This window comes from Kaistia nematophila (assembly GCF_026343855.1).
GTDB lineage: Bacteria > Pseudomonadota > Alphaproteobacteria > Rhizobiales > Kaistiaceae > Kaistia > Kaistia nematophila.
Genome location: NZ_JAPKNK010000008.1, coordinates 1 through 57,070, shown reverse-complemented (window position 1 = coordinate 57,070; position 57,070 = coordinate 1). Strand labels below are relative to the sequence as shown.

Annotated in this window: 51 protein-coding genes (1 of these 51 cut by a window edge); 14 read left to right on the top strand and 37 right to left on the bottom strand. The window is 66.6% G+C overall.

Annotated elements, in window-relative coordinates:
• The 5 genes in view from OSH07_RS17690 to phnG are tightly spaced (at most 2 nt apart) and all read right to left on the bottom strand, a layout consistent with a single transcriptional unit that may run on beyond the window.
• Positions 1-119 carry the 5' portion of a GNAT family N-acetyltransferase gene (locus OSH07_RS17690; RefSeq protein WP_266340013.1) on the bottom strand. 379 nt of this gene lie to the left of the window's left edge, so the window shows 119 of its 498 coding nt (coding positions 1-119); its start codon is at positions 117-119; the stop codon falls past the left edge of the window.
• On the bottom strand, positions 119-1,030 hold the full coding sequence (locus OSH07_RS17685; protein WP_266340012.1) for an alpha-D-ribose 1-methylphosphonate 5-phosphate C-P-lyase PhnJ: 912 nt from the start codon (positions 1,028-1,030) through the stop codon (positions 119-121). Before OSH07_RS17685 ends, OSH07_RS17690 begins: the two co-directional genes overlap by 1 nt.
• Positions 1,027-2,121, bottom strand: a complete 1,095-nt coding sequence (locus OSH07_RS17680; protein ID WP_266340011.1) for a carbon-phosphorus lyase complex subunit — start codon at positions 2,119-2,121, stop codon at positions 1,027-1,029. The genes OSH07_RS17685 and OSH07_RS17680 overlap by 4 nt, the downstream gene beginning before the upstream one ends.
• A gap of 2 nt (positions 2,122-2,123) precedes the next feature.
• Positions 2,124-2,723 (bottom strand): phosphonate C-P lyase system protein PhnH, encoded by a 600-nt coding sequence (gene phnH, locus OSH07_RS17675; RefSeq protein ID WP_266340010.1) that lies wholly within the window; start codon positions 2,721-2,723, stop codon positions 2,124-2,126.
• Complete coding sequence (phnG, locus tag OSH07_RS17670) at positions 2,723-3,211, bottom strand: phosphonate C-P lyase system protein PhnG (protein ID WP_266340150.1); 489 nt, start codon at positions 3,209-3,211, stop codon at positions 2,723-2,725. Before phnG ends, phnH begins: the two co-directional genes overlap by 1 nt.
• Before the next feature lie 73 nt (positions 3,212-3,284).
• On the opposite strand from phnG, the gene phnF reads away from it, so the two are divergent.
• The gene (gene phnF, locus OSH07_RS17665) at positions 3,285-4,046 is read left to right on the top strand and encodes a phosphonate metabolism transcriptional regulator PhnF (protein ID WP_266340009.1); all 762 of its coding nucleotides are present in this window, start codon (positions 3,285-3,287) and stop codon (positions 4,044-4,046) included.
• A 189-nt stretch (positions 4,047-4,235) separates the two neighbouring features.
• On the opposite strand, the gene phnE (OSH07_RS17660) is transcribed toward phnF, so the two are convergent.
• The 4 genes from phnE (OSH07_RS17660) to phnC form a co-directional block, all read right to left on the bottom strand.
• Positions 4,236-5,126 carry a phosphonate ABC transporter, permease protein PhnE gene (phnE, locus tag OSH07_RS17660; RefSeq protein WP_266340008.1) on the bottom strand — a complete coding sequence of 297 codons (891 nt, stop codon included), beginning with the start codon at positions 5,124-5,126 and terminating at the stop codon, positions 4,236-4,238.
• Positions 5,123-6,007, bottom strand: coding sequence for a phosphonate ABC transporter, permease protein PhnE (gene phnE, locus OSH07_RS17655; protein WP_266340007.1), 885 nt, complete (start codon positions 6,005-6,007; stop codon positions 5,123-5,125). The genes phnE (OSH07_RS17660) and phnE (OSH07_RS17655) overlap by 4 nt, the downstream gene beginning before the upstream one ends.
• 115 nt (positions 6,008-6,122) lie before the next feature.
• Entirely contained in the window at positions 6,123-7,061 is a 939-nt protein-coding gene (phnD, locus tag OSH07_RS17650) for a phosphonate ABC transporter substrate-binding protein (RefSeq protein WP_266340006.1), read from the bottom strand.
• A 58-nt stretch (positions 7,062-7,119) separates the two neighbouring features.
• On the bottom strand, positions 7,120-7,926 hold the full coding sequence (gene phnC, locus OSH07_RS17645) for a phosphonate ABC transporter ATP-binding protein (protein WP_266340005.1): 807 nt from the start codon (positions 7,924-7,926) through the stop codon (positions 7,120-7,122).
• Between the two features lie 173 nt (positions 7,927-8,099).
• On the opposite strand from phnC, the gene OSH07_RS17640 reads away from it, so the two are divergent.
• A complete protein-coding gene (locus tag OSH07_RS17640; RefSeq protein WP_266340004.1) occupies positions 8,100-8,726 on the top strand; it encodes an LbetaH domain-containing protein in 627 nt (208 codons plus the stop codon).
• A 52-nt stretch (positions 8,727-8,778) separates the two neighbouring features.
• On the opposite strand, the gene OSH07_RS17635 is transcribed toward OSH07_RS17640, so the two are convergent.
• The 3 genes from OSH07_RS17635 to OSH07_RS17625 form a co-directional block, all read right to left on the bottom strand.
• The gene (locus OSH07_RS17635; protein ID WP_266340003.1) at positions 8,779-9,549 is read right to left on the bottom strand and encodes an IclR family transcriptional regulator; all 771 of its coding nucleotides are present in this window, start codon (positions 9,547-9,549) and stop codon (positions 8,779-8,781) included.
• A gap of 56 nt (positions 9,550-9,605) precedes the next feature.
• Entirely contained in the window at positions 9,606-10,802 is a 1,197-nt protein-coding gene (locus tag OSH07_RS17630) for an adenosylhomocysteinase (RefSeq protein ID WP_266340002.1), read from the bottom strand.
• A gap of 124 nt (positions 10,803-10,926) precedes the next feature.
• On the bottom strand, positions 10,927-12,393 hold the full coding sequence (locus OSH07_RS17625) for a glucosamine inositolphosphorylceramide transferase family protein (RefSeq protein ID WP_266340001.1): 1,467 nt from the start codon (positions 12,391-12,393) through the stop codon (positions 10,927-10,929).
• A gap of 83 nt (positions 12,394-12,476) precedes the next feature.
• On the opposite strand from OSH07_RS17625, the gene OSH07_RS17620 reads away from it, so the two are divergent.
• A complete protein-coding gene (locus OSH07_RS17620; RefSeq protein WP_266340000.1) occupies positions 12,477-13,547 on the top strand; it encodes a glycosyltransferase in 1,071 nt (356 codons plus the stop codon).
• A 4-nt stretch (positions 13,548-13,551) separates the two neighbouring features.
• Here the strand turns inward: OSH07_RS17620 and OSH07_RS17615 are convergent, their stop codons facing one another.
• Positions 13,552-14,748 (bottom strand): glycosyltransferase, encoded by a 1,197-nt coding sequence (locus tag OSH07_RS17615; RefSeq protein ID WP_266339999.1) that lies wholly within the window; start codon positions 14,746-14,748, stop codon positions 13,552-13,554.
• A 12-nt stretch (positions 14,749-14,760) separates the two neighbouring features.
• Positions 14,761-15,543 carry a WecB/TagA/CpsF family glycosyltransferase gene (locus OSH07_RS17610; protein ID WP_266339998.1) on the bottom strand — a complete coding sequence of 261 codons (783 nt, stop codon included), beginning with the start codon at positions 15,541-15,543 and terminating at the stop codon, positions 14,761-14,763.
• A 132-nt stretch (positions 15,544-15,675) separates the two neighbouring features.
• On the opposite strand from OSH07_RS17610, the gene OSH07_RS17605 reads away from it, so the two are divergent.
• Positions 15,676-16,782 (top strand): endo-1,4-beta-xylanase, encoded by a 1,107-nt coding sequence (locus OSH07_RS17605; RefSeq protein ID WP_266339997.1) that lies wholly within the window; start codon positions 15,676-15,678, stop codon positions 16,780-16,782.
• Here the strand turns inward: OSH07_RS17605 and OSH07_RS17600 are convergent.
• Together OSH07_RS17600 and OSH07_RS17595 are read right to left on the bottom strand one after the other, a co-directional pair.
• The gene (locus OSH07_RS17600) at positions 16,779-17,840 is read right to left on the bottom strand and encodes a glycosyltransferase (protein ID WP_266339996.1); all 1,062 of its coding nucleotides are present in this window, start codon (positions 17,838-17,840) and stop codon (positions 16,779-16,781) included. The genes OSH07_RS17605 and OSH07_RS17600 overlap by 4 nt on opposite strands.
• Positions 17,841-17,845: 5 nt before the next feature.
• The gene (locus OSH07_RS17595) at positions 17,846-20,014 is read right to left on the bottom strand and encodes a Wzz/FepE/Etk N-terminal domain-containing protein (RefSeq protein WP_266339995.1); all 2,169 of its coding nucleotides are present in this window, start codon (positions 20,012-20,014) and stop codon (positions 17,846-17,848) included.
• Between the two features lie 347 nt (positions 20,015-20,361).
• Between OSH07_RS17595 and OSH07_RS17590 the strand changes: the two genes are divergently transcribed.
• Genes OSH07_RS17590 through OSH07_RS17580 form a run of 3 tightly spaced genes read left to right on the top strand, consistent with a single transcriptional unit; the run spans position 20,362 to position 24,184 of the window.
• On the top strand, positions 20,362-21,444 hold the full coding sequence (locus OSH07_RS17590) for an acyltransferase (RefSeq protein ID WP_266339994.1): 1,083 nt from the start codon (positions 20,362-20,364) through the stop codon (positions 21,442-21,444).
• Positions 21,441-22,742: a VpsF family polysaccharide biosynthesis protein gene (locus OSH07_RS17585; RefSeq protein ID WP_266339993.1), complete on the top strand. Its 1,302-nt coding sequence runs from the start codon at positions 21,441-21,443 to the stop codon at positions 22,740-22,742. The genes OSH07_RS17590 and OSH07_RS17585 overlap by 4 nt, the downstream gene beginning before the upstream one ends.
• Positions 22,736-24,184 carry a lipopolysaccharide biosynthesis protein gene (locus tag OSH07_RS17580; protein ID WP_266339992.1) on the top strand — a complete coding sequence of 483 codons (1,449 nt, stop codon included), beginning with the start codon at positions 22,736-22,738 and terminating at the stop codon, positions 24,182-24,184. Before OSH07_RS17585 ends, OSH07_RS17580 begins: the two co-directional genes overlap by 7 nt.
• Before the next feature lie 6 nt (positions 24,185-24,190).
• Here the strand turns inward: OSH07_RS17580 and OSH07_RS17575 are convergent, their stop codons facing one another.
• The 9 genes from OSH07_RS17575 to OSH07_RS17535 form a co-directional block, all read right to left on the bottom strand.
• Complete coding sequence (locus OSH07_RS17575; protein WP_266339991.1) at positions 24,191-25,318, bottom strand: GNAT family N-acetyltransferase; 1,128 nt, start codon at positions 25,316-25,318, stop codon at positions 24,191-24,193.
• Between the two features lie 40 nt (positions 25,319-25,358).
• On the bottom strand, positions 25,359-26,297 hold the full coding sequence (locus OSH07_RS17570) for a hypothetical protein (RefSeq protein ID WP_266339990.1): 939 nt from the start codon (positions 26,295-26,297) through the stop codon (positions 25,359-25,361).
• A gap of 169 nt (positions 26,298-26,466) precedes the next feature.
• Complete coding sequence (glgX, locus tag OSH07_RS17565; protein ID WP_266339989.1) at positions 26,467-28,533, bottom strand: glycogen debranching protein GlgX; 2,067 nt, start codon at positions 28,531-28,533, stop codon at positions 26,467-26,469.
• Entirely contained in the window at positions 28,533-29,984 is a 1,452-nt protein-coding gene (gene glgA / locus OSH07_RS17560; RefSeq protein ID WP_266339988.1) for a glycogen synthase GlgA, read from the bottom strand. The genes glgX and glgA overlap by 1 nt, the downstream gene beginning before the upstream one ends.
• Before the next feature lie 150 nt (positions 29,985-30,134).
• Positions 30,135-31,400 carry a glucose-1-phosphate adenylyltransferase gene (gene glgC / locus OSH07_RS17555; RefSeq protein ID WP_266339987.1) on the bottom strand — a complete coding sequence of 422 codons (1,266 nt, stop codon included), beginning with the start codon at positions 31,398-31,400 and terminating at the stop codon, positions 30,135-30,137.
• Between the two features lie 71 nt (positions 31,401-31,471).
• Complete coding sequence (glgB, locus tag OSH07_RS17550; RefSeq protein ID WP_266339986.1) at positions 31,472-33,664, bottom strand: 1,4-alpha-glucan branching protein GlgB; 2,193 nt, start codon at positions 33,662-33,664, stop codon at positions 31,472-31,474.
• Positions 33,665-33,680: 16 nt separating this feature from the next.
• Positions 33,681-36,179, bottom strand: a complete 2,499-nt coding sequence (locus OSH07_RS17545; RefSeq protein ID WP_266339985.1) for a glycogen/starch/alpha-glucan phosphorylase — start codon at positions 36,177-36,179, stop codon at positions 33,681-33,683.
• Between the two features lie 251 nt (positions 36,180-36,430).
• Positions 36,431-37,168 (bottom strand): Crp/Fnr family transcriptional regulator, encoded by a 738-nt coding sequence (locus OSH07_RS17540; RefSeq protein ID WP_266339984.1) that lies wholly within the window; start codon positions 37,166-37,168, stop codon positions 36,431-36,433.
• Between the two features lie 6 nt (positions 37,169-37,174).
• Positions 37,175-38,233, bottom strand: a complete 1,059-nt coding sequence (locus tag OSH07_RS17535) for a nucleotidyltransferase family protein (RefSeq protein ID WP_266339983.1) — start codon at positions 38,231-38,233, stop codon at positions 37,175-37,177.
• Positions 38,234-38,615: 382 nt separating this feature from the next.
• On the opposite strand from OSH07_RS17535, the gene OSH07_RS17530 reads away from it, so the two are divergent.
• From OSH07_RS17530 to OSH07_RS17520, 3 genes are read left to right on the top strand one after another with little or no spacing between them, the layout of a single operon-like run.
• On the top strand, positions 38,616-38,909 hold the full coding sequence (locus OSH07_RS17530) for a PqqD family protein (protein ID WP_266339982.1): 294 nt from the start codon (positions 38,616-38,618) through the stop codon (positions 38,907-38,909).
• A 26-nt stretch (positions 38,910-38,935) separates the two neighbouring features.
• Positions 38,936-39,337 (top strand): lasso peptide biosynthesis B2 protein, encoded by a 402-nt coding sequence (locus OSH07_RS17525; protein ID WP_266340149.1) that lies wholly within the window; start codon positions 38,936-38,938, stop codon positions 39,335-39,337.
• Entirely contained in the window at positions 39,337-40,338 is a 1,002-nt protein-coding gene (locus OSH07_RS17520; RefSeq protein ID WP_266339981.1) for a phosphoenolpyruvate carboxykinase (ATP), read from the top strand. Before OSH07_RS17525 ends, OSH07_RS17520 begins: the two co-directional genes overlap by 1 nt.
• A gap of 97 nt (positions 40,339-40,435) precedes the next feature.
• Here OSH07_RS17520 and OSH07_RS17515 read toward each other — a convergent pair whose 3' ends face one another.
• Positions 40,436-41,041, bottom strand: coding sequence for a TetR/AcrR family transcriptional regulator (locus OSH07_RS17515; protein WP_266339980.1), 606 nt, complete (start codon positions 41,039-41,041; stop codon positions 40,436-40,438).
• A 152-nt stretch (positions 41,042-41,193) separates the two neighbouring features.
• Here OSH07_RS17515 and OSH07_RS17510 point away from each other — a divergent pair, with 152 nt between their 5' ends.
• From OSH07_RS17510 to OSH07_RS17500, 3 genes are all read left to right on the top strand, one after another.
• Positions 41,194-44,694 carry an acyl-[ACP]--phospholipid O-acyltransferase gene (locus tag OSH07_RS17510; protein ID WP_266339979.1) on the top strand — a complete coding sequence of 1,167 codons (3,501 nt, stop codon included), beginning with the start codon at positions 41,194-41,196 and terminating at the stop codon, positions 44,692-44,694.
• Positions 44,695-44,981: 287 nt separating this feature from the next.
• Positions 44,982-45,758, top strand: coding sequence for a 2'-5' RNA ligase family protein (locus OSH07_RS17505; protein WP_266339978.1), 777 nt, complete (start codon positions 44,982-44,984; stop codon positions 45,756-45,758).
• A 116-nt stretch (positions 45,759-45,874) separates the two neighbouring features.
• A complete protein-coding gene (locus OSH07_RS17500; protein ID WP_266339977.1) occupies positions 45,875-46,363 on the top strand; it encodes a Crp/Fnr family transcriptional regulator in 489 nt (162 codons plus the stop codon).
• Positions 46,364-46,366: 3 nt separating this feature from the next.
• Here the strand turns inward: OSH07_RS17500 and OSH07_RS17495 are convergent, their stop codons facing one another.
• From OSH07_RS17495 to OSH07_RS17445, 11 genes are all read right to left on the bottom strand, one after another.
• The gene (locus OSH07_RS17495) at positions 46,367-47,137 is read right to left on the bottom strand and encodes a metallophosphoesterase family protein (RefSeq protein WP_266339976.1); all 771 of its coding nucleotides are present in this window, start codon (positions 47,135-47,137) and stop codon (positions 46,367-46,369) included.
• Positions 47,138-47,278: 141 nt separating this feature from the next.
• The gene (locus OSH07_RS17490; RefSeq protein WP_266339975.1) at positions 47,279-47,629 is read right to left on the bottom strand and encodes a TfoX/Sxy family protein; all 351 of its coding nucleotides are present in this window, start codon (positions 47,627-47,629) and stop codon (positions 47,279-47,281) included.
• A gap of 10 nt (positions 47,630-47,639) precedes the next feature.
• A complete protein-coding gene (gene tenA, locus OSH07_RS17485) occupies positions 47,640-48,305 on the bottom strand; it encodes a thiaminase II (RefSeq protein WP_266339974.1) in 666 nt (221 codons plus the stop codon).
• A gap of 220 nt (positions 48,306-48,525) precedes the next feature.
• On the bottom strand, positions 48,526-48,918 hold the full coding sequence (sufA, locus tag OSH07_RS17480) for a Fe-S cluster assembly scaffold SufA (RefSeq protein WP_266339973.1): 393 nt from the start codon (positions 48,916-48,918) through the stop codon (positions 48,526-48,528).
• 54 nt (positions 48,919-48,972) lie between these two features.
• Entirely contained in the window at positions 48,973-49,431 is a 459-nt protein-coding gene (locus tag OSH07_RS17475) for a VOC family protein (RefSeq protein WP_266339972.1), read from the bottom strand.
• Positions 49,432-49,439: 8 nt separating this feature from the next.
• Entirely contained in the window at positions 49,440-49,835 is a 396-nt protein-coding gene (locus OSH07_RS17470; protein WP_266339971.1) for an SUF system Fe-S cluster assembly protein, read from the bottom strand.
• A 9-nt stretch (positions 49,836-49,844) separates the two neighbouring features.
• Positions 49,845-51,074, bottom strand: coding sequence for a cysteine desulfurase (locus OSH07_RS17465; RefSeq protein WP_266339970.1), 1,230 nt, complete (start codon positions 51,072-51,074; stop codon positions 49,845-49,847).
• Positions 51,071-52,384, bottom strand: coding sequence for a Fe-S cluster assembly protein SufD (sufD, locus tag OSH07_RS17460; RefSeq protein WP_266339969.1), 1,314 nt, complete (start codon positions 52,382-52,384; stop codon positions 51,071-51,073). Before sufD ends, OSH07_RS17465 begins: the two co-directional genes overlap by 4 nt.
• Positions 52,385-52,400: 16 nt before the next feature.
• Positions 52,401-53,150, bottom strand: a complete 750-nt coding sequence (sufC, locus tag OSH07_RS17455; RefSeq protein ID WP_266339968.1) for a Fe-S cluster assembly ATPase SufC — start codon at positions 53,148-53,150, stop codon at positions 52,401-52,403.
• A gap of 157 nt (positions 53,151-53,307) precedes the next feature.
• A complete protein-coding gene (gene sufB / locus OSH07_RS17450) occupies positions 53,308-54,786 on the bottom strand; it encodes a Fe-S cluster assembly protein SufB (protein ID WP_266339967.1) in 1,479 nt (492 codons plus the stop codon).
• Between the two features lie 49 nt (positions 54,787-54,835).
• A complete protein-coding gene (locus tag OSH07_RS17445) occupies positions 54,836-55,996 on the bottom strand; it encodes a cysteine desulfurase family protein (protein ID WP_266339966.1) in 1,161 nt (386 codons plus the stop codon).
• 222 nt (positions 55,997-56,218) lie between these two features.
• On the opposite strand from OSH07_RS17445, the gene OSH07_RS17440 reads away from it, so the two are divergent.
• Positions 56,219-56,872 (top strand): alpha/beta hydrolase, encoded by a 654-nt coding sequence (locus OSH07_RS17440; protein WP_266339965.1) that lies wholly within the window; start codon positions 56,219-56,221, stop codon positions 56,870-56,872.
• Positions 56,873-57,070: the final 198 nt, after the last annotated feature.

Genomic DNA, 57,070 nt, shown 5'->3' with positions numbered 1-57,070 from the left:
GTCGCCTGCGCCACCTCGAGCGAGGTGACGCGGCCATTGTTGAAATCCGGCTGGCCATAAAGCGCGAGCAGCGCCGGCAGATCGGCCTCGGTCGCCTTGCGGACGGAGATCTCGGCCATCACGCCGCCCCGCCCACCGCATGCAGAGCCGGCGCCTCGCCGGAAAGCTCGCCGCGATGGCCCTCGGCCCGGCGTTCCTCGCAATAGTCGGAGTCCGAGCAGACGAACATCCGGCCGCCGCGATCGTCGAGCACGACCTCGTCGAGATAGACGTTGGTCGCCGCGCAGAGCGCGCAGGGCCTGTCGAACTTCTGCACCTCGAAGGGATGATCCTCGAAATCGAGGCTGCGCACCTTGGTGAAGGGCGGCACGGCGTAGATGCGCTTCTCGCGACCGGCGCCGAACAATTGCAGCGCCGGCGACATATGCATTTTCGGATTGTCGAACTTCGGCGTCGGCGACGGGTTCATCACATAGCGATCGGCGACCTCGACCGGGTAGTCGTAGGTGGTGGCGATATGGCCGTGCCGGGCGATGTCCTCATAGAGCTTCACATGCATGAGCCCGTAATCGGCGAGCGCATGCAGCTTGCGTGTTTCGGTCTCGCGCGGTTCGAGAAAGCGCAGCGGCTCGGGAATCGGCACCTGGAAGACGATCGTCTGCTTTTCCGTCAGCTCGCGCTCCGGGATGCGGTGGCGCGTCTGGATGATCGTCGCGTCCTTCGTCTCCGTCGTCGTGGCGACACCGGCGGTCTTGGCGAAGAATTTTCTGATCGAGACGGCGTTGGTGGTGTCGTCCGAGCCCTGGTCGATCACCTTCAACACGTCGTCGGGGCCGATGATCGCTGCCGTCACCTGCACGCCGCCAGTGCCCCAGCCATAGGGCATCGGCATTTCGCGACTTGCAAACGGCACCTGATAGCCGGGGATCGCGATCCCCTTCAGGATCGCGCGGCGGATCATGCGCTTGGTCTGTTCGTCGAGATAGGCGAAGTTGTAGCCGCTCGCCTGCGGCGCTGCCACGGCGCTCATTCCGCCGCCTCCTTCAGCTCTTGCTGGCGCGACTGGTATTCGGCGCGCATCTGGCGGACGAGCCCGAGCTCGGCCTGGAAATCGACGTAGTGCGGCAGCTTCAGGTGCTCGACGAAGCCGGTCGCCTGGACGTTGTCGCAATGGGAAAGGACGAATTCCTCGTCCTGCGCCGGGGCGGTGATGTCCTCGCCGAACTCGCGGGTGCGCAGCGCCCGGTCGACCAGCGACATCGACATCGCCTTGCGTTCGCTCTGGCCGAAGACGAGGCCATAGCCGCGGGTGAACTGCGGCGGCAGCTCGGCCGAACCGTGGAACTGGTTGACCATCTGGCATTCGGTCAGGGCGACCGGGCCGAGCGGCACAGCGAAGCCAAGCTCTTCCGGCACGAATTCCGCCATCACCTCGCCGAAACGGATCTCGCCGACGAAGGGATGGGTGCGGCCATAGCCGCGCTGGGTCGAATAGCCGAGCGCCAGCAGGAAGCCCTCGTCGCCACGTGCCAGCGCCTGCAGGCGCAGGTCGCGATCGGCCGGGAAATCGAGCGGCGCGCGGGTCAGGTCTCCGACCTCCGCCGTGTCGTCGGGCAGTTCCTGCTCGATCAGCCCCTGGCCGTCGAGAAGGTCCGTCACGCGCGGCGACGCCTCCGGCTCGGCTTCGACCTCGACGGGCGCCGGCGGCTCGACGCCGGCGGCCAGCATGAAGTCGATCAGGCGATGGGTGTAGTCGAAGGTCGGGCCGAGCACCTGCCCGCCGGGCAGATCCTTGAACGTCGCGGAGATGCGACGCTCGATCGCCATGGCGCCGGTGTCGACCGGCTCGCCATTGCCGAACCGGGGCAAAGTCGTCCGGAAGGCGCGGACGAGGAAGATCGCCTCGATCAGGTCGCCACGCGCCTGCTTGATGGCGAGCGCCGCGAGCGCAGGATCGTAAAGCGACCCCTCGGCCATGACGCGGTCGACCGCGAGCACCAGCTGGCTCTCGATCTGGTCTGGAGAGAGATCGGGGATGGAAGTCGAACCGCGACGCTCATGGGCGAGCAGCCCATGCGCGTTGTCGATCGCCTGCTCGCCACCCTTGACGGCGACATACATGATCAGACCTCCGAAACGAGTGTCGTGCGCGGCAGCGCCGCGACTTCGCGGCCGGCCGCGAAAACCAGATCAACGCCGCGCGGAAACTGCGCGCGGTTGATGGCGAGTTGCGCCGTGAAATCGGCGGGAACCGGGGAAAGACCGATCCGCGCGCTGTCCCGGATGCCGGGGCCGCTCAGTTCAAAGCTGCCCTCGGGCTCGATGGAAGCGGCGGCGAGGATGATCGTCGTCGAGCGGTCCGGGTATTCGTCCGTGCCCTGCGCGAAACTCGCGAGCGACGGCATGGCGGCGACGTCGACCACCAGGGCGAAGGCAGCGTCGGCCGGGTCGGCGACGATGCGCGCGCCGGTGTGGAAACGGATGTAGTCGACGACCGGCTGAGAGGCGGCGAGCGTCGCGTCCAGCCACAGCGTCGCCTCATGATCGACGAGCGTCAGCGCGACGGCGGCGAGTTCCGGCGTCAGCGGCGCCGGGACGTCGAGGGCGGCCGGAAAAGGCTGAATCGTACCGGGCCGGGCGAGCGCGTTCATCAGCGCATGGAAATGCGCCTGCGCTTCAATGACCGGGTCGGTGAAACCGGCCGTGATGGCGAGGGCTGACATCAATCGTCTCCGCGAACCATGGTGAAGAAGTTGACCCGCGTGGCGGCGACCCGGCGCGCCTTGGCGGCGGCCTCGTCGGCGATGCGCAGGCGCGTCGGCGCGAGCGCCGCCTCGACGGCGGTCCGCTCCGAGCCCTGCCAGAGCGCGTCGAGGATGGCGGCGACGCGCGCCTTGGCGGCGTCGCGACCGAGCTGGTAGGCGAAGCCGGTGCGGCCATCGTCAAGGCGGACCGCGGCGCGGGTCACCGTCGCCTCGCCGAGATTGAACGGCCGGCCGTCGCCGCCCATGCGTCCGCGCAGCATGACGAGGCCGTTCTCGGTGCCGCGCAGGTCGGTCGCCTGCGGGATGTCGCCAAGGGCAGCCAGCGCCTGCTCCAGCTCGACGCACGTCGCGCCCGTGCAGGTCGCCATGACCGCCTGACGGGCGGCAATCTCGGGATTTTCCGCCGGCTTCGCGCCGGCCGCCTCATGTCGCATGATTTGATCCATCATCATCGAAGGCTTCTCATTCGAGTTGTCTAATGATATAGACAACCACATGAATAGGTCCAGTGACGATTTGATGACAAACACAGTGCTCCCGGCCGACGACAACGGCGTGACGGAGGTCGCCCGCGGCCGCGGCATCGCCGCCTGGCGGCAGATCGCCGACGAGATCGAGGCGGATATCCGCAGCGAGCGGCTGCGCGCCGGCATGCAGCTTCCGACCGAAAGCCAGTTGGCGACCCGCTTCGCGGTCAACCGCCATACGGTGCGGCGCAGCCTCGCCGAACTGGCGTCGCGCGGGCTGGTGCGGGCGACGCAGGGGCGCGGCACCTTCGTCGAGGACAGGCCGATGCCCTACCCGATCGGCACCCGCACCCGCTTCTCGGAAAACGTCTCCCGCGCCGGCCGCGAAGCCGGCGGCAAAGTGCTGGAAGCTTATGAGACGGTGGCGGATCCGGGCGTCGCCAAGGCGCTGGCGATCGCATTGGGCGCGCCGGTGATGCGCCTTGATACCGTGCGCATGGCCGATGGCAGTCCGATCTCGCTCGGCAATGCCTATTTCCCCATGCCCCGCTTCGCCGGGCTGGTCGCGGCCTATCGCGACACGGGAACGGTGACGCAGGCGCTGGCCGCCTGCGGCGTCAGCGACTACCGCCGCCTGGAGACGCGAATCTCCGCCCGGCTGGCCGGGGCCGAGGAGGCGCAGAAGCTCGACCTCGCGCCGGGCCGGCTGCTGCTGACGGTCGAGAGCATCAATGTCGACACGGACGATGCGCCGATCCAGTTCACCCGCGCCGCCTTCGCCGCCGACCGGACGGAGCTCGTGGTCGAGAGCTGAGTGCTTTCACTGGCTGAGCGCGTGAGTGCGGGCGTCTAGCAGCACGCACGGCTTGAACCCTCCCCTGGAGGGAGGGCAAAACTGGCCGGAGCCAGCTTTGGAGAGGGGTTTCAGACTGAACGGCGCAGCCACCCCCCTCCCGAAAACGCATGCGCGTTTTCGACCTCCCCTCTGAGGGGAGGAGCGGCCTCACACCATCTTCGACTTGCCGATCACCGCCATGCGCAGCTTGGACGAGATGAAATCGATGACCGCGACGGTGACGAGGATCATCAGGATAAGGAAGGCGACCTGCTTCAGTTCCAGCACGCGGATCAGTTCGGTCAGGTAGGCGCCGACGCCGCCGGCGCCGACAATGCCGATGATCGTCGCCGAACGGACGTTGGATTCGAAGAAGTAGAGCACCTGGCTCGCGATCACCGGCAGCACCTGCGGCACGAGGCCGAAGCGGACCTGATGCGCCTTGCTGCCGCCCGACGCCGCGATGCCTTCGGTCGCCTTGCCGTCCGTCGCCTCGATCGCCTCGGAGAATAGCTTGCCAAAGGCGCCGAAATCGGCGCAGGCAATCGCCAGCGCGCCGGCGAACGGGCCGAGGCCGACGACGTTGATCCACATCAGCGCCCAGATCAGCGTATCGACCGAGCGGAAGACGTCGAAGGTCCGGCGGGCGCCGAAATGCACGAAGATATTGGGAATGACGTTCTTGGCGGCGAGGAACGCGACCGGGAAGGCGAGGATTGCCGCCGTCAGCGTGCCGAGAAAGGCGATCGCCAGCGTTTCGCCGAGCGCGATGGAAAAGGCCATGAACCGGCCTTCGGGCGCCGGCGGGATCATCAGGATGGCGAACTGGCCGAGACGATGCAGGCCGTTCCAGATCCTGACCAGCGAGAAATCGAGCCAGACCATGGCGGCAAGCGCCAGAGCCACCATCACCACCGGCAGGCCAATCATGAACAGCCGCCGCAGCGGCGACTTGGCGAAGGCACCAGGGTGGCGTCGTCGCAGGCCGTCGAGATCGGCCAGCGCCGTCTCGCGGATGGCGCGCTTGCCGGTCGAGATCGTGGAGGAAGCCGTGTTCATCGCATGCGCTCCATGCCGATCAGCCGATGACGGACCTGCTCCGTGCCGAGATCGATCAGGATCACGGTGGTGATGATCATCAGGAGGATGGCGCTGACGTCGGTATAATAGAAATTGCGGATGGCAATCAGGAACTCCTGGCCGATGCCGCCGGCGCCGACGAAGCCCATGACGCCCGCGCCGCGCACGTTGATCTCGAAGCGCAGCAGCGCATAGGAGGCGAAGCCGGACGAGACCTGCGGCAGCACGCCGAAGCGCACCGTCTGCAGCCAGGAGGCGCCGGTCGCCTGCAGGCCCTCGACGGGCTTCATGTCGATGTTCTCGACGACCTCGGCAAACAGCTTGCCGAGCGCGCCGACCGTGTGGATCGTCAGCGCCAGGACGCCTGCCATCGGACCGAGGCCGAAGGCGATGACGAAGATCAGCGCGAAGACGATATCGGGAACGGTGCGGCAGAATTCGAGGAAGCGCCGGGCGACGAACCACGTCGCCTTGTTGCGGACGAGATTGGCCGAGGCGAAGAAGCAGAGGCAGAAGGCGAGGATGCCGCCAAGGAACGTGCCGAGATAGGCGATCAGGATCGTTTCGACCAGCAGCCGGAACCAGGCGCCGAAGTTCCAGTACCAGGCGGCGATATCGGAGAAGAGATTGCCCAGCGTCAGCGTCGGCAGCGTGCGGCCGATGAAGGAGCCGAAATTGCCGATATTGGTGATCAGCTTCCAGGGGCGGATATCCGCCATCTGGCCGCTGATGACGATCAGCACCGCCAGCACGGCGAGGACGGCCAGCGTCTTCATCCGCTTGGCTGCGACCGCGCTGGCGTAGCCACGACTGAGCGCGGCGGCCTGCTGGTCCGGAAGCTTTGCAATGGCGGTCGCCAAGGGCCGTCTCCGCTTGTTCTTCATCCGCCGGGCAGGACGGACAACCGCGACATGCGGCCGGTTACGAAAAAGGCGGCCGGATGGACCGGCCGCCTCCCGAAAGGCTTGAAGGGGCTCAGGAGCCCTTCTTGCGCTGCTCGTCGTTGAACTTGACCATGTCGATGATCGGCTGGAGCGTTGCCGGCTCGATCGCGACGAACTCGGTGTCCTTGCCGTCCGAAAGGCCGGCGAACGCCTTGGCGTCGTTCTTCGGCATGTCCAGGAAGGCCTGCTTGATCTGGGCCTTCAGGTCGGCCGGCAGAGCCGACAGGACCGAGAACGGGCCTTCCGGCAGGAAGTCGGTCTTGAAGACGATGCGGAAGTCTTCCTTCGTCATCGGCTTGCCATCGGCATTCTTGAGAACGCCCTTGGAGATCATGCGGGTCAGGTTGGAATCGTCTTCCGAGTTCCAGGAATTGGCAGCGGCGTCGACGGTGCCCTGGGCAAGCGCGAGGACGGCGTTGTCATGGCTGCCGGCGAAGATCGCCTTGCCGAAGAACGTGTCGACGTCCTTGCCATCGCGATGCAGGAAGAAGCGCGGGGCGTTGTTGCCCGAGGTCGAGTTGGAATCGACCAGAGCGAGCGTCTTGCCCTTCAGGTCGTCGATCGACTTGTAGGGGCCGTTCGCGAGCGTATAGATGACCGAATAATAGCCGGTGGCGCCGTTCGAATGGCGCGGAACGACCAGCGGGTCGACTTCAACGCCGGTCAGCACGGCGCGAGCGTAGGAGGCCGGGCCGTACATGGCGATCTGGGCATTGCCGGCGCGCTGCGCCTCGATGACGGCGGCGTAGTCGGTGGCGACGGCCAGCTTGACCGGAACGCCGAGCTGCTTGCCGAGATAGTCGGCCAGCGGCTGGTAGCGGTCGGTGGTGGTCGACGCGTTCTCAGCCGGGATAACGGCGATCGTCAGCTCCGGGAAATCCGCCTTCCAGTCGGCGAAAGCGGGCGAAGCGACACCGGCAAGCGCGAGGCCTGCGAAAGCGGCGCCGAAAAGCGTGCGGCGGTTCAGCATGGGTATTCTCCAGGTGTTGGCAGTGCCGTTCCGGCACCGTTTGAACTCGGTCTTGAGATCAGGCCGCGGCAGGCACGGCGCCGCGGAAACGCTCCGGCGAAATCGCCGGGTCGAAATCGAGAACGTCATCGGCCTCGAGGCCGTAGAGGTCGCGGGCGACGCCCTCGGTCAGTTCTTCGGGAACGCCGTCGAAGACGACACGGCCGGCCGACATGCCGATCAGCCGGTCGCAATAGGTGCGGGCCAGATCGAGCGAGTGCAGGTTGCACATGACGGTGATGCCGTAGTGGCGATTGATGCGCAGCAGCGCATCCATCACCACCTTGGTGTTGCGCGGATCGAGCGAGGCGATCGGCTCGTCGGCGAGAATGATCTCGGGTTCCTGCACCAGCGCGCGGGCAATCGCGACACGCTGCTGCTGGCCACCGGAAAGGCTGTCGGCGCGCTGCGCCGCGAGCTGGGAGATATCGAACTGCTCGAGCGCGGAAAGCGCCACGGCGCGGTCCTCGTCCTTCCAGAGCTGCAGCAACGAACGCGGCGTCGAGACGGTGTTCAGGCGGCCCATCAGGACGTTGGTGAGGACATCGAGGCGGCCGACGAGGTTGAACTGCTGGAAGATCATCGCACAGCGGGCGCGCCAGTCGCGCAGCGCCTGGCCCTTCAGCTTGGTGACATCGACATCACCGAAGCGAATGGAGCCGGCCGTCGGATCGACAAGGCGGTTGACCATGCGCAACAGGGTCGACTTGCCGGCACCGGAACGCCCGATCACGCCGACAAAGCTACCGGAGCCGATCGTCAAGCTGACGTCGCTGACGGCTGCCTTGTTGTTGAAGTGTCGCGCAACGCCGTCCAGAACCAACATGTCATGATCTCCCGAATTGGGCGGATCATGCAATTTCGAAGCAAAGCTTTTGTGACGGTCTTTTCCACTTGGGGCCCGAACAACACTACACGGCAGATCAAGCATAAATCGGCTTCGCCGGCTTAGTCATCGCAGCGTCATGATCTGGATCCACTTATCGCCGGATCCACCACATGGGAGTTCCCGCGATGCCGCTCGGCCTGACGCCGTCCATCCACGCGACCGCCCGCGTCGAGCAATCGACGCTCGGGCGCTACACCGAGGTCGGCGCCGGAACGTCGATGATCGAGACGACGATGGGCGATTATTCCTACGTCTCCGAGCAGGGCGACGTGATCTATTCGACGATCGGCAAGTTCTGCTCGATCGCCGCGGCGGTGCGCATCAACCCGGGCAACCATCCGCAATGGCGGGCCAGCCAGTCCCACTTCACCTATCGCGCCTCGAAGTATTTCGAGGGCGAAGCCGATGAGGCCGCGTTCTTCGACTGGCGCCGCTCGACCCCATGCACGATCGGCCACGACGTCTGGATCGGTCACGGCGTCACGGTGCTCGCCGGCGTCTCGATCGGCACCGGCGCGATCATCGGCTCCGGCGCCGTCGTCACGAAGGATGTCGGCCCATATGAGATCGCCGTCGGCGTCGCCGCCAGAACGATCAAGCGCCGCTTCCCCGCCGAGATCGCCGACCGGCTGATGGCGCTCGCCTGGTGGGATTGGGATCACGAGGCGCTGCGGCTCGCCCTGCCCGACTTCCGTACCCTCGAAATCGAGGCGTTCCTGGAAAAATACGAGCGCTAGTTTGGTCGCGTTTTCTTCACGCGAACCGGTCTCCACTTCGCTCGGAAACGCTCTAGCCGCCCTCGCCCCGGATCGCCGCGTTGATCGCCGCGGCCGCATTCCCGGCCGCTGCACGGACATCGGCGATCGGCCGGCGACTGTAGCTCGTCGTCACATAGGGCACGGTCAGGGCCGCGACGACGCGGCCGTCGCGAGAGAGGATCGGAAAGGCCAGGTCGGTGACGCCAGGTTGCAGGCTGTCCGCCTCCTCCTCGAAACCGCGCTCGCGGATCGTCGCGAGACCAACCCCCAACGTTTCCCAGGCCGACTCGCTGTCGCCCTGCAGCCAGCACCGCACCTTGGTGTCATCCGGCTCAAACGCCATCAGCAGCCGGCCGGTGGCGCTTTCGAACAGCGGAAAGGTCGCGCCGGCGCGGACGCGAAAGCCGAACGGGCTGGGACTGTCGATCTGGGCGATGACGACGACCCGGCCGGCATCGTGGATGCTGAGATTGCAGGACTGGCCGATCGCCTCGCTGAGGGCGCGCATCGCCGGCAGAGCCATATCGATGAGCCCGCGCATCGGCTCCTGCCGGTGCGCGATCTCGAACAGCATCAGCGACAGGAAATAGAGCCCGGACGGACGGGCGCGGAACAGATAGCCCCGCCGCTCCAGCGTCACCAGCGTCCGGTAGATCTGGTTGACCGAGCGATCCACCGCCGCCGCGATCTCGCCCAGCGTCATCCCCTCCTTGCTGCCGGCCAGCAGTTCCAGGATATCCAGCGCCTTGTCGAGGGCGGGTACGCCATAGTTCGGGCTCTCGATCCCGCCTTCGTCCGTCATCCGACCGCCCGCTCCCGAAGCTTCCATCCTGCCGCGCCGATGGCGACAAAGTGGTTCTACAGATGCGCTCCCATCTCGGCCACCATGCGGCGGGCGATCGTTTGGTTGATGTCGTCCGGAACCGGCTGGGCGCCCGGCACCAGTCCCGTACGGCCGGCCCCGGCGACGCGTGCGAGCGACAGCGCCTGCAGCATGAAGCCGATGTCCATGGATTCGATCGAGTTGCCCTTCGGCTCGCGGCCGGCGAGGTTGAACATGCGCCCGTCAGCGACAAGCACGACATGGCGGCCATCCGCGAGTTCGATCCGCTCCAGCGAATCGTCCACCAGTTGCGAGCCGACCGCCTGGGCCCGAAGTGCCGCGACATCGATCTCCCAGGGGAAGTGGCCGGAATTGGCAAGCACCGCGCCGGAGCGCATCCCGGCGATCGCCTTGGCGCCGAGTACGCCGGGGCGCCCCGTCGCCGTGATGAAGACTTCGCCCCAGGCGGCCAGGTCCTCTGCCGTCCCGACGCGATGGCCGTCGAGGGCCGCCTCCAGGGCCTTGATCGCATCGGTCTCGACCACCGCGACGCGACCGCCAAGCGCATCGAGATATTGCGCAATGCCCCGCCCGCACCAGCCATAGCCGACGACGACGAAGCGCCGGCCGGGGATCATCAGGTTGGTGATCCGCATGAAGCTCTCGACGATCGACTGGCCGACGGCATGGCGGTTCTCGGCGATCTGCTTCAGCGGGCTGTCGTTGATGACGATGACCGGAAACGGCACCTTGCCGGCGAGTTCGCCGCGCAGCCGGTCGCCGCCCGATGTCGTCTCCTCCGTGCCGCCCCGGATCGTGGCTTCGGTGCCTGCCTCGATCGCGAGCGCGACGAGATCGGCGCCATTGTCGAGCAGGATGTCCGGCTTCGCCGCGACGACCTTCGCCACGTTCGCCAGATGCTGCTGGAGGTCATCGTCGCGCTTGCCAAACAGGTTCATGCCCTGCGCCCGCAGAACGGCGACGATGTCGTCCTGCGTCGAGCCATGATTGCCGGTGCCAACGATCGCAGCACCGCCTGCCTTCAGAACCTCGAGCAGCACCGCCGTCTTCGGCTCCAGATGCAGCGAGACGCCGATCGAGAGGCCGGCAAAGGGCTTCTCGCGCTCGAACTCGGCCCGGACGCCCGCGAGTAGCCGCATTCGCGAGCGGATCCAGTCGATCCGCTTGCCACCCCGCACGACCAGGTCGCTCTCCACCATCGTGTCCGCCATATCGACCCCTCACTCGAATTTCTTATACAAAAATCTTTTTCATATTTGTCGAGATCGAGTCAATAGAATCCTCACCCCAGCCCGCTGGCGGGAGAAGGTCGGGTGACGGACTTTTGGAGAAGGTTCAGCCGCGCGAGCCGAAGAGGTCGATCACTTCAAGCGTGGCGCTGCGATTGTAGGTATGCAGCCCGCTGTTGTCGCCCCAGGGCAGCGCGGAAGCCGACAGCGTCTGCGCATAGGTCTGCGACGAGAGAGTGCGGATTTCGGCGAAGCCGAGCGCGGCGCCATAGAGCCCGTCGCAATCCTGCACCGGCCGCACGAGCCGGCCGCCGATGTCGAGAATGCGGCCGGCCGGCCGCGCGGCGTGGAGATCGACCAGAACCGGATTGCCGGGATGCGGCTGCCACGGCCCGAAGGGCGACGGCGCACGAAAGAGCGAGAGCGCATCCCAGCTCGACGTCCAACGCTCGCGCGAGCCGGCGAACATCCACCAGATGTCGCCGACCTTCTGCAGCGTCGCGTCGCCGAGATCGACATTGTCGAGCAGCACCGAGTGCAGCGTCCAGCGATCCGGGAACGGATCGGCGCGATAGAGCTCGACGGTCCGCCGCGACGAGGTCTCGGGGATCATCCAGTGGGCCCCATCATGCTCGAACAGATAGGGATAGGAGAGATGGCAATCCGTCTCGAAGATGACGCGCGGCGTCGTGGCCTTGCCGTCGCTGCCGATATTGCTCAGCGAGAGCACACCCTTGCCGGTCGCATAGGGAAACTCCTCGACGAAAAGGTAGCGTTTGCCGCCCTGCTCCCAAAGGAACGGATCGGCGTAGAAGCGCTGGCCGTCATCGGCGAGCCGGCGGAAGCCAGCCGGGCCGATCACCGGCAATTCGTCGCCGCCCACGCGGTCGCGCCAGGCGACGAACCAGTTCGGCGCCCTGCCCAGCTGGCGCTCAATGCGATTGCGCACGCGAGCGGCCAGCGAGGTGGTGAAGAATCTGGCCGCGGAACGGTCCAGCGTCTCAGGAAGAGGCGGAGCGGCCAGGCTGCCTGCCGGGATGCCATCCGCGAGGCGCGCCGCGTCATGCACCAGCATGTGGGCGGCGCGGCCGAGCAGCATGCCGAGCGCTGCCGTCGCGCTGCGCCGGTTTTCGACCGCCGGCCGCCAGACCGAGAGAATGCGCACGGCGCCATCGAGCGCGAGACAGGTGTGCATGGAGGGCGCGCGTTCGTCGAGGACTGCGGCCAGCGCCCCCGCCTCCGGTTCCTCGCCGTCGCAGCGGAGGCTCAGGACACCCATCGCCGTCCCCTCGGAAGTCCCGTCACCGCAAAGATCGATCCTGAGGTCCGGGCTCCAGTCGCCGTCCGCGACCGGCAGGTCGGGCCAGGCCGCCGCCGTCGCGAGGGCGCCGTGCTCGGCGTGGAAGAGCGAGCGTTCGAGCCAGAACAGCGTGTCGGCGGATTTCGGCAGGCCGGCGATCGCCGTGCCCCTGGAAAGGCGGACGTCGCAGCCAGGCCGCGCCCGCAATGCGGTGACGACCTCGCACTGCCAGCCGCGCAACTCGCTCGGGTCGAGCCGGATATCGATCCGCATCGGCATCTCTCTCCTTGGCGCGACGCGCATTCGGCATTACGGCTCGGTGCGGTAGATTCCCGGCACGCGGAACGAGCAGGCTAGTGGCAAAGCGTAAGTATCTCTTTTACACGCGATCGCTCGCCGGCGGCGGCGGGGCCGAACGCGTCTGGGCGCTGCTCGCCTCGCATTTCGCAGCAGAGGGCAATGACGTGGTGCTCGCCGTCGACGGCGTGGGCGACGGGACGACCGGGCTCGATCCGGCCGTGCGGGTCGAGGTGCTGCCCTCCGGAAACCGCGCCGGCGTCGCCGCTCTCGCCCGGCTGCTTCGCGATTTCGCGCCAGATGTCGCGCTCTCTGCCCTTTCCGGCAATGCCACCAAACTGGCGCTCGCCAAGCTCCGGGCCCGCAACCGCGTGCCGCTGGTGATCTCCTTCCATGGTTTCGAGGAGTACAAGACCGGCAGACTCGCCGCCGCCGCCTATTACGGCATGCCGATCCTCACCAAGCTGTGCAGCCGGATCGTCTGCGTCTCCGAGACCCTGAAGACGGTGATGGTCGACCGCTGGGGCGCCGAAGCCGACAAGACGGTGCGGATCTACAATCCGGTACCCCTGCCCGCGACGACAATCGACGCTTCGAGCCTCGCGGCGCGCGCGCCAAACATCGTCGCCGTCGGACGGCTGTCGCGCGAAAAGGGCTTTGACGATCTGGTCGCCGCCTTTGCCCAGGTCTCCGCCTCCGGCGCGACGCTGACGATCGCGGGCGAGGGACCGGAACGACCGGCGCTGGAAGCGCAGATCCAGCAGCTCGATCTCGGCTCGAAGGTGCGGTTGGCGGGATATACCGATCCGACGCCGCTCTATGACGCGGCGCGGCTCTGCGCGATCCCGTCGCGCACAGAGGCGTTCGGCATGGTCGCCGTCGAGGCGCTGGGAGCCGGCCTGCCGGTGGTCGCCACCGCCTGCGCCGGTCCGCGCGAGATCCTCGCAGGCGACCGCTTCGGCAAGATCGTGCCGATCGGTGCCCCGCGGACCATGGCCGAAGCGATCGACGCGACGCTGGCCGATCCCGGCGATCCCGGCCCCCGCATCGCGCGCGCCCGCCAGTTTTCGAGCGAGGCCGGCTTCGCGGCCTGGCAGAAGCTGCTCGACGAGATCGCCCGCGAGGAGTGACCCGCTAGCTCCGAGCGGCCGCCAGTTGCCGATGCCGCTCGAACAGCTTCGGCATCTGCACCTTGGTCGAATAGGGAACCGCCTTGGCGCGGATCGCCTCCGGCGCCAATCGGCCGGTCGCGATCTCGTCCCAAAGCGTCAGGAAGCCCGCCGTCATCTGCTCCGCCGAGGCGAGGGCATCCGCCGGGCGCTCGACCAGGAAGCCGCTCTCGCCCGCGACGAGCAGCGGATCGAACTGCGGCAGACGGATCGCGCCGACGGGACGGCCGGTCGAGAGCAGTTCGAGCAGGTAGCAGGGCATGCCTTCGAAGAAGGAGGTGAGCACGCCGGAATGGCATTGCCGCATGATCGCGGCCACGCCTTCGGAATTCTGGAAGCCATGCCGGATCGTGAACGGCTCGATCGCGGCGAATTCGGCGAAGCGATGAGGATCGCTGGTTCCGATATAGTGGAACTCGAACCGCCCGCCCCGCGCCGCATGCAGGCGGCGCATGGTCTCGAACATCAGGGGCGGGTCCTTGAAGGTGTCGAGGCGGCCGGCGAAGACGATTCGGAACACGTCGCCTTCCGGGAACGGCGCCAGCGCGAAGCGGTCCATGTCGACCGAGACGGTCAGCAGCTCCGACTTCGTCACGAATTGCGGCATCACCTTCTTGAACCGCTCGATGATGTTCTGGTTGACGCAGACGATGCGGCTGGCGAGGCGAAGCGCGATGCGCTCGTTCAGGGCGTTGATGTACCAGAATCGCTTGATGAGCGAATCCATCTGGTCCTTGCGGCTACCCTCGCCATGCACGAGTTGAACCACCGGACGCCCGAGCATCCGGCCGATCGGCGCGAACTCGAAACGCTGCAGCTCCGTCGTCGCGTGAGGCGCGTCGCCGAGCCGGCGGATCGTCGGCAGGTAGCGCAGCGCGCCGAGCGCGAAGCGCAGCGTCACCGATTGCCAGAGCTTCTTGGCGGCGCCATGGATCTCGCGGTCCGGAATGTGCACGACGGGAAGGAAGTCGATCGTGTGGTCGCCGACCGCCAGCTTGACCACCTTGCCGAGCTCGAGATCGCCTCGCTCGTCGACGCCAACCAGCAGGACCGAGAAATCCGGCGGATGGCGCTCGAACATCAGGCGGACATGCGTCTCGATACCGCCGACCTTCGAGCCGCGCGGATCGATCGGATGCAGCATGGTCAGCCGGTGTGTCATTCTCGAATTACCCTAGCCGCGCGCGGAGCCCTTCATCAGGTAACCGATGTAGTAGCCCATCGAGCGGGCGTAGCGCATCCCCAACCGGCGCGGCTCCTGGATGAAGCGCCAGACCCATTCCGTCCCGGTGCGCTGGAACAGAAGCGGCGCGCGCTTGCTGCGGCCCGAAATGAAATCGAGCGCCGCGCCGATGCAGATGTAAATGACCCCGGAGGGCCGCTGCTGCACGGCGGCATGTGCGAAGAGCTCCTGCTTCGGCGCGCCGAGCGCCACGAAGCAGATGCCTGCGCCTGAAGCGGCGATGCGGCCGGCGGCGGCCATCGCGTCGGCCCCGACCGGATCGAAGCCGCGCGGCGGCGATTCCGAACCCGCGATCTCAAGACGGGGAATGGCGGCTCTGAGCCGCGCGGCGGCCTCGTCGCGGATGGCGTCGGATGTGCCGAAGAGATGGATCGAGACGCCGGCGGCGGCGGCGGCCTCGCAGAGCGGCACGACCAGATCGGCGCCGGTCACGCGATCCACCGCAACGCCCTGGCGTCGCGCGATGCTGACGACGGGCGCGCCGTCCGCCGTCACATAGGTCGCGGCGGCGTAGGCCTCGCGAAATCGGGCATCGTCCCTGAGCTTGACCAGATGGTCGAGGTTGAGCGTGAAGACATCACCGCCGATGCCGTTCGCCGCATCCGAGATGACGCGTGCGATCAGTTCGGCCTGCGTCGCGACATTCACCCGCCCAGCATCGATGCGCACGAGATCCGGCGGCGTTGTCGATCGCATGGTGTCTGAACTTGCCATGATCGCCTGCTCGTCTCCCGTTTATCCAATCGGCGGCTTCCGGCCAAGGCGTTGCGCCTCGCCGAGGCTTGCCGGGTACCGATATAGCTGAGAAGGTTAAAAAGACTGGAACCGGACGCGATGGAGACCGCCGTGAAGTTCTCCCGCAGGGATTTCCTTGCCGCTGGCGCCGGATTGTCAGCCGCGCTGCTGCGGCCGCCAGGGATCGCGGCGACACCGAAGAGCGAAACTCTGGGCGCGATCGCCGGGCAAGCCCGCGTCGTCTTCGGCACGTCGATCGCCGCCGATACGCTGGAGAACCAAGCCCAGGCTTCGCTCTATGTCGAACAGGCGCGGATCTTCACGGTCGACTGGGCGCTGATCTTCGGCCATCTGCGGCCCGAAGCCAATCTCTTCCTGCCGGGAGACGCGGAAGCGATCCTCGCCTTCGCCGAACCGGCGGGCATTCCCGTTCACGGCCACGCCCTCGCCTGGAATGAGAGCCGGCCGGAATGGCTGATGGCGCTGTCGCGGGCCGAAAAGCAGAAGGCGCTCGACCGCCATATCGACGAGACCGTCGGCTATTTCGCGGGCCGTCTGCCGTCCTGGAATGTGGTCAACGAACCATTCTGGCCGGGCCACGGCCTGGCCGGCGACTTTCGCGGCGGTCCCTGGCTGGACGCGTTCGGTCCGGACTATGTGAGCCGCGCCTTCAAGCGCGCTCAAGCCGCTGACCCGAAGGCTCGGCTGGTCCTGAACGAGGCGATGACGGAGGTCTGGAACGAGGACGGCGCAAAAATCCGCGCCGGTCTCCTGAAGCTTGTCGACAGGCTGCAGCACGACGGCGTGCGGCTCGACGCGGTGGGGCTGCAGGGGCATCTGGACCCAGGACGCCCGTTCGACGATTCCGGCTTCGCAGACTTCCTGCACCAGCTGGCCGAACGCAAGATCGACATCCTGATCACCGAGCTGGACGTCGACGACAGCAGCTTTCCGGACGACATCCCGGCGCGCGACGCCGCCGTCGCCGCCCGCTACCGCGACTTCCTGAATGCCGTGCTGAGTGTGCCGGCGGTCAAGACGGTGATCACCTGGCAGCTCGCCGATTCCGCCAGCTGGTATGAGCACGCCGCGCGCGAGGCCGACCCCGACGCGAAGCGCCTGCCCCGGCCCCTGCCCTATGATTCGGATTTCCGGCCAAAGCCTGCCGTCGACGCGATCGTGGCGGCGCTCACGGGCCGGCCGAAGCGAACGCCCTAGCCACGCGCGGCGAGCTTGGCGGCGAGACGTTCGATCAGCTGTTCCTGATCGCGGTCGGCGGCGCTGTTCCAACGATCGAGATTGGCCTTCGCGAGCTGCGCCGCCGCCGCCAGCCCGTCCGGCGCATCAATGAGCCGGGCCCGGATGCGCAAGGCCGCCTCACCCGGCCTGGCGGGATCGACCAGCAGCCCGGAAGGGCCGAGCGCCTCGCGAAATACCTTGATATCGGCCGCGATGGTGGCGAGCCCGCCCTGTTGCGCCTCCAGCGGCGCCAGGCCGAGACCTTCGTCATGCGAGGTGGTGATCAGCGCGTGCGCGGCGGCGATCAGTTCGCGGACGCGGTCGGCCGGCTGATAACCGTGCAGCGTCACATGCGGCATGGCCTTCAGCGCGTCGACCTCGTTGCCCCAGCCGAGGCGGCCGACGATATCGAGCCTCGCATCGACGCCGGTCGCCTGCAGCGCGGCGACGACGGCGGCGGCGGCGCGGAGGTTCTTGCGTGGTTCGACCGTGCCGATCGCGATCAGCCGAAGCGCCTGCCCCTTCGACCAGATACGGGCCCGGCCAGCCTGATGGGCGATGCCGAAGACATCGCGGACGCATGGCCGATAGAGCGAAATCTCCGCATCCGGCCGGGCGAAGCGGGAGACCTCGTCGCGGGTGGTTTCGGAATTGACGAGCAGCCACGGCAGACGGCGCAAGGCGAAACGAAATGCTGGCGCCATATAGGTTTGGGCGCGCCAGTTCAGATCCTGCTTCCGTGTCAGCAGGAAGGTGTCATGAATGTAGGGAATGACGCGATCACCGAACAGCGACACAGGGATCGACGGCGGAAAGCCCGGACAGAGCGCCAGCGAGCGCCGATTGGCCGCGAGCCGCGCGGGGAGCCGGACCGTCTGGGCCACAATCATGCCGCGCGTGCCGGAGGCGCGCAGAGGCTCCACCGGAAGCGGCGCAAGCGCTTCGGCAGAAAAGAGTTCGAGCGTAATCCGTTCCAGCCCCGTCACGTAGCGGCCGAGATGGCTCTCGTCGACATGGATGACGGGGGACTGCGCCATGGCGATCAAGCCGTCGCGGTCGCGGGGGGCGCATCGTCGACGACGACCGACGTCGCCCGGGCCGCCACCATGCCTCGCAGGTCCGGCACGAGGCGGCGAAGATCGGCGAACATGGAGCGGATCTCCGGAGAATCCGCCTCCTCGGCATCGACGACCATGACGACGTCGTCGGCGATATCGACCAGGGAACTGAACAGGGCCGGCGGACAGGAGGGGCCGAGATCGACCACGACGCGCTGGAACCCATCCGCCACGTCGCGGATCGTCTCGACCAGGCGTTCGCCATGAAAGCCGATCTGGTGGCGCAGGCGCGCGCTCGCGGCGGGCAGAAGCACGATGGAGGCGCCCTCGAGCCGACTGCCGATGGCGTCAGCCTCGGCGTGACGGAGATCGAGATCGAGAATGCCGGAGACGTCGCGGCCGAGAAGCGAGGAACCCGTCGTCACCGCGCCGCTATTGGCATCGATCAGCAGCGTCTCGGCCGACTGCTCCGCCATGACGCGGGCCAGGCCATAGGCCACGGCGGCGATCGCGCCGCTGGCGGCGGTTCCGAACAGGACATGCACCGCCGGCCCCTCCGTATCGGCCGGCTTCATCAGCTGGTCGGCGAGCGACTGGAAGGCAGGGCGGGAGTCGACGGCAACGCCGCCCATCAGTTCTCCGGCCGCCTCCTCGGTCACCACGTCGCCGCTCGCCAGCGACCCGGGAACGCCGATTTCGGCAAGCACATTGCCGGGCTCGGGCGGGGCGGGACGGGCCTCCGGCAGTTCAGCTTTTGGCCCGGCCGCGTCATCGACGAGATGAAGCGCGGGCGTCCCCTGGGGACGGTCCAGGCGCGAACGACCACGATAGAGCGCGAGGGCGAAGCCGACGCCGAGACCGCCGATGCCGGCCAGCCCCAGGATGATCTTCTTGCGCGGCCAGGAGGGATAGAGCGGCACCTGCGCCGGGCTGATGATGCGCGCGTCGGAAACCTGGAGATTCTCCTGCAGCCCGGTCTCCTGCGCGCGGGCGACGAAGGCGCGGTAAACGTCACGACGGATCGTCGCCTCGCCTTCGAGATCGCGAAGCGCGATGCTGGCGTCGCTCGTCTGGCTCACTTTGTTCGTCGCGGCGGCCAGCGCCGCGGCGGAACTCGCGACCTGCGACTTGGCGAGGTCCGCGTCGACGCGGGCGCGCGCCACCATCGTGTCGAGCTCCTGCTTGATCAGGCCGCGGCTGCGGGCGATGTCGGCATCGATCGCCTGCATGCGCGGATGGCGATCGCCGAGCGTCTGCTGCAATTCGGCCTGCTGCCGCAGCGCCAGCGCATACTCGACCTTCAGGCGGCCGAGCACGGGGGAATCCACGGACGAAAGCGCCGAGGCGAGATCGCCGCCGCCCGAACGTGCGATGGCGTCGAGCTTGGCCAGGCGGCTGGAAGCCTCGTCGGCCTTGAGCCGCGCCGTAACGTTCGCCTCATTCAACTGCTTCAGCGTCTGCTCGTCGACCGGTCGCCCGTCGACCTGGACGACGTTGTTCTCGCGGCGATAGGCCTCGACGCGGTCCTCGGCCTCGCGCGCCTTGGCCTTCAGGTCGTCGATCTGCCGGGCAATCAGGATATTGGCCTGGCGCGCGGCGTTCTGCTTGGCCTCGGTGAGACTGGCGATGAAGGCGTCGGCGACCGCGTTCGAAAGCCGGGCCGACTTCTCCGCCGAAGTCGAGGAGACGATGACGTCGATGACATAGGTCTGGGCGCCGCGCTCGGCGCGGACATGGCGCGCGAAGGAATTCATCACGGCGTCCAGATCGGCCGGATTGCCGGTGCCGCCGAATTCGGGATCATCGATGAGATGCTCCCGTTCGACCACCTTGCGCAGCGTGCCGGTGGCGGTGACGAGATCGACCTGCGTCTCGATCCAGCTCAGATCGACGCCCTGGGTCGGGCGCACCACTTCCTCGCCGACGAGCTGCTTGTCGCGCGGATCGAGCAGCACGCGGGCCGTCGCCTGATAGACCTTGTCGGCCAGATAGGAATAGGCGAACCCGGCGCCGACGAAGAGCGCGGCGACCAGCAGGATCAGCAGGACCTGGCGGCGCAGCATCGCCAGCAGCATGGAGAGGTCAATGGAATCCGAGGCGGCGGAATCGAACGCTCCGCCGGCTTCGCCCGCCGGATCGGAGGGGCGACTCATCGAGAAATTTGCCTTGGCCGCCATTGTCTTCCATGGACGAGGATGGAATCCGCACGCCTTACGGATCGCCGGCCCGCAGGTCCGACCCAATGACTATGGAGACGCGCGATTAAGGATACCTAAACGTTGATTTGAGGCCGCGTCACGGCGATTTGTTCATGAATCGCGCAGCCGCCTGTCTTCCCCGCGCGACGAAAGATCCGTCCTCGCGTTCACGGACTCGTCGCTTGCTTTTTGCACGCGGGATGAAACGGTTAACGCTATCGCCAGAAACAGGGACGCGTCGGGCGGGAATGGGCTTATAGCTCGTGCGCGCGCAACCCTGCGCAACGGACAAGTTCTAAGGCATGGTGACGACCTCCCCTCGGAGAGACAGGCATATCGAGGCACTACGCGGTTTGGCCTGCGTGCTGCTCGTCGCCTACCACGTCATCGGCAATGACCCGCAGCACGGGATGCACATCGCCGGACACAATGGCTGGCGGCTCTTCACCGAGCTATTCATCCACATCCGCATGCCGCTGTTCTCGTTCCTGTCCGGATACGTGTTCCAGGCTTATGTCGCCGACCGCGCGGCGCTGTCCGTCGCCTTCGGCAAGAAGCTGCGCCGGATCGGCATCCCCTTCGTGGTCGTCTCCACCCTGTTCTATTTCTGCTTTGGCCTGATCAACCACGATTTCTCGCAACCGATCTGGCAGATCTACCTTCTGCCCTACGAGCACTACTGGTATCTGCAGGCAACCATGCTGATGATGGCAGCACTGCTTACCGGAAACTATATCGCCGGGAGGCATTCCCGCGCCTTCATGACGGCGCTGTTTCCAGTCGCCTGCGCCATCTTCGTCGCCGCGCCGACCTTCAATCCCGACCTGTTCGCCATCGGCTCGGCGTTCTATCTCCTGCCCTATTTCCTGCTCGGCCAATTGCTGCGGGTCTGGTCGCTCAACGCGCGGATCGGCGACGTGCCGGCGCGACGGCGCCTCGTGACAGCCCTTTTGGGGCTGGCCGTGGCCGTGCTGTTCCTGCTCAATCTCGGGCAGTATGAAGGCTGGAACGGGCTGAACTTCGCCCGCCAGTCCACCTTCGGGCTCCTGTTCGGGCTGGCCGCCTGCCTGTTTCTCTTCTTCAGTCGCCTGACCTGGCAGCCGCTCGAATTCGTCGGCGGCTATTCCTATACGATCTATCTCTTCCACGTCTTCTTCACCGCCGCGCTTCGCAAGGCGCTGGGGACGCTGCTGCCCGGCCTGCCAAACGGGGTGTATTTCGCCGCGGCCCTCGTCGTCGGTCTCGGCATGCCGATCCTGCTCCATCGGCTGCTCGTCCGCACGCGCTGGACGGCGCTCCTGTTCCTCGGCATCACGCTGCGCCCGGTGAGCGGCGCGCGCGCCGATGGCGCGGATGCGAAAGCGGAGAAGGCGGCGACGACATGAGCGCTTCCCGGACCGCGCCGAGCTTCCATCGACCGATCCGGATTGCGCGCCCCTACGGGCTCGCCACAGGCCTGACGGCGCTCACCGTCGCCGTGCTGTTCCTGGTCTCGTCCAAGGTGCTGCAAGCGGCCGGCCTGCCCTATGCGTCTGCGGGCGGATCGCCGCTCGCAAAATTTCATCCGGCGACGTTCCTGTCGCTGGCCTCGCTCGCCGTATGGGCGGTCGCGATCGGTCCGGGGTCTATGCTGGCGACGCTGGCGGTGCGCCGGCCGGGCCTGCTCGTCTTCGCGATGGCGATCGCGCTGCTGACATTCCAGACCGCCATCGTCCAGAAGCTGCCGATCTCGGCGATCGCCGACACCTTCGTCCTGCCGCTGGCGCTGTTCGTCTCGCTCTCGGCGCTGCGCGCGCCGATGATGGAGCGACTGGTCATCGCGCTGCACCTGTTCTTTCTGGTCAACTCGACGCTCGGCTTCGCGGAGTATTTCACCGGCTGGCGGCTGACGCCCTATTATTCAGGCGGCGAGGTCATCACCTATGACTGGCGATCGACGGCGCTGCTCGGACATCCGCTGATCAACACGCTCGCCACCGGGCTCTATCTGCTGATTCTGACCGGCCCCGGCGGCCGCCGCTTCGACCTGCCGCTTCGCACCTTCCTGCTGATCTACAACCTCAGCGCCATGGTCACCTTCGGCGGCCGCGCCGCAACCGTCGTGGTGCTGCTCCTGCTCGCCGCCCGCAGCGCCTGGAGCATCGCCGCCGTCCTCGCCGGCAGGCGGTTCCGCCTGCGCGACGCCTTCGCCGTCATCGTCGTGCTCACCCTGATCGCCACCGTCGGGTCGCTGCTGGTCCAGGGGGGTATTCTCGATACCTTCCTGAGCCGCTTCGAGGATGATTCCGGCAGCGCCGCCACCCGCATCGCCATGTTCCACATCTTCGACGGCATGGCACTGCGGGATCTGGTCTTCGCCCCCGACCTCGCCCATGTCGCTTCCAACCAGCGCCGGCTCGACCTCGCGATCGGAATCGAGAGCTTCGTGGTTGCCTTCTTCGCCTACTACGGCATCATCACCACGCTGCTGTTCTTTGTCGGGCTCCTCTTCTTCTGCTCCGAGATTCTCCGCAGCGTCGGGTGGGCGGGCCTGCTGCCGCTGGCCTATTTCTTCCTCGTGACGTCGACCTCGACCGGCATCGCCAACAAGACGACGGACATGGCGCTCATGATGACGATGATCCTGATCCTGCTCGATCGTCGCTTCATTCCGCCTTCCACCAACGAACCGCGCGCATGCTGATCCGCCAGACGATCCGCTACCTTCCGGCACAATTGCTGTCGCCCGCCTTCCAGCTGCTGTCGATGGTGGTGTGGACCTATTTCCTGCCGCCGGCCGAGATGGGCTCCTACGTGCTCATCACGGCGACGCAGGAGTTCGCCTATCTGATCGCGTTGTCCTGGTTCTCGGTCTACGCGCTGCGCTTCATGCCGTTCGAGCGCGGTCGGGCCGAGCGCAGCGCCTTCCTGCACACCGAAGCGGCGGTCATCTTCCTCTCGGTCGCAATCAGCCTCGTCGCCGCGGTGATCACGGTCGCGATCATCGACGTCACCCATCTCACCTGGCAAACCGTGCTGGTCGTCGCCTTCTTCTTCGCGACGCGCGGCATCAATACCCACTATTCCGAGCGGGCGCGGGCGCAGTCAAACATCCTGGCCTACACGCTGCTGCAGATCCTTGGGCCGATCCTCGGCTTCGGCATCGGCCTGGCGCTGCTGACATGGTGGCAGCCGACCAGCGAGGCTCTGATCCTCGCCTATGGCGCGGCGCAGTTCATCGCCAATCTCGTCGCCGCGCCGATGATCGGCATCGCCATCCTGCCGCGCCGGATCGAGGCCGCGATCCTGCGCGCCGCCTTCGCCTATGGCGGCCCGATCCTGATCCTCTATGGCCTCGGCTGGATCGCCGAGAACAATTTCCGCTACGTCGTCGGGCACATCTCGGGCGCCGCCGCCTTCGGCCTGATGGCCGTCGGCTGGGGACTCGGCCGGCGCTGCGCATCCTTCGGCGCCATGCTGGTCGCGGCGGCCGCCTTCCCGATCGCAGCCCGCCTCCTGAACGAGGGCAGGCGCGCCGAAGCGCTGCAGCAACTCGCCACCAACGCCGCCCTTCTGATCGGCGTCATGGCGCCGACCGTCGTCGGCATCGCCATGATCAGCACGCCTGCCACCGACCTGCTGATCGCCGAGCCCTACCGCGAGATGACCAAAACGATCCTCGGCCTGTCGGCACTCGCCGCCGCCATCCGCTTCCTGCATGTGCATGTCAGCGACCAGATCTTCATCCTGGAGAAGCGGCTCTCTTATGCCGGCATCGTCGACATCGTCGAGATCGTCGCCGCCGTCGTCCTGACCACCGCGGGACTGCTGCTCTTCGGTCCGATCGGCGCCGTAGTCGGCACGGCCCTCGGCTCGACCGCGGCAGCGGCCGTCAGCATGTATCTCGCCATGCGGAGGCTCGACTTCGTCCCGCCCGTGCTCGACATCGTCAAGGTCATGGCCGCAACCAGCGTCATGGCGCTCGGCCTCGCCCTCGTCCCGACCGCACGGAGCGTCACCGGGCTGGTACTGACGATTCTTCTCGGCATGGGGCTCTATGCGATCGCCATCCTGGTCGCCTATGGCGGCGAGGCGCGGACCATCCTACGACGCCGGCTGGACCGTCGCGCCCAAGCCGCCGCGTGAGCGGGCTCAGGCGGCCCGTCGCAATACCTTGCGGGCCAGCTTTTCAATCGCGGGATGGCGCTTGACGAACGCCTTGGCGCCTTCGTAGCCGACCGTCGACCAGCCGCGCCACGAGAGGCTCTCGTGAATGCTGACGAGCGGCACGCGTTCGACTTCGAAGGCGCGCTTGTGGCCGTAATCCCCGATCGTGAAATCGAAGACGCGATAGCCCTGCCGGTGCAGCGCCTCCATGGTCCGCTCGATCACCAGCCGGCCCGGCGAGCAATTGGCCCATTCACCACCTGCCGTGCTGATCCGCACCATAGAATAGTGATCGCCATGCGCGATGCCGAACAGGCCCGCGACCAACTCGTCGCCGGCGACCAGCGCCGACAGTTTCGCCGACCCGTCCTTGAGGCCATCGAGCAGCAGATCACGGTAGAAGGCGTCATAGTCCGGCTCGTCGAGCAGATAGGGCAGCCCGAGCGAGCGGATGCGCGCGCTCTGCTGCGCCGTCAGGTAGCCGTAGATCTTCCGGACCGTTTCCGCATCCTCGACGAAGATGAAGCGCGCGCGCTCGTCCCGCGTGAAGACACGCCAGAATCGCCCGAGTTCCTTTCGGTTCTCCTTGGCGAGGCTGCGCAGCCAGGTCTCGTAGTCGGTATCGATGCGGACATAATTGCCGAAGAGATGCGAGGCCTCGCCGCCGAGCGCCTGGACCAGCGGATTGGGCCGCCCGCCGATCTCCGTCACCACCTTGGTGAACTCGATCAGGTCGGCCGGCGGCAAGGCTGCGCGAACGGCGCGCCACAGCGACTGCGCCTCCGCGACATCGACCGGCGCGGCGGGTCCGAGCAGCGGCGCGTTGTAGTCGGTGATGCCGAGATCGGCGAATTCGATGGTTCTCAGACGATCGCGGCGCAGGATCAGCGGCAGCGCGACAGCAGCAGCTCCACCGGCGTCGGCGACATGAACGAGCAAGGGCTGGACATCGGGCCGGCCCGAGAAGGCGGCATACCAATGCGCCAGCCACGGCTCGGCCTGGAAGGGCGTCGGCGACGGCCCCTCGGCGAAGAAGGGCCGCCAGTCGCCGGCCGCCTCCTGCCAGGATCCATGCACGGTGACCGTCCAGCGATCACGCGCCCCGCTGCTCATCGCGCTCATCCTCCGCTCATGGCGGTTGTGCCAAAGAGCCTCAGACGACGTAAGCGGGGATGTCGACGATCGTCGTGGTTGTCCCCGGCGCAAGCCGGAAATCCACCGGCATCATCTTGCGCTGCTCACGCTTGTACCAGGGACTGCGGCGCCATCCCGCCTGCAGGGCGGCCTTGGCCCAGAAGGCCGGACCATCGGCGCTCCCGCGCTTCGGCTTGACGCCGAAATGCTTGCGGAGGATGCCGTTCGCCACGGTCATCATCTGTTCGCGACGGATTTCCTCCGTCCAGTGCTCGGTCGTCATCGAGACGCTGAGCTCGTCATGGTTCTCGACGCGGTGCGGGGCGTTCAGCTCCCAGGTCAGCATCTGGCCAGGCTCGAGATCGAGCACCAGCGCGTCGCGATCGAACTCGGGATCGTAGCGGAGCGCGGATTCCAGCCCGGTCAGCGCGATCTTCTCCAGTTCGACCTGCGGCAGGTAGGGCTCGGCGGCCGGATAGATATAGACGCGCTTGCGGCCGAGGATCTGCCAGAGCGCCTGCCCCGGAAGATCCGCGTGATAGTGCGCCTTGGCGTTGGGCGACGAGATCAGGATGCCCATTTCGTGGCCGAAGGAATGGAAGCCGGGCACGCGCTCACGGGCCTCGGCATAGATCGACTGCAACAGGTCGTTGTAGCGCTTGTCGACGAGCTTCAACTCGCGCAGCTGCAGCCACAGACCACCCGAGGCGATCTGCGCCATGACCTCATGGCCGCTGAGGCCGCCGACTTCGCCGCGACGCCAGATCTTCTTCTCCTCGCCGCGCGAACTGGTCCGCATCAGCGAGTAGTGCTCGATCGGGTAGCGCTCGATCAGTTCGGCCAGGGCTTCCTTGGAAAAGAGATCATTCTGGCTGAGCGTGTGATCGATCCGGATCGGCTTCCTGCCCCAGTCCCTGCTGAAGTCGCTGGACCAATTCCTGAAAATGGTATCGGGCACGACAGCCTCCGTCAGCAGATCCCGGTTCTTGCCTACAAGTTTAACGAAAAGCGCCCGCAGCGGCCATTGAATTTGGCCAACACAGTAAATGCTGGGCAAGCTTTATCTCGCGCGCTTTTCGTAAAATTCTCTTGATCGCGCAAAATACCAAGACCGGCGTAAGCATTCCCTAGCCGAGCAGGAGCAATGCCGACCTTGGCTCCAGGCGCAGGGACTGCGCGGACACGGACAAGGCCGCCCGGATGCCATCCGGATCGAAAGACGCCGCGCCGAGCCGCCAGCGACCGCCGCCGGCATGAGGCGGCAGACGCAGATCGATCGGCGCCGGACCGGCGTGCAGCACGAGGCAGACGCGATCGACCGTCCCGTCCCCGGCCCCTACCGCCAGCACGGCGACCAGCGTCCGGTTCCCCGGCGCGTGCCAGCCGGCCTCGTCCAGCAAGTCGCCGTCCGCGTCGAACCAGCCTACATCCGGCTCGTCGCTGCCCGGCACGGCCTTGCCGGTGAGCGGCCGGGGGTCGCGCAGCGCTGGATGATCCGCACGCAAGGCTATGATCTCGCTCGTGAAATCAATCAGTTCCTCGTCTGCCGAGAGCCAGTCGAGCCAGGCGAGCGGCGTGTCCTGCGCATAGGCGTTATTATTGCCCTTCTGGCTGCGGCCGAGTTCGTCGCCCATGGTCAGCATCGGCGTGCCGCGCGAGAACACCAGCGTCATCAGCAGCGCGCGGACATCGGCGCGGCGGCGGGCGAGGATCGCTGCGTCGGCCGTCTCCCCCTCCGCGCCGTTGTTCCAGGACTTGTTGTCGTCGGTGCCGTCGCGGTTGCGCTCGCCATTGGCGTCGTTGTGCTTGCGGACGTGGGCGACAAGATCGGCGAGCGTGAAGCCGTCATGCGCGGTAACGAAATTGACGCTTCTGGTAACGCCCCGGTAACGGGGCGCGAAGATGTCGGCCGAGCCGGCGAGGCGCGTGGCGATATCGCCGACCATGCCGGCATCGCCACGAAAGAAGCGTCGCACCGTGTCGCGATAGCGGTCGTTCCACTCGCCCCAGGCGGCCGGAAAATTGCCGAGCTGATAACCGCCCGGGCCGATGTCCCACGGCTCGGCGATCAAGACGAGATCGCGCAGCAGCGGGTCCTGCTCGATCGCGGCGAGCAGCGGCGCGGCAGGATCGAAACCATCCTCGCGCCGGCCGAGCGTGGTGGCGAGGTCGAAGCGGAAGCCGTCGACGCCGGCGCGCTCGACCCAGGTCCGGAGCGCATCCATGACGAGGCGCACGACCGGCGGGCGATCGCAGGCGAGGGTGTTGCCGGTGCCGGCGTCGTTGACATAGCCGGAGGGGTCGCCGTGCTCGAGCCTGTAGTAGGTGGAGTTGTCGAGGCCGCGCAACGACACGGTCGGGCCGAGATGGTCGCTCTCGCCCGAATGGTTGAAGACGACATCGAGGATGACGGCGATGCCGGCCGAATGAAGCGCCGCGACGGCGTCGGCCACTTCGGCGAAACCGCCCGGCGCCAGGCGCGGATCCGGCGCCATCCAGGCGATCGGGTTATAGCCCCAGTAATTGACGAGGCCGAGCGGCGGCAGGTGGCGTTCGTCGAGCCAGGCCGCGACCGGCAGCAGTTCGACCGTGGTGACGCCGAGCCGCTTCAGATGCGCGATCGAGGCGGGATGACCGAGGCCGGCGAAGGTGCCGCGAATGGCCTCCGGCACGGCCGGATTGCACTTGGAAAAGCCGCGCACATGCAGTTCGTAGATCACCTGCCGGTCCCAGGCGATCGGCGGCGTCAGGCGCGGCCTTGCCTTCGCGGCGGCGGTGACGATCGCCTTCGGCACGATGGCGGCGCTGTCGCGCCCGTCGCTCGCCGCACCCAGGCGGCGCGCATCGAACAGGACGTCGTCGAGCCGGAACGGCCGGTCGAGCGCCAGGGAATAGGGATCGACCAGGAGTTTCGCGCCATTGAAGCGCAGGCCCGCCTCCGGACGCCATGCCCCCTCGGCGCGCAGGCCATAGCGCGCGCCCGGCCGGACGCCCTCGACATGGCCGTGATGGACGTCGCCCGTGCGGCCCGGCAGGCGGATGCGGCGAAGCTCGACCTCGCCTTCCGCGTCGAAGAGGCAGAAGAAGATCGCCTCGGCATGGGCGGAAACGACCGCGACATTGACGCCGGTCGTGGTCGGCGTGACGCCGAGCGGTTCGGCCGATCCCTCGCCGACGGGCATGCCGGCCACCATCAGCTTGCCGCCGCCAGATCCCGATAGAGCCTCGCATAGGCGGCTGCCGGCCGGGTCCAGGAAACATCGGTCTTCATGGCGTTCTTCTGCAGCTTCTTCCAGCTCGGACGGTCGCGCCAGAGCGCGGCGGTGCGCAGGATCGCGCCTTCCAGCGCGTCGCCGGAGACGGGGTTGAACTGGATGCCGGTGCCGACGCCGGCGGCGAGCGCTACCTCGTTGGCGTCGATCACAGTATCCGCCAGACCGCCGACGCGAGACACCAGAGGCAGCGCGCCATAGCGCAGCGCACAGAGCTGCGTCAGCCCACAGGGTTCGAAGCGAGACGGCACCAGGATCACGTCCGAGCCAGCCTGGATCAGATGCGCCAGCTCCTCGTCATAGCCGTTCAGCATGCCGACGCGGCCGCGATGCAGCGTGGTGGCGGCGGCAAAGCCGTTCGCGAGCCCCGGTTCGCCCGAGCCGAGCAGCGCCAGCTGCCCGCCGGCGCCGAGCAGCGCCGGCAGCCGTTCCAGCAGGAGGTCTAGCCCCTTCTGCCAGCTCAACCGGCTGACGACGCCGAAGATCAGCGCATTCGGATCGACGTCGAGCCCGAGCTTCTGCTGCAGAGCCTTCTTGTTGGCGGCGCGGCCGGCAAGGCGCGCCAGATCGAAGGGGGCGGCGATCCTCGGATCGTCGGCCGGGTTCCAGACCCCGGTGTCGATGCCGTTCAGGATGCCGGAAACCGCGTTGCCGCGGCTGCGCAGCAGGCCGTCGAGCCCCATGCCGCCCTCCGGAGTGCGGATCTCGGACGCATAGGTCGGCGACACGGTGGTGATGCGGTCGGAAAGCTGCAGGCCTGCCTTCAGGAATCCGATGGTGCCGTAATATTCGACGCCGTCGATGGCATAGGCGTGGGCCGGCAAACCGAGGGCCGGCAGCAGGTCCCGGCCATACTGGCCCTGGAAGGCGAGGTTGTGGACGGTCATCACCGTCGGCACGGCCGGACGGTCGGAATAGCGCAGATAGGCGGCGGTCAGGCCCGTCTGCCAGTCATGCGCGTGGATGACGTCCGGCTTCAGCTTCGGCACCAGCCCCTGCCCGATCTCGGCCGCCGCGCGCGAAAGCGCGGCGAAGCGAAGCGGATTGTCGAGCCAGTCCTTGCCACCGGCATCGACATAGGGATTGCCCGGCCGGTCGAAGAGATGCGGCGCGTCGAGCACCAGAAGGTCGAGCCCCGCCGCATGCGCCTTCAGAAGCCGGGCGTCGCGGCCGAACAGGCCGGCGAAGGTGTGCACGACCTCCGGCTTCTTCAGAGCCGCCAGCACGGCCGGGTAGCCCGGAACCAGCGTCGTCACCGCCACATCCTCCGGCGCCAGCGCGCCCGGCAGCGCGCCGGCAACGTCGGCCAGGCCGCCGGTCTTCACCAGCGGGTAGATCTCGGAGACGACGGCGAGGATCTTCAGGGTCATCAACTACAGGCCTTTTGACAAGGAAGCCCCTCACCCCGCCCTCTCCCGCAGGCGGGAGAGGGAGTCCCTCCGCCTGCGCGCGATCGTGGGCAAGGAAGCCGGCAGAAAGCCCTCGCCCGCTTGCGGGAGAGGGTTGGGTGAGGGTCTTGCGGACTATTCCTCCAGCGCGTCGATCATCGGCTGGGTGATCAGGCAGATGCCGTTCGCGGTTCGCATGAAGCGCTTGGCGTCGAGCTCGGGATCCTCGCCCACCACCAGCCCTTCCGGGATTTGCACACGCGCATCCACCACCACGTTGGAGAGGCGCGCCGAGCGGCCGACGTCGACATAGGGGAGGATCACGCCGTTCTCGATATGCGAATAGGAATTGCAGCGCACGCCGGTGAAGAGCAGCGCACGCTCCAGCGAAGCGCCGGAAACGATGCAGCCGCCGGATACCAGCGAGGACAGCGCATAGCCGCGCCGGTGATCCTCGTTGTGGACGAACTTCGCCGGCGGCGTGACCTCGCTATAGGTCCAGATCGGCCAGTTGCGATCGAACAGGTCGAGATCCGGCACGATGCTGGTCAGGTCGATATTCGCTTCCCAGTAGGCGTCCACCGTCCCGACATCGCGCCAGTAGCTGACCGATTCCTGGGTCGAGCGCACGCAGGAATTCTCGAAGTGATGCGCGACCGCCTTGCCGTTCTTGACGATGTTCGGAATGATGTCCTTGCCAAAGTCGCGGCTGGAATTCGGATCGTTGGCGTCGCGCTCCAGTTCCTCGATCAGGAACTTGGTGTCGAAAACATAGATGCCCATCGAGGCCAGCGCCTTGTCCGGCTTGCCGGGCATGGCGGGCGGATCCTTCGGCTTCTCGACGAACTGCAGGATGCGGTCCGTCTCGTCGACATGCATGACGCCGAAGCCGGTCGCCTCCATGCGCGGCACTTCGAGGCAGCCGATCGTCACATCGGCGCCGGAGTCGACGTGCTGCTGCAGCATCAACTCATAGTCCATCTTGTAAATATGGTCGCCGGCGAGGATGACGAAATACTTGGCGTCATAGTCCTTCAGGATGTCGAGGTTCTGGTAGACGGCGTCGGCCGTGCCGCGATACCAGGCGTCCTCGGAAACGCGCTGGCTGGCCGGGAAGACGTCGAAGATCTCGTTGCGCTCCGGGCGGAAGAAGTTCCAGCCACGGTTCAGGTGGCGGATCAGGCTGTGCGCCTTGTATTGCGTGGCGACGCCGATCTTGCGGATGCCGGAATTCACGGCATTGGAAAGCGCGAAATCGATGATGCGCGACTTGCCGCCGAAATAGACAGCCGGCTTGGCGCGCCGATCCGTCAATTCCATCAGGCGGCTGCCGCGTCCACCCGCCAGCACGAAGGCCATGGCATTACGCGCAAGAGGCGCGTTGGTCTGCGGCCGTTCCATCCTTTGTCCCTCCAAAACGCTCGTTGCCCTGCAGTGTTTTTGTCAAACCAAGCCCCCGCGCCGCAGCCGGCCTATGGATCGAACTCGAAGAAGACGGTCGAGAGCGGGGGAAGGACCATTGTGGCCGAAGCCGGAAAACCATGCGCCGGCACCGGGACGGCCTCGACGGCGCCCAGATTGCCCTTGCCGGAGCCGCCATAGATCTCGGCGTCCGAATTCAGGATCTCGCGCCAGCGCCCGGCTTCGGGCACGCCGACGCGGTAGAAATCGCGCACGACCGGCGTGAAGTTGGAGACGACGAGAACCGGCCTGTCGCCCGGCGCGCCGAAGCGCAGGAAGGCGAAGACCGACTGTTCCTTGTCGTCGGCGACCACCCAGCGGAATCCCTCGCCCTCGCAATCGCGCGCATGGAGGGCCGGATGCTGGCGGTAGGCATGGTTCAGGTCGCGCACGAAGTCGCGCAGGCCGGCATGGGCCGGCTCTGCCAGCAGATGCCAGTCGAGGCTCTGGTTGAAGTTCCATTCGTTCTGCTGGCCGAACTCCTGGCCCATGAACAGCAGCTTCTTGCCGGGGTGCCCCCACATGAAGCCGTAATAGGCGCGCAGATTGGCGAATTGCTGCCAGCGATCGCCCGGCATGCGACCGAGGATCGAGCGCTTGCCATGCACGACCTCGTCATGGCTGAGCGGCAGGACGAAATTCTCCGAGAAGGCATAGAGCAGGCCGAAGGTCAGCTTGTCGTGGTGGTAGCGGCGATGGATCGGCTCGAGCGACATGTAGTCGAGCGTGTCGTGCATCCAGCCCATGTTCCACTTGAAGCCGAAGCCGAGGCCGTTTTCATGCGCCGGACGCGACACGCCGGGCCAGGCGGTCGATTCCTCCGCGATCGTCACCGTGCCGGGATGCTCGCCATAGCAGAGCTGGTTGACGCGGCGCAGGAAGGCGACGGCATCCTTGTTGTCGTTGGTGCCATCCGGGTTGGGCAGCCACTCGCCCGCCTTACGCGAATAATCGAGATAGAGCATCGACGCCACGGCATCGACGCGCAGGCCGTCGACATGGAAGCGATCAAGCCAGTAGAGCGCGCTGGCGGCGAGGAAGTTGGCGACCTCGGCGCGGCCGAAATCATAGATCGCCGTGTTCCAGTCAGGATGGAAGCCGCGGCGCGGATCGGCATGCTCGTAGAGCGGCTTGCCGTCGAAATGGGCGAGGCCGTGCCGGTCGGTCGGGAAATGCGCCGGCACCCAGTCGAGGATGATGGCGAGGCCCGCCTGATGGGCGCGATCGACGAAGCGGGCGAAGCCGGCGGGATCGCCATGGCGGCGTGTCGGCGCGAACAGTCCGATCGGCTGATAGCCCCAGCTGTCGTCGAGCGGATGCTCGCTGACCGGCAGCAGTTCGAGATGGGTGAAGCCCATCTCGACCGCATAGGGGATCAGCCGGTCGGCAAGTTCGTCATAGGTGAGGAAGGCATTGCCGTCGCCGCGCTGCCAGGAGCCGAGATGGACCTCGTAGATGGCCATCGGCTTCCGGCGCGCCTGCCCCTCTTCGCGCTGGCGCAGATAATCATCGTCGCGCCAGCTGAAATTGTCGGTCCGCGCCACGATCGAGGCGGTCGAGGGCCGCAATTCGCCGGCGAAGCCGACCGGATCGGCCTTGAGCGGCTGCACGATGCCGTCGGCGCCGACGATCTCGTATTTGTAGATCTCGCCCTCGCCGAAGCCGGGCGCGAACAGCTCCCACAGCCCGCTGTCGACGCGCTTGCGCATCTGGTGGCGGCGGCCGTCCCAGCCATTGAAGTTACCGACGACGGAAACGCGCTGCGCGTCGGGCGCCCAGACGGCGAAATGCACGCCGTCAACGCCCTGATGATGCAGCAGATGGGCGCCGAGCTTGGCGTAGAGCTGTCGGTGGGTGCCCTCGACGAGCAGATAGTCGTCGGTGGCGCCGAGCACGCCGGCGAAACTGTAGGGATCGTAGAAGGTCCAGCCGCCGCCGGCATTCTCGGCGCGGAGGCGATAGCCGAAGCGTTCGGACCGGCCGGGAATCAGTCCCTCGAAGAAGTCCGTCCCGGGCCGCCGCTCCAGCGGCGCGACCCGCCTGCCGTCGAGATCCTCGACGGCAAGCGTCTCGGCATGGGGCACGAAGGCGCGGATGACGAGGCCGTCATCCGTCTCGTGCGGCCCGAGAAGGGCAAAGGGATCACCATGGCGCGCGGCAATCAGGGCTTCGACATCTGCACCACTCGCACGCCAAACCGACATCGCGTCTCCGTATGCCCTAGCCTGCCGGCCGGACGGGTACGTTCCAGATCTCCTTGGCGTATTCCGCGATGGTGCGGTCCGAGGAGAACCAGCCGACCCGAGCCGTATTCAGCAGGCTCGCCTTCCACCATGCTGCTCTGTCGAGCCACAGCGCGTCAACGTCTCGTTGCGCGGCATAGTAGGAATCGAAGTCGGCGGTCACCAGGAAGTAGTCGTGATGGCGCAATGCCGTTGTCAGCGCGGCGAAGCGGCCGGGCTCGCCGGGCGAGAAGATGCCGCTCTCGATCGCCTCCAGCACGTCCGCCAGCATGCGGGACTTCGCGATCGTGTCGCCGGCGTCGATGCCGGCGGCGCGGCGGGCCGCGACCTCCTCGGTGGTCAGGCCGAAGATGAAGATGTTGTCGTCGCCGACGCGCTCGTGGATCTCGACATTGGCGCCGTCGAGGGTGCCGATGGTGAGCGCGCCATTCAGCGCCAGCTTCATGTTGCCGGTGCCGGACGCCTCCATGCCCGCCGTCGAGATCTGCTCGGACAGGTCGGCGGCCGGGATGATCATCTCGGCGAGGCTGACATTGTAGTTCGGCAGGAACACGACCTTGAGCAGGTCGCGCACGGTCGGGTCGCTGTTCACCACCTGCGCCACGTCATTGGCGAGCTTGATGATCAGCTTGGCCTGGTGGTAGCTCGCCGCCGCCTTGCCCGCGAAGATCTTTACCCGCGGCACCCATTCCTTGTGAGGCTGGGCGCGCATAGCCTGGTAGAGCGCGATCGTCTCCAGGATGTTGAGCAGCTGGCGCTTGTATTCGTGGATGCGCTTGATCTGCACGTCGAACAGCGCGTTCGGATTGACGCGGATGTCGAGCCGGTCGCGGATCAGCTTGGCGAGCGCCACCTTGTTGTTGCGGCGGACGGCGCCGAAAGCGTCGTGCAGCGCCGTGTCGCCGACACGCGGCTCGAGCCGGTCCAGCACAGTGGCATCGTCGAGGATCTCCGGGCCGCAGGTGTCGACGAGGATGCGCGTCAGGCCCGGGTTGGCCTCGTGCAGCCAGCGCCGGAAGGTAATGCCGTTGGTCTTGTTGTTGACGCGTCCCGGGTAGACGAGGTCGAGGTCGTGGAAGATCGTCTTCTTGACCAGGTCGGAATGCAGCGCCGAAACGCCGTTGATCGAATGCGAGCCGATGAAGGCGAGATGGCCCATGCGCACGCGCCGGCCATTGTTCTCGTCGATCAGCGAGACGGAGGAGAGGAAGCGGTCGTTCGATTCGGGGAGCTTCTTCGCCTTCTCGAGATGGATCGCGTTGACGAGGTAGATGATCTGCATCTGGCGCGGCAGCAGCCGCTCCAGGAGCGGCACCGGCCAGGTTTCCAGCGCCTCGGGCAGCAGCGTGTGGTTGGTGTAGCCGAGCGTGCGGACGGTGATGTCCCAGGCCTCGTCCCACGGAATCTCGCGCAGGTCGACGAGGATGCGCATCAACTCGGCGACGGAGATCGCCGGGTGGGTATCGTTCAGCTGGATCGCCACCTTGTCCGGCAGCGAGCGGATGTCGCCATAGGTGCGGGTATGGCGATGGATCAGGTCCTGCAGCGAGGCGGAGACGAAGAAATATTCCTGCCGGAGGCGCAGCTCCTGCCCGGCCGCGCTCTCGTCGCTCGGATAGAGAATCTTGGAGATCGTCTCGGCCCGCACCTGCTCGACCAGCGCGCCGATGTGATCGCCGGAGTTGAAGGCGTCGAGGCGGAGCGGGTCGACGGCGCGCGCCGACCAGAGGCGCAGCGTGTTGACGTGGCGGCCGCGCCAGCCGGGGATCGGCGTGTCATAGGGCACCGCCTCGATCGTCTCGGCCGCGTGCCAGACATAGCGCGCGACGCCGGAGGGCGTCATGATCGCCTCGACCGAGCCGCCGAACTGGATGTCGTAGACGACCTCGGGACGCTCGAACTGCCAGGGATTGCCGAAGGAGAGCCAGGTCTCGGGATATTCCTGCTGCCAGCCGCCCTTCACCACCTGGCGGAACAGGCCGTGGTCATAACGGATGCCATAGCCATAGGCCGGGATCGACAGCGAGGCCATCGAATCCATGAAGCAGGCGGCGAGACGGCCGAGGCCGCCATTGCCAAGCGCCGCGTCCGGCTCGACGGTGCGCAGCCGCTCCATGTCGACGCCGAGATCGCCGAGCGCGGCGCGGAACGCCTCGGTCAGGCCGAGATTGTTCATCGCGTCGAACAGCAGCCGGCCGATCAGGAATTCGAGCGACAGGTAGTAGACCCGCTTGCGGCCCTCGGCATAGGTCGCCTTGGAGGAGGCGATCCAGGGATCGACCATGCGGTCGCGCACGGCGAGCGCCGTCGCGACGAACCAGTCGCGGTCGCTGGCGGTGACGGCGTTCTTGCCGACGGCATAGGTGAGCTTGGCGTTGATGGCGTCGCGCGCGGCGGCGATCTGGGCCTCCGTCGGCGTGGCGGCGGGACTCCGCGCCGGCTCCACCGCCTCGGCATCCTCGGTCGATATCGACATGGTAGCGTCTTGCATCGATAGGCCTCGTCGTGGCTCGCCGCGTCCTGCCTTGCACCCGGCCCCCGGCGAACGCTCGGGCCAGGCAGAATTCCATGCAACAACAATGCCGGATCGAATTGCCCCGCCGGATTCAACCATAAGGGCGCAAAACGGAACCGCATTGCTGCGGCACCTTATGCCATAGTCCGTTTCGGCAAGACGACAGCCTATTTTTCAGTCATTCGGCCGGGAGCCCTTGGCGCGGGCGCCGCTCAGGCATCGCGCATCGAGCGATGCACGATGATGCGATGGCCGTCGACCGAGAGGCGGCCTTCCTTGATCAGGGCGCGAATCTGCTTGTTCACGGCCTCGCGGCTCGCGCCCAGCATCTGCGCCAGCGTGCCCTGGGTCAGGTCCAGCTCGACCACGGCGACATCGCGCTCGATGCGGCCATGGATGAGAGCGAGCTGGCGCAGGAGCACCAGCAGGCGGTGGCGCAGGTCGGTGAACACGGCGCGGTTCACCTGCTCGTTGGTCTGGCGGAGCCGCTCGCAGAGGCTCAGGATGATCTGGCGCTGCAGCTGGCTGGAAGTGTCGAGCAGGTTCAGGAAGGGCTGGCGCGGCACGAAGATCAGCTTCGTCTCCGTCAGCGTGGCCGCGCCGGCGCTGCGCGGCAGGCCGTCGATCAGCGCGATCTCGCCGATCACCTCGCCTTCCTCGAACAGCTGGATCGTCAGTTCGCGGCTGTCGTCCGCCGTCAGAAAGATGCGCACGATGCCGTCGACGACAGAATAGAGCCCGTCCGATTCGTCGCCCTGGGAAAACAGCACCGTATCGGCGGGATAGGTCGTGACGCGGGCGATCTGCGCCAGACGCGTCAGATCTTCCTTTTCGAGGCCGTTGAAGAAGCTCGTCCGACCGAGCCAGGAAACAATCTCGCCGACCTGCACCCTGCCCTCCGTCGTGATCTGCGTACTACCCTGATGCGTTGTGTAACGGATAGCATTCAATTCGCCTCATGACGAGGGAAGTGAAGCCCGCCCCTCACCGCGCTTCAGCAATTCGCGGAACAGCGACCGCCGCCACGATTGCAGCGCCCGCTCGCCGGTCTCCATCGCCATCACCATGTCGCCGCTGATCAGCAGCCTGGACATCGAGCGGAAGCGCACCGGAGCCAGTCCGCCCGCGAGCTCCCGGCAGCGCCGGTCGTCATAGAGCCCGGCCGCGAGGTCGAGCGCGGCGACCAGCGCCAGGCGCGTGCCGGAACGGCGGACGAGATCTTCGAGCGCCTGTTCCTCCGCCGCGCCCTCCAGCCGGCGCGCCGCCTGCAGCACGTCGATGACCAGCCGCAGCAACTCGAAATGATGCGAGCTCGCAGCGTGGACGCCGGCGATCGCGAGCCGCGTCGAGGAACGCGCGGCCTCGGCCGGATCGCCATGCGGGCAGAGCTCGGCAAAGCCGAGCGAAAGCTTCGAGCGAAGGCCGGGCGCGTGGACCAGGTTGCCCTGGATCTCCAGCATCAGCCGCTTGTGGACCGCATGGAACCACTTGCGCTCCATCTGCTCGTCGTCGCGCTGGTCCGGCCACAGTTCAAACCCGGAGGCCGCCACCACGGCCTCGACCGCATCGAGGCTCTCGACCGGGATGATCAGGTCGATGTCGCTGGTCGGCCGCAGCACCGGGTCCGGATAGATGTTGTCGGCGAAATCATGCCCCTTGATCAGCAGCGCCGGCTGGCCTGCCGCGCGGAGCGCCGTCGACAGCCGCTTCGCCTCGGCGCGCAACTGCATGTTGAACGCGACGCCGCTGGCGAAGCGGCCGGCGAAATCGTCGCGCACGGGGCGAAGCTCGGTGCTGGAAAGCATCGGCCGAAGCTTGCGCAAAACCGCGGGAAGCACACCATGCCGCTCGGCCTGCGACAGTAGCAGGCCGGCCCGTTCGCGGGTGAGCGTCATCGGGGCGAGGGTCGATTCCGGGTCCGCGAGTTCGATCAGCAGGCGGCCATCGGCGCGCGACAGACGACGCGGCGTCCCGCCCGACGGCGGCGCGGTCTCAGCGGAATCGACAGCGGACATACAATCCTCATTGCATCGGCAGACAAGACGGACGGACACCGCCGCCCGGATGAACAAAGGGCGATGCCTCCGCACCGCCCATCATCCCCTGCATATTCAGGACGGCCAACCAGCGTCGAGCGACGCACGGCTCAGCCGAAACGGGATCCGCCTACGGAGGCGGCGCATTGCCGGACGTGGCTGCGACGATCATCGCCACGCGTTCGCGCTTCAGCAATTCGGGCTTCTCATACGTCTTCTTCATTCCATATTCCCTGCTGACTATCTTTGAATCGATCGGACGAAGCCGCCGTTCGGTTAGCCAACCGCAAGCCGCACCTCTGGTCAAGCACACCTGGTTCGGCTATCCCACGTTTCGCACCAGCCAAGAGAGAGACTTCCCGTGTCCAGAATTGAGCCGAGCGCCGTTTGGGCGCTTCATGAAAACACGAGCTTTCAGCCGCTCGGCGACGGCGAAGGCGGCGTTCTGCTCGACACCGTGTCGGGCCAGCTCTTCACCTGCAACGACACCACGGCCGCTTTCCTGTCGACCGTCGACGGAACCCGCAATTTCGCCGGCATCCTGACGGAGCTGGAAACCGTGTTCGACGTCGACGCCGACATGCTGCGCGACGACATGTCGGATCTCGCCAACCATCTGGCCTCCGAAGGCCTGATCGTTCGCGTTGACAAGTGACATCCGGCAGCGTCCTTCGCCGGGCGATGTTCCGGGCCGAGATGTGGTTGTGGGCCCGCACCCTGCCGCTCCGCTGCCGAAAGTCCCGTGATTTCGCCGACATCATGAAGATCGCCGATGCCGGCGCCGATCGACGCTACCGCGGCCTCGCACCCGCCTATATAGCCCACCGCGCCAAGCGCGCGGCACGGCGCCCCTGGGTGATGCGCGACCGCCGGTGCCTGCGCGAGGGCATTCTCGCCTATCGCTTCCTGACGCTCGCGGGGATCCCGGCCGCCATGCATTTCGGCGTCGACCGCAAGAGCATCGGCAGCGCCAGGCTCGCCGCCCATTGCTGGGTCGTCGTCGACGACAAGCCCCTTCTCAATCCGCCGGAACCATCCATGGTGACGGTTTTCATCGAAAAGAACCGCGCCGGATCCGCCTGATGCACAAGACCCGTTTCGTCATCCCCGGCCTCGCCTTCAACGTGATCGCCGAGCGCGAGGGACTGGGCGCGCCGATCTTCCCGCAGCTTGCCGGCTTCGAGCAGGCGGAAGGCCCGGTCGCGCACGAAATCCTGGTCCGCGAAGCCGCCGGCGACGACATCGCCACCGAGGGCGAGCTGATCTGGTCCGGCACGCTGATCGACGGCCTCTATGCCGAGATCAGCGCCAATGGCGACCGCCAGCAGTTCCGCGTTCCCGGCAAGCTCTCGATCACAGAGGAAATCGGCCGCGCACAGACCGAGGTTCAGGTCACGGCTTCGGCCGAGCAGCCGTTCCGCTCGATGGCGGGCGCGGTGCTTCTCGACATGGCGCTGCGCGGGCACGGCCTGATGACGATCCATTCCGCGTCGCTGATGCTTCCCGGGCGCGACGAACTCATGCTGCTGTTCGCCCCGAGCGGCTTCGGCAAGACCACGACCTCACTCGCGCTGGCGCTCGGCGGCTACGGCCATATGGGCGATGACGTTGTCATCCTGCGCCAGGAAGGCGCGGAACTGTTCGGCTGGGGCATGCCGCGCACGCTGAAGGTGCAGCGGCGGACGGCGGCGATGTTCCCCGAAATCGCGCCGCATCTCGGCGCCTTCGGCGGCGAGGAGGACGAGGCGCCGCTGACGCGCGCGGCGCTCGCCGAATTGCTGCCGCTGCCGGATGCCTCGAAGGGATACCGGATCGGCGCAGTCGTGGTCGTGGGTCCGCGCTCGGAAGGCGAAGCGAGCCTGAAGCGCCTCTCCAAGGCCGACGCGCTCACCGTGATCCTCAGTGACAATATCGGCCTGCTCGGCGGCGGCGTGCCACGCGCGCAGCAGGAGTTGTTCCGGATGCTGTCGAAGCTCGTCGGCTCGACGCCGACCTTCCGCCTCGATGCCGGCACCGAGCCGCGCCGCATCGCGCCGGCCTTCGACAAGGCGCTGGGCATCATCCACGAGGCGATGGCGGGCTGAGGTTTGGAGGCTCGGAGAGCGGGCTGGACCCTCCTTCGGGGCCCGGCGCAGCGAAGCCTCGAAGGAGGGTCCAGAAGTCTCTCCTGTCGACCTCCGCCTAGCCGGTCGCATCAGCCGCCGGGCCGCCCAGCATCCGCCGCACCAGCAGGTGGCCGAGCGCGCGCGGCTCGGTCTCGGCGACCAGCGCCAGCTTGCTGGAGACGGCGAGCGTCGAGATACCGTGCAGGCCGGCCCACATGGTGACAGTCGCCGCCTGCCGCGCCGCGGCGGAGGTGTCCGGCATCAACGGACCGAGCGCCTCGGCGACGAGCGAGATCAGGGCCGCGAGCTTCGGCCGATACCAGTCCGGCAGGTCCTCGCCCTCCGGCAGGCGATGCTCGAACAGCAGGCTCCAAAGGCGCGGTCGGCTCTCGACGAAATCGAAATAGGCGTCCACCAGCCGTTCGGGTCGCAGCGCCGGTTCCGCCCTTGCCGCCTCGACCAAAACCAGCGCGAGAGCGTCGAGCGTCGCCGCGTTGACCTGGACGATGAGGTCGTCGAGATTGGCGAACAGATTGTAGATCGTGCCCGGCGCATAGCCGATCCGCTCGGCAACCCGGCGCACCGTCAGGCCGCGCAGGCCCTCCTCCACCACGATCGCGCGCGCCGCCTCCAGCGCCAGATGCTTCAGCTCTTCGGGGGCATGGTCGCTGCGACGTGCCATCTCGCCTCCTGACAGGCTCTTACCCGGCGCATGCTCTCGCCGGCCCGTTCCGTAGCACATATTGAACATCGTTCAAAACGCTGTTATGAAATTGAACGTCGTTCAATTCATGCGACTTGCGAGTCGCCGCGAACAGGCCGAGGTTTGACGCCATGGACGCTTCCGCAAAGACATCCTCGCCCGAGGCATCGTCGCCCGCCCACTCCCGGGCCGGCTCGCCGCCGCTCCTGAAAACACCGGGCTTCCTGCCCCTCTTCATCGTGCAATGGTTCGGCGCCTTCGCCGACAACGCCCTGAAGAGCGCCTTCGGCTTCATGGTCGCCTATGGCGGCGCGGAGCTGTTCGGCCTGTCGCCGCAGGTGGCGGTAACGCTGGGCGGGGCGGTGTTCATGTTGCCCTTCTTCCTGTTCTCGGGCGTGTCGGGCCGGCTTTCCGATACCGTCGACAAGATGCTCGTCGTGCGCTGGACGCGGGTGGCCGAGGTCGGCCTCGCGATCCTCTCCTCGATCGCCATCATGATCCACTCCGCCCCGCTCGCCCTGCTCGGCATGTTCCTCTACGCCGTGCAGTCGACCATCTTCGGGCCGGCCAAATACTCGATCCTGCCGCAATTCGTCGGCCGCGACCGTCTGGTCGCCGCCAACGCGCTGTTCGAGGGCTCGACCTTCGTCGCCATCCTGCTCGGCACCCTTTTCGGCGGCCTCAGCGTCGGCCTCGGCGGCAAATGGGTGGCGATCGTCGGCCTCGTCTCCGTCGCGCTGGTCGGCGCGGTCGCCGCCTTCTTCGTGCCCTCCGCGCCGCCGGCGCCGAATGCCGGCACGTTCCGCTTCTCGCTCGTCGGCTCCAGCCGCGACGCCTTCGCCGCCATCCGCCGCAAGCGCTCGCTGTTCCTCGCCGTCTCCGGCATCTCCTGGTTCTGGATGATCGGTCTGATCGTGATGTCGGTTTTCCCCGACTTCGCGAAATCGACGCTGAAGGTCGACGAGATCGTCGCCAACCTGCTCGTCGCCGCCTTCGTCGTCGGCATCGGCCTCGGCTCGGCCGCGACGGCCAAGCTGCTCGCCGGCCGGATTTCGGCCCGTCACACGCCGATCGGCGCGCTGGTGATGGCCGGCTTCATGGTCGACCTGTCGCATTCGGCCAGCGCGCTCGGCATGGTCGGCGCCGGCGGCGCGCTCGATTTCGGCGCTTTCATCACCTCGGCCGCCGGCATCCGCGTGCTGGTCGACCTCGTCGGTGTCGCCTTTGGCGGCGGGCTCTTCACCGTGCCGCTCTATGCGCTGCTGCAATCGCGCGCCGAGGAGCACGAGCGCTCCGCCGCCATCGCCGGCAACAACATCATGAACGCGGCCATCATGGTGCTCGGCACGGTGGTCGCCGCCGCCCTTCTCGCCGCCGGCGTCACGACGCTGCAGCTCCTGTTCTGGCTCGGCCTCGCCAACATCATCGCCGCCATCGTCTGCCTGAAATTCGTCCCCGACGAACTGGTCAAGGCGATCGGCCACCGCATCTTGCAGATCCTGTTCCGAGCCCGCGTGAAGGGTCTGGAGAACTATGGCGACGGCGAGGATGCGGCCGTCGTCGTGGTCAACCACACCTCCTTCATCGACGCCGTGCTGATCGGCTGCCTGCTGCCGGGCAAGCCCGTCTTCGCCATCAACAAGTACATCGCCGAACGCTGGTGGGTGCAGCCCGCCTTCCTGTTCTTCGACCTCGTCCCCGTCGACCCGACCAGCCCGTTCACCGTCCGAAGGATGGTCAAGCTGGTGAAGGAAGGCCGCCGGCTGGTGATCTTCCCGGAGGGACGCATCACCGTCACCGGCGCGCTGATGAAGGTCTATGACGGCCCGGCGATGATCGCCGCGCTCGCCGACGTGCCGATCATCCCCGTCCGCATCGACGGCGCGCAATACACGATCTTCTCCCGCCTCAAGGGCAAGGTGCGGCGTCGCCTGTTCCCGGACATCCAGATGACGGTTCTGCCGTCGCGGCGGATCGAGCTGACGCCGGGCCTGGTCGGCCGCAAGCGGCGGCACGAGGCCGGCCATCACCTGCAGGCGATCATGACCGAGATGGTCTATGCGACCAGCCCGGCCGCCGAGACGCTGTTCGCCACGCTGCTGCGCGCCCGCCACATCAACGGCAAGCGGCCGATCCTGGAGGACGTCACCCGCGCGCCGATCGGCTACACGCAGATCCTCCGCGGCGCCTTCGCGCTCGGCAAGTCGTTCGCCAGGCTTTCGGCGCCGGGCGAGCGGGTCGGCGTGCTGCTGCCCAACACGCTCGCCGCCGTCGTCACCTTCTTCGCTCTGCAGGTGACCGGCCGCATCCCGGCCATGCTCAACTTCTCGGCCGGCCCGGCCGCCGTCGACGCGGCCCGCAAGGCGGCCGAGGTCAAGCTGGTGCTGACCTCGCGGCAGTTCATCGAGAAGGGACGCCTGCAGCCGCTCGCCGACGTGCTCGGCCAGAATGCCCGCCTGGTCTATCTCGAGGACCTGCGCGGCGAGATCGGCCTCGCCCGCAAGCTGTTCGCGTTTGCCGGGGGCATCGCGCCGCGCTTCGTCTCCCGCACCGCCTTCCAGCGCCCGACCGACCCAGAAGCCGAAGCCGTGGTGCTGTTCACCTCCGGCTCCGAGGGCACGCCGAAGGGCGTCTCGCTCAGCCACCACGCCATCCAGGCGAACCGGCAGCAGATCGCCAGCGTCATCGACTTCTCCGGCGAGGACATCGTCCTGAACGCGCTGCCGCTGTTCCACGCCTTCGGGCTGACGGCGGGCTGCCTGCTGCCGCTCTTCTCCGGCGTCCGGCAGATGCTCTACCCCTCGCCGCTGCACTACCGGATCGTGCCGGAGATGGCCTATGACGTGAACGCCACCATCATGTTCGGCACCGACACCTTCCTCGCCGGCTATGCCCGGATGGCGCACCCCTACGACTTCTATTCGATCCGCTACGTGTTTGCCGGGGCCGAGCGGGTGAAGCCGGAGACGCGCCGCGTCTGGTCGGAGAAGTTCGGCATCCGGCTGCTCGAAGGCTATGGCACGACCGAGACAGCGCCGGTGATCTCGATCAACACGCCGATGGCCAACCGCCCGGGCTCGGTCGGCCGGGCGCTGCCGGGCATAGAGACCCGGCTGGAGAAGGTCGCCGGCATCGAGGAAGGCGGCAAGCTGCTGGTGCGCGGCGCCAATGTCATGCGCGGCTACTACCGCGCCGAGGCGCCCGGCGTGCTGGAGCCGCCGGTCGACGGCTGGTACGACACCGGCGACATCGTCACGCTCGACGACGGCTTCATCACCATCTCCGGCCGGGCCAAGCGTTTTGCAAAAGTCGGCGGCGAGATGGTGTCGCTGGCGGCGATCGAGACGCTCGCCGGCGAGTTCTGGCCGCACCACGCCACGGCGGCCGCCGCCATGCCGCATGAGCGCAAGGGCGAGGAGATCGTGCTGGTGACGGAACGGCCGGACGCCGATCTCGCCGAGTTCCAGCGCTTCGTCCGTGGCCGCGGCCTGTCGGAGATCATGCTGCCCCGCACGCTGCTGTTCGTGGAAAAGCTGCCGCTGCTCGGCTCCGGCAAGGTCGACAACGCCGCCGTGACGGACATCGCGGTCAAGGCGAAGGCGCCGCAGCCGGAAGTGGTGGCGGTGGAGTAGCCAGCAAGCCCCTCACCCCAGCCCTCTCCCGCAAGCGGGAGAGGCGTCCGGACGGAGGTGGCGGAGATGCGCGGCGCCGATGAAGCCCGCAGGCGGAAAAGCCCTCGCCCGCTTGCGGGAGAGGGTTGGGTGAGGGGTTTGCCTCTCTCGTACCGGACCGGTTGCGCGATCCTTCGCCTTCCACGTTTGCGTGAGGGGCCTTGAAGGCGGCGGGCGGCGCACCTCTTTCTGCACACGCGATGACCAACCTCCCCGGCGAACCGGCGGGGATTCAGGGGAGAAAAGCGATGGAGCAGGCTGTCCCGGAGGTCCTTCCCCCACCCCAGCGCCGGCACCGGCGCATGGCGGTCGTGCTGGCGACCGGCATGGCGCTCTGTCTTGGGCTGGCCCTTGCTGTAGGTTCGCCGCCCGCAGCGCTGGCGAAATCCGGCTCCGTGACGGCGATCGACATCGCGCTCGAACCCGACGCCACCATGATCCAGCACGCCAGGGACGCCAATGCGCGGTTGCTCAAATCCTTCCCGAAGGGGTTCGCGCTCGACGCGACACACCACCCGCATGTGACGCTGCTGCAGCAGTTCGTCCGCACCGACGACCTCGACAAGGTCTATGCGGCGGCGGGGACGGTCCTCGCCAAGGAAAAGCCGACGGCGTGGACGCTGAAGGCGTTCAAATACTACTACATCCCCTCGCCGCCCATGGGCCTCGCGGGGATTGTCGTCGAGCCCACCGACGACCTGCGCCGCCTGCAGGATGAACTGATCGCCGCCATCCAGCCCTACACGGTGAAGACGGGAACCCCGGCGGCGTTCTTCAGCCGGAGGGGAGGACGCGACATCCAGGAATCGCTGATCCGCTATGTCGACGACTTCGTCACCGACGCGGCGGGCGAGCATTTCAACCCGCATGTGACGATCGGCGTGGCTAAGGAAAGCTATTTGAAGAAGATGCTGGCCGAGCCGTTCGAGGCCTTCACGTTCCAGCCGACCGGCGCGTCGGTCTACCAACTCGGCACGTTCGGCACGGCGCGCAAGGAGCTGAAGGCGATCGAGCTGACGCCCTGAGGGCCTCGCGCTGTCGCGGCCGCCGCTCGGACACGGAGGCCGCGCCGCGTTGGCCAAGCCGCGAAACTCTGCTTAGGATATCGCCTGCTCTTTTCAGGACAGATCGGGAGCCGGCCTTGAAATCGATCCTGCAGACCTGCGCGGATATTGGCGCCACGGAACGGCAGTTTGCGGCGGGCTCGGTGCTGTTGGAAGAAGGAGCGATGTCGGGGCTCCTCTACGTGCTGATCGAAGGCGTGATCGAGGTGGCGCGGGGCGAAACCACGATCGTCGTATCCAGCGAACCGGGCTCGGTATTCGGGGAGATGTCGGCCCTCCTCGACGCGCCGCACTCCGCCACCGCGCGAACCCTGACGCCGACGCGGGCCTATGTGTTCGAGGGATCCCGCGACATCATCCAATCGCATCCCGAGATCGCCTTCGGCGTCGCCAGGATCCTGGCGCAGCGCCTCCAGGCGGCGACCACCTATCTGGTCGACATCAAGCGGCAATATCAGGATCACGAGAACCATTTCGCCATGGTCGACGAAGTCCTGGAGAGCCTGGTCCACCAGCAGGGCCTGTTCTCGCCCGGCTCCGACCGTCAGCGCAGCACGACGGAATAGCGGCTACAGCCAGTCCGGCAGCCCGGTCAGTTTCGGGACCGGGCGGATCAGGGGCTGGTCGAGCGCCACCGTCTCGTTGCCGGCGGCCGAGAGCCAGAAAGCCTGCCGGCTCTCCGTGTCGACGACGACGCAGCTTGGCGGCGCGCCGAACTGCCGTCCGGCGTTGAACACCCAGGTCGAGCCGATCCGGTCGACCCAGGAGCCGCCGGCGGCGAACGGCGCCTGATGGACGTGGCCCGAAAAGACGAAGTCGGGGCTGTAGTCGCCGATCCACTGCTCCAGCTCGGTGTCGCCATGAAAGCGCTTGCCGTCCCAGCTGATGGGCGTCGTCCGCGGCGGCGCATGATGGACCCAGATCCAGCGCGAAAGGCGTCTGGCCGAGGCCTCGGCGAGCTGGCGGGCGATGGCATCGCGCACGATCGGGCCATCCCACCACGGGCAGATGGTGAAGAGCATGTCGTCCCGGACGAAAGAATCGCCGTCCGACAGGACGCCCTTCGCCTGGGGCTGGAGGATCCAGCGGGTGATCTTTTCGCCGGATTCATTGCGTGAATCGAGATCGTGATTGCCGGAGCAGACGAGGACGATGGCCTTCTGCCGAAGGCGGTCGATGTATTTCTGGATGACGATGCTCTGCGCGCGCAGATCGACCAGCGAGCTCGTGTCGAGATGGTCGCCGGCGACGATGACCATGTCGAAGCGGCCGGCGACATCTACCAGCCAGTCATATTGCGGCAGGGCATAGTGAAGGTCGGCGACGACGAGCAACCGCATCGGCGATGCAATCCCGAAACGAGAACCGCTGGCATGACGGGAGACTTCCCTTAGGGAACCAAGCCTAGCTGTCCGCCCCGAACCTGTCATCCGGCAATCGTGGCCGCCCCTCGCCCCTTGGGACGAGTCGGGCCGAAAGCCCTAGCGCTTCTTTCCTGACGGCTTCCTGGCGTTGGCCCGGATGGCGACGTCGATCGCCTTCAGCGCCCAGTCCCGCAATTCGTCGGTATCGTCGAGCAGCCGCTCCGGCATGCGGAAATAGCTGAGCGACGTTTCGCGGCCGTTCTTCGAGCCGTAGACGAACGGGCCGCAGCCCTCGGCCTCGAAGGCCGGGCGGGTGGCGTCGTCCGCCTTCAGGTAGATCGTGTCGTCCTGCCAGATGCCGAACATCAGCCCGTCGCGGAAGAAGCCGAGCCCGCCGAACATCCGGCGGATGCGGACGCCGCCGACCGGCTCGAACAGTTCCGCGAGATAGTCGAGATCGGCCGTCATGCTGCGATCCTCAGTCCGCGAGATCGAGGCCCATCTGCCAGAAATCGGCCTCGAGGCGCACGGCCTGGCGGAAGATTTCGAGCAGGCGCGGATAGCGCGCCTGGGTCAGATAGAGTGCCGCAAGCCGGTCGATCTGGGCAAGGCTGGCTTCAGCCACGCCCTGATAGCCCTCGCCGGCATATTCGCGGATCCAGGCCGCATAGGGATTGGCGCCATCGAGGCCGGTGCCTGCAGCGGCGAGATCGGTGCCGATCTCGGCATAGCCGACGACGCAGGGCGACAGCGCCACCACGAGATCGAGCATGTCGCCGCGCAGGCCGGCTTCCTGGACAAAGCGAGTGTAGGCGATCGTCGCGCGGGCTTCGGCCGTGCTCTCGACCGCTTCCTGCGACAGGCCCCACTCGGCGCAGAGCTTCAGGTGCAGGCTGGTCTCGTCGAGGATGGCGTGCATGCCGGCCGAGGCCTTGCGCATCTCCAGCGCGTTCGGCGCCTTGTAGACGCCGATGGCGTAGGCGCGGGCGAACTCGATCAGGAACAGATAGTCCTGCACGAGATAGTGCTGGAAGGACGGCCTGGACAGCGTGCCGTCGCCGAGGCCGAGCACGAAGGGGTGGCGGACATAGGCGTCCCAATCGGCGGCGGCATCGGACTTCAGGCGCTCGAACAGGCTGGTCAAGCCACTCTCCATGGATGGAACGGGATGGATCTGAAATACGGAACACCGTCTTCAACATCCTGAGGAGGCTTTCGAGGAAAGCCGTCGCGGAGGACGCGCAGCCGGCATGTCGCCGGGATTGCGCACCCGCTCTACGTGCCTCGAGACGGCCCTTCGGGCCTCCCCGGCATGTCGAGGACGGGTAGCTGAAGTCTGGGAGGGAGCCCCTTTGCCGAAGAAACTACCGGTCGGCCGTCGCCGCGGCGGGTTCGGACAGGTCGGCCGGCTTCAGCATGACGGATTCGCCGCAGCCGCAGGCCGAAACCTCGTTCGGGTTCTTGAAGACGAAGCCGGAGCGCAGCTTGGTCGTCTCGAAATCCATGACGGTGCCGAGCAGGTAGAGCACGGCGGCCGGATCGACGAAAACCGTCGCGCCATGGCCCTCGATGCGCTCGTCCTTCGGATCGGCCTCGCCGACCGCCTTCATGGTGTATTCCATGCCGGCGCAGCCGCCCTTCTTGACGCCGATGCGCAGGCCGAGCACGGGCTCGTCGGAATCCTCGACGATCTCGCGGATCCGCTCGGCGGCGGCTTCGGTCAGGGACATCACGGCGAAGCGTGAACGGACGCCCATGGCAATTCTCCAGTTCGCGGCGCACAGCGCCCTTGTCGATCCAAAGATCGGCGATCAGATCCCGTTCTGCAAGGCAGCGACGGGCAGATCGGAATCATTCGACCATATGCCCGGCGTCGCCAGCTCGACGACATGGCCGTCCGGGTCATTGAAATAGAGGCTCTCGCCTCCCTGTGGCCAAGCCATCTCGGCCGTGATCCGCACACCGCGGGCGACGAGATGATCCCGCCACGCCGAAATCGCCTCCGCCGGGATGCGGAGCGCGAAATGATACGGGCCGCTGCCGTCATGCGCGGGAATGGTGCCGCCCGGCAGGACGACGTCCTTCAGGGTCGCGCCGCGCAGGAAGATCAGCAGCACGCTGGACGGACCGGCATCGAACGCCACCAGCCGCGCATCCTCCAGCAAGGGACGAAGGCCGAGAATGTCGCGATAGAATCCCGCCGCCCGGCCGATGTCGTCGACGTAGATCGCCGTCTCCAGAACACCGGTGATCGGCGGCGCCGTGCCCACGGACGGCCTCAGTACCAGTCGAGCGCGACGCGGGCCTCGTCCGACATCCGGTCCTGCGACCAGGGCGGATCGAAGGTCATCGTCACGTCGACGCGGCCGACGCCGGCAACGGCGCCGACGGCGTTCTCGACCCAGCCGGGCATCTCGCCCGCCACCGGGCAACCGGGCGCCGTCAGCGTCATCTCGATCGCGACATTGCGGTCGTCGTCGATGTCGATCTTGTAGATCAGGCCGAGCTCGTAGATGTCGGCCGGGATCTCGGGGTCATAGACCGTCTTCAGCGCGGCGACGATGTCGCCCGACAGACGTTCCAGTTCCTCGGCCGGAATGGCGGAGCCGGGCGCTTCGACCGCCGTCGCCGCCGTATCGTCCTTCGCTTCGCCGATCACCGCGATATCGTCCATTTCAGATCCTCATGCGAAGAAAGCATGCGCCTTGACCAGCGCATCGGCAAGGCGGTCGACCTCTTCGAAAGTATTGTAGAGACCGAACGACGCCCGACATGTGGAGGTAACGCCGAACCGGTGCAAGAGCGGCTGGGCGCAATGGGTGCCGGCGCGGACGGCGACGCCCTCGCGATCGATGATCGTCGAGACGTCATGCGCGTGCGCGCCCGCCATCTCGAACGAAACGATCGCGCCCTTGTCGCGCGTGGTGCCGAAGATCCTCAGGCTGTTGATGGCGGAGAGCCGCTCGGTCGCGTAATCGCGCAGCGCCATCTCATGCGCCAGGATCCGGTCGCGGCCGATCTTCTCCATGTATTCCAGCGACGCACCAAGGCCGATCGCCTGCACGATCGGCGGCGTGCCCGCCTCGAAGCGATGCGGCGGCTCGCCATAGGTGACGTTGTCTTCGGTCACGTCGCGGATCATCTCGCCGCCGCCGAGGAAGGGCGGCATCACCTCGAGCAGGGCCTTCTTGCCATAGAGCACGCCGATGCCGGTCGGGCCGTAGAGCTTGTGGCCGGTGACGCAATAGAAGTCGGCGTCGAGATCCTGCACGTCGACCGGCAGATGCACGGCGCCCTGGCTGCCATCCACCAGCACCTTGATGCCGTGGGCATGGGCGATGCGGATGACGTCCTTGATCGGGACGATCGTGCCGGTGACGTTCGACATGTGCGTCATCGCCACGATCTTGGTGCGCGGCGTGATCAGCTTCTCGAATTCGTCGAGCAGGAAGGTGCCGTCATCGGCGATCGGCGCCCACTTGATCACCGCGCCCTTGCGCTCGCGCAGGAAGTGCCAGGGCACGATGTTGGAGTGATGCTCGAGGATCGAGACGATGATCTCGTCGCCCTCGCCGATATCGGCGCCCAGCGACGCGGCGACCAGGTTGATCGCCTCCGTCGAGGAACGGGTGAAGATGATCTCGTCGACCGAGCGCGCGTTCAGGAAGCGCCGCACCGTTTCGCGCGACCGCTCATAGGCGTCGGTCGCGACATTGGAGAGGTAGTGCAGGCCGCGATGGACGTTGGCGTATTCTTCCGTATACGCCTTCGTCACCGCGTCCAGCATCGCCTGCGGCTTCTGCGCGGAGGCGCCATTGTCGAGATAGACGAGCGGCTTGCCGTAAACCGTCCTCGACAGGATCGGAAAATCCCGCCTTATCGCCTGAACGTCGTAGCCGCCCTGCCCGCTCATGCTGCCTCTTCACCGCGTGCTGCCAGCCAGTTGCGCGAGATTTCCTCGAACGCGTCGCCGATCGCCTCGTCGCCGAGGCCTTCGATCGCTTCGGCGAGGAACGCCGTCACCAGCAGGGTCTCCGCCTCGGCGCGGGGAATGCCGCGCGACAGCAGGTAGAACAGGATGTCCTCGTCGATCTCGCCGCTGGTCGCGCCATGCGCGCACTGGACGTCGTCGGCGAAGATCTCCAGCTCCGGCTTGACGAAGAAGGACGCGTCCTCGGAGAGGAGCAGGCCCTGCGTCATCATCCGGCCATCGGTCTTCTGGGCGTCGGGACGCACGATGATGCGGCCCTGGAACACGCCCTCGGAACGTCCGTCCATCACCGCCTTGAACAGTTCGCGGCTGGCGCCGTTCGGCACCGCGTGGTCGACGCTGAGCGCGATGTCGGCGTGCTGCTTGCCGCGCACCATCGTCGCGCCGAAAAGGCCGGCGCGGGCGTTCTCGCCCGAATAGGTAACGAAGGTCTGCGATCGAGAGATGGAGGCGCCGATCATCAGGGTCAGGTGATCGAACTCCGTCTCCGTGCCGATGGTGACGGCGAGCGTGCCGAGATGGACGCTGGCGTCGCCTTCCGACTGCAGCTTGGCCCAGACGACCTTGGCGCGGTCGCCGGCAGTCGCCTCGGTGACGATGTTGGCCTGGTAGGCGCTGCCGGCCGGGCCGAGATGCGTCTCCAGCAGGCGAACGGAAGCATCCGCGCCGACCGTGACGAGGTTGCGCACATGCGAGGCGACGGCGGAGGTCGTCACATGGGCGATCTCGATGGCGCGCTCGATGCGCGCGCCGGCCGGAACCTCAATGGCGACGCCGCCGACCATCAGGGCCGAATTCAGCGAGACGACCGCGTCGTTGATGGAGGCGATCTGCTGGCCGACGCGGTTGTCGCCATCGCGCAGGAGGTCGACCAGCGGACGCACGGAGACCCCGTCGAGGCCGGAAAGGTCCGACAGCTCCGGACGGAAGATGCCATCGACCACGACGAGACGGGCACGGTCGAGACCGGGCAACAGGTCGGCGACGACGACATCCTCGCCGCTCGCGCCGATCGCCAGCGGCGGCACCGTGCGCAGCAGCGCGCGCAGATCGGTATAGCGCCAGGGCTCGGTCCGGCGATGCGGCAGACCCAGCTTCTGGAAAGCGGCGAAGGCGGCCTCGCGCGCCGCGGCGATCGCGGGCGAACCCGGCAATTGCGTGCGGGCGGCGGCGAATTCCAGCGCCAGCGTCTCTTCGGCCTGTGTGCGCAGGATGCGCGGCTCGGCGTTCATCGATGCCACTCCCCGCTCAGGCCGGCTCGCCGGCGTAGTCGGCATAGCCCTTGGCTTCGAGCTCAAGCGCCAGTTCCGGACCGCCGGTGCGAACGATGCGGCCGGCCGACATCACATGCACCTTGTCGGGCACGATGTGGTCGAGCAGACGCTGATAATGGGTGATGACGAGCATCGAGCGATCCGGCGAACGGAGCGCGTTGACGCCCTCCGAGACGATGCGCAGCGCGTCGATGTCGAGGCCGGAATCGGTCTCGTCGAGGATCGCCAGCTTCGGCTCCAGAAGCGCCATCTGCAGGATCTCGTTCCGCTTCTTCTCGCCGCCGGAGAAACCGACATTGAGCGGACGGCGGAGCATTTCCTGAGTCACGTTCAGCTTTTCCGCTGCGGTCTTCACGCGGCGCATGAAGTCCGGCGTGGAGAGCTCGTCCTCGCCGCGCGCCTTGCGCTGGGCGTTCAGCGCCGCCTTCAGGAAGGTCATGGTGGCGACGCCGGGGATCTCCAGCGGATACTGGAACGCAAGGAAGACGCCGGCGGCGGCGCGCTCTTCCGGCGCGTTCTCGACGATGTTCTCGCCGTCGAAGATGATCTCGCCCTCGGTGACCTCATAGTCCTCGCGGCCGGAGAGCACGTAGGACAGCGTCGACTTGCCGGAGCCGTTCGGCCCCATGATCGCGTGGACTTCGCCGGTCGGCACGACCAGGTCGACGCCGCGCAGGATCTCCTTGCCATCGATGGAGGCGTGGAGGTTCTTGATCTCGAGCATTTCGTTGTTCCGTTCAAAGCTTGTGGCTGAACCTCCGGGGGGAGGCCGAAACGCCGTGGCGGCCGGGGTCAGGGTTCAAGCGGAAAACCGCGCCCCTTCCCGACGCCTCAGGCAGTCCGGCCCTTCCCGCCTTGGGGAAGGGCTCAACGCGTGGGGACTAGCCGACCGACCCTTCGAGGCTGATCGAGATCAGCTTCTGGGCCTCGACCGCGAATTCCATCGGCAGCTGCTGGATGACATCCTTGACGAAGCCGTTGACGATCAGCGCCACGGCCTCCTCGGACGAAAGCCCGCGCTGGAGGCAATAGAACAACTGGTCGTCGGCGATCTTCGACGTCGTCGCCTCATGCTCGAAGACGGCGCTCGAATTCTTCGATTCGATGTAGGGCACCGTGTGCGCGCCGCACTTGTCGCCGATCAGGAGGCTGTCGCAATTGGTGAAATTGCGCGCGCCCGTCGCCTTGCGATGCGCCGAGACGAGACCGCGATAGGTGTTGTCCGAGCGGCCGGCGGCGATGCCCTTCGAGATGATCCGGCTCTTCGTGTTCTTGCCGAGATGGAGCATCTTGGTGCCGCTGTCGACCTGCTGGTAGCCGTTCGACACCGCGATCGAATAGAACTCGCCCTGGCTGTCGTCGCCGCGCAGGATGCAGGACGGGTACTTCCAGGTGATGGCCGAACCGGTCTCGACCTGCGTCCACGAGATCTTCGAGCGGTCGCCACGGCAGTCGCCGCGCTTGGTCACGAAGTTGTAGATGCCGCCCTTGCCGTCCTTGTCGCCCGGATACCAGTTCTGGACCGTCGAGTACTTGATCTCGGCATCATCCAGCGCCACCAGCTCGACGACCGCCGCATGCAGCTGGTTCTCGTCGCGCATCGGCGCCGTGCAGCCCTCGAGATAGGAGACGTAGGCACCCTTCTCGGCGATGATCAGCGTGCGCTCGAACTGGCCCGTATTGCGCTCGTTGATGCGGAAATAGGTCGACAGCTCCATCGGGCAGCGGACGCCCTCGGGGATGTAGACGAAGGAACCATCCGAAAAGACAGCCGAATTCAGCGTCGCGTAGAAGTTGTCGGTAACCGGAACGACCGAGCCGAGATACTTCTTAACGATGTCAGGGTATTCGCGGATCGCCTCGGAGATCGAACAGAAGATGACGCCGGCTTTCTTCAGCTCGTCCTTGAAGGTGGTGACGACCGAGACGGAATCGAACACGGCATCGACCGCGACCTTGCGATCGGACGCGCCCTCGACGCCGGCCAGTATCTCGCGCTCGCGCAGCGGGATGCCCAGCTTCTCGTACATGGCGAGCAGTTCGGGGTCGACCTCGTCGAGCGACTTCGGACCCGAGGTGCTCTTCGGCGCCGAATAATAATAGAGATCCTCGAAATCGATCTTCGGATACTGGACGCGCGACCAGGTGGGCTCGGTCATGGTCAGCCAGCGCCGATAGGCGTCGAGGCGCCACTCGAGCATCCACTCGGGCTCGTTCTTCTTGGCCGAAATGAAGCGGACGATATCCTCCGAGAGGCCCTTGGGGGCGCGCTCGGATTCGATATCGGTCACGAAACCATATTTGTACTGATCGACGTCGATCTGGCGAACCTGATCGACCGTCTCCTGAATTGCAGGCATTGCCTACTCCATCCACAGCGGTTTCAAGGACCGCGGGTTGAGTGCGTTGTCATGCGGCGCGTGTCACGCCCGGCGCGAGCCGTCTCATGACACGTCCCCAGACCTCCGTAAATCTACGTATGTCGGATTCGGTGGTTTCCCATCCGAAACTGACGCGGATCGCGGATTTCGCATGCGCATCGGGCACGTTCATGGCCTTCATCACATGCGAAACACCGACTTTCCCCGAAGAACACGCCGATCCGGCCGAAACCGCGATCCCTTCGAGATCGAGCGCGATCACCAGCGTTTCCGCCGAGAGACCATCGACGCCGAGAGACAGCGTCTGCGGGAGCCGCTCGGCGCCCCCGCTCAAGAGAATGGCCGGCAGGGCCGCCGTCGCGAGCTGATCGCGCCAGAGGCTCCATTCGGCAAGGCGTTCCAGATCGGCGCGGGCGGATTCCGCCGCAACGCCGAAGCCGACGATACCAGCCACGTTCTGCGTGCCGGCGCGGCTGTATTTCTCCTGGCCGCCGCCGACGAGCAGCGGCGCCGGCGAGACGAGGTCGCCGCCCAGAACGATCGCGCCGGCGCCCTGCGGACCGCCGAGCTTGTGCGCCGACAGCGTCAGGAAATCGACGCCGAGCGCCGCGATGTCGATCGCGACCCGGCCGGCGGCCTGGATCGCGTCCGTGTGCACCAGCGCGCCGAATTCGCGAGCGATCGCGGCGATCTCGGCAACCGGCTGGATCGTGCCGGTCTCGTTGTTCGCCAGCATCACCGAAACCAGCGCGCGCTTGCCCTCTGCCTTCACGGCGACGAGCGCCGCGCGCAGGGCATCGAGATCGAGCCTGCCCTCGCCGTCGACGGCGATCGGCTGCGTGTTCCCGGCGCCGAAGCGCCCGCCGGCCAGCACCGACGGATGTTCCGTCGCTCCGACCAGCAGCCGGTCGACCACGACCTCGGCGGCGCCAACCCGCATGCGCGGGCTCAGCACGGTGACGTTCGCCTCGGTGCCGCCCGAGGTAAAAATGACCCGGGCCGGATCGGCGCCGACAAGCGCGGCGACGCGGCGGCGCGCCGTCTCGACCCTGGCGCGGGCGGCACGGCCCTCGCCATGCACGGAGGACGCATTGCCGGTCGCATCCAGCGCCTCGATCATCGCCGCGCGCACTTCTGGTCGAAGCGGCGCGCCGGCGTTGTAATCGAGATAAATACGCGGCGCGGCCACGGCTTGCAGTCTCCAGTCGCGGGGCGGATGTCGCATTATGCTTGAAATCCGGACCCCGCCTCATGCTACAAGGCCCGCTACAAGGCAGGATCGACATCCAAAGCCGATTTCGAATAATTCTAAAGTGTTCTAGAAACCCTGACGCTCAGAGTCAAGTTAGGATTTGACGCTGATATAGGTCGCTCGGGGCGTTCTGAACAGATCGAAAGGTCCGAGGCTAAAATGCCCGAGGTTATTTTCACCGGCCCCGCCGGCCGCATCGAGGGACGATTCCAGCCGTCCAAGGAAAAGAACGGCCCGATCGCCATCATCCTTCATCCGCATCCGCAGTTTGGCGGCACGATGAACAACGCGATCACCTACCAGCTGTTCTACATGTTCGCGAAGCGCGGTTTCGCCGTGCTGCGCTTCAATTTCCGTGGCGTTGGCCGCAGCCAGGGCGAGTTCGACCATGGCGAGGGCGAGCTTTCCGACGCCGCCTCGGCGCTCGACTGGGCGCAGACCATCCATCCCGACGCGCGCGCCTGCTGGGTCGCCGGCTTCTCGTTCGGCTCGTGGATCGGCATGCAGCTTCTGATGCGCCGGCCGGAGATCGAGGGCTTCATCTCGATCGCGCCGCAGGCGAACCTCTACGACTTCTCGTTCCTGGCGCCCTGCCCCTCCTCCGGCCTGATCGTCCATGGCGACCAGGACAAGGTCGCGCCGCCGAAGGACGTACAGACGCTGGTCGACAAGCTGAAGACCCAGAAGGGCATCGTCGTCGAACAGCAGATCATGCCGGGCGCCAACCACTTCTTCGAGGGCCAGGTCGAGCCGCTGATCGATATCTGCGGCAACTATGTCGACAAGCGCCTCGCCATGCTGAGCGCCGCCTGAGGCTGCTTTTCCTCAGGAAGCCTCGTGGCTCCCGACATCTTCGACGGCCCGCAGCGACCTCGCCGCGGGCCGTTTTGTTTTTTTGCGCGATCGTCCGAGCCCGCGATAGATGCCCGCTGCACCCGCGAGGGATCCTGACGTGGTTTCAACAGCTTGCGAGGATCGATTGAGGAGTTGATTCCGGTTCGGGGCTAGTGG

Bases quoted from the DNA above. Each gene is read 5' to 3' on its own strand.
- OSH07_RS17685 (WP_266340012.1), bottom strand. From the start codon at position 1,030: ATGAGCGCCGTGGCAGCGCCGCAGGCGAGCGGCTACAACTTCGCCTAT.
- OSH07_RS17680 (WP_266340011.1), bottom strand. From the start codon at position 2,121: ATGTATGTCGCCGTCAAGGGTGGCGAGCAGGCGATCGACAACGCGCAT.
- phnH (WP_266340010.1), bottom strand. From the start codon at position 2,723: ATGTCAGCCCTCGCCATCACGGCCGGTTTCACCGACCCGGTCATTGAA.
- phnG (WP_266340150.1), bottom strand. From the start codon at position 3,211: ATGGATCAAATCATGCGACATGAGGCGGCCGGCGCGAAGCCGGCGGAA.
- phnF (WP_266340009.1), top strand. From the start codon at position 3,285: ATGACAAACACAGTGCTCCCGGCCGACGACAACGGCGTGACGGAGGTC.
- phnE (WP_266340008.1), bottom strand. From the start codon at position 5,126: ATGAACACGGCTTCCTCCACGATCTCGACCGGCAAGCGCGCCATCCGC.
- phnD (WP_266340006.1), bottom strand. From the start codon at position 7,061: ATGCTGAACCGCCGCACGCTTTTCGGCGCCGCTTTCGCAGGCCTCGCG.
- phnC (WP_266340005.1), bottom strand. From the start codon at position 7,926: ATGTTGGTTCTGGACGGCGTTGCGCGACACTTCAACAACAAGGCAGCC.
- OSH07_RS17640 (WP_266340004.1), top strand. From the start codon at position 8,100: ATGGGAGTTCCCGCGATGCCGCTCGGCCTGACGCCGTCCATCCACGCG.
- OSH07_RS17635 (WP_266340003.1), bottom strand. From the start codon at position 9,549: ATGACGGACGAAGGCGGGATCGAGAGCCCGAACTATGGCGTACCCGCC.
- OSH07_RS17630 (WP_266340002.1), bottom strand. From the start codon at position 10,802: ATGGCGGACACGATGGTGGAGAGCGACCTGGTCGTGCGGGGTGGCAAG.
- OSH07_RS17625 (WP_266340001.1), bottom strand. From the start codon at position 12,393: ATGCGGATCGATATCCGGCTCGACCCGAGCGAGTTGCGCGGCTGGCAG.
- OSH07_RS17615 (WP_266339999.1), bottom strand. From the start codon at position 14,748: ATGACACACCGGCTGACCATGCTGCATCCGATCGATCCGCGCGGCTCG.
- OSH07_RS17610 (WP_266339998.1), bottom strand. From the start codon at position 15,543: ATGGCAAGTTCAGACACCATGCGATCGACAACGCCGCCGGATCTCGTG.
- OSH07_RS17600 (WP_266339996.1), bottom strand. From the start codon at position 17,840: ATGGCGCAGTCCCCCGTCATCCATGTCGACGAGAGCCATCTCGGCCGC.
- OSH07_RS17595 (WP_266339995.1), bottom strand. From the start codon at position 20,014: ATGAGTCGCCCCTCCGATCCGGCGGGCGAAGCCGGCGGAGCGTTCGAT.
- OSH07_RS17590 (WP_266339994.1), top strand. From the start codon at position 20,362: ATGGTGACGACCTCCCCTCGGAGAGACAGGCATATCGAGGCACTACGC.
- OSH07_RS17585 (WP_266339993.1), top strand. From the start codon at position 21,441: ATGAGCGCTTCCCGGACCGCGCCGAGCTTCCATCGACCGATCCGGATT.
- OSH07_RS17580 (WP_266339992.1), top strand. From the start codon at position 22,736: ATGCTGATCCGCCAGACGATCCGCTACCTTCCGGCACAATTGCTGTCG.
- OSH07_RS17575 (WP_266339991.1), bottom strand. From the start codon at position 25,318: ATGAGCAGCGGGGCGCGTGATCGCTGGACGGTCACCGTGCATGGATCC.
- glgX (WP_266339989.1), bottom strand. From the start codon at position 28,533: ATGGTGGCCGGCATGCCCGTCGGCGAGGGATCGGCCGAACCGCTCGGC.
- glgC (WP_266339987.1), bottom strand. From the start codon at position 31,400: ATGGAACGGCCGCAGACCAACGCGCCTCTTGCGCGTAATGCCATGGCC.
- glgB (WP_266339986.1), bottom strand. From the start codon at position 33,664: ATGTCGGTTTGGCGTGCGAGTGGTGCAGATGTCGAAGCCCTGATTGCC.
- OSH07_RS17545 (WP_266339985.1), bottom strand. From the start codon at position 36,179: ATGTCGATATCGACCGAGGATGCCGAGGCGGTGGAGCCGGCGCGGAGT.
- OSH07_RS17535 (WP_266339983.1), bottom strand. From the start codon at position 38,233: ATGTCCGCTGTCGATTCCGCTGAGACCGCGCCGCCGTCGGGCGGGACG.
- OSH07_RS17525 (WP_266340149.1), top strand. From the start codon at position 38,936: ATGTTCCGGGCCGAGATGTGGTTGTGGGCCCGCACCCTGCCGCTCCGC.
- OSH07_RS17520 (WP_266339981.1), top strand. From the start codon at position 39,337: ATGCACAAGACCCGTTTCGTCATCCCCGGCCTCGCCTTCAACGTGATC.
- OSH07_RS17515 (WP_266339980.1), bottom strand. From the start codon at position 41,041: ATGGCACGTCGCAGCGACCATGCCCCCGAAGAGCTGAAGCATCTGGCG.
- OSH07_RS17510 (WP_266339979.1), top strand. From the start codon at position 41,194: ATGGACGCTTCCGCAAAGACATCCTCGCCCGAGGCATCGTCGCCCGCC.
- OSH07_RS17505 (WP_266339978.1), top strand. From the start codon at position 44,982: ATGGAGCAGGCTGTCCCGGAGGTCCTTCCCCCACCCCAGCGCCGGCAC.
- OSH07_RS17495 (WP_266339976.1), bottom strand. From the start codon at position 47,137: ATGCGGTTGCTCGTCGTCGCCGACCTTCACTATGCCCTGCCGCAATAT.
- OSH07_RS17490 (WP_266339975.1), bottom strand. From the start codon at position 47,629: ATGACGGCCGATCTCGACTATCTCGCGGAACTGTTCGAGCCGGTCGGC.
- sufA (WP_266339973.1), bottom strand. From the start codon at position 48,918: ATGGGCGTCCGTTCACGCTTCGCCGTGATGTCCCTGACCGAAGCCGCC.
- OSH07_RS17470 (WP_266339971.1), bottom strand. From the start codon at position 49,835: ATGGACGATATCGCGGTGATCGGCGAAGCGAAGGACGATACGGCGGCG.
- OSH07_RS17465 (WP_266339970.1), bottom strand. From the start codon at position 51,074: ATGAGCGGGCAGGGCGGCTACGACGTTCAGGCGATAAGGCGGGATTTT.
- sufD (WP_266339969.1), bottom strand. From the start codon at position 52,384: ATGAACGCCGAGCCGCGCATCCTGCGCACACAGGCCGAAGAGACGCTG.
- sufC (WP_266339968.1), bottom strand. From the start codon at position 53,150: ATGCTCGAGATCAAGAACCTCCACGCCTCCATCGATGGCAAGGAGATC.
- sufB (WP_266339967.1), bottom strand. From the start codon at position 54,786: ATGCCTGCAATTCAGGAGACGGTCGATCAGGTTCGCCAGATCGACGTC.
- OSH07_RS17440 (WP_266339965.1), top strand. From the start codon at position 56,219: ATGCCCGAGGTTATTTTCACCGGCCCCGCCGGCCGCATCGAGGGACGA.